66 protein-coding genes and 1 riboswitch (2 of these 67 cut by a window edge) are annotated in these 52,472 nt (G+C 64.8%); of the genes, 25 read left to right on the top strand and 41 right to left on the bottom strand.

Annotated features, from left to right (window positions below):
- The 7 genes from AC0L3P_RS20710 to uvrC all read right to left on the bottom strand — a co-directional run.
- On the bottom strand, positions 1-962 hold the 5' portion of the coding sequence (locus tag AC0L3P_RS20710) for a YihY/virulence factor BrkB family protein (protein WP_354208226.1). Its footprint begins 169 nt before the window's first position; only the first 962 of its 1,131 coding nucleotides appear in the window; the start codon lies at positions 960-962; its stop codon lies off the left edge, out of view.
- A 1-nt stretch (position 963) separates the two neighbouring features.
- Positions 964-1,563, bottom strand: a complete 600-nt coding sequence (locus tag AC0L3P_RS20705) for a phage holin family protein (protein ID WP_354208225.1) — start codon at positions 1,561-1,563, stop codon at positions 964-966.
- Between the two features lie 91 nt (positions 1,564-1,654).
- Positions 1,655-2,614 carry a 50S ribosomal protein L3 N(5)-glutamine methyltransferase gene (gene prmB, locus AC0L3P_RS20700; protein ID WP_354208224.1) on the bottom strand — a complete coding sequence of 320 codons (960 nt, stop codon included), beginning with the start codon at positions 2,612-2,614 and terminating at the stop codon, positions 1,655-1,657.
- A complete protein-coding gene (locus AC0L3P_RS20695; protein ID WP_354208223.1) occupies positions 2,614-3,090 on the bottom strand; it encodes a molybdenum cofactor biosynthesis protein MoaE in 477 nt (158 codons plus the stop codon). The genes prmB and AC0L3P_RS20695 overlap by 1 nt, the downstream gene beginning before the upstream one ends.
- 3 nt (positions 3,091-3,093) lie before the next feature.
- The gene (moaD, locus tag AC0L3P_RS20690; RefSeq protein ID WP_194406080.1) at positions 3,094-3,345 is read right to left on the bottom strand and encodes a molybdopterin converting factor subunit 1; all 252 of its coding nucleotides are present in this window, start codon (positions 3,343-3,345) and stop codon (positions 3,094-3,096) included.
- On the bottom strand, positions 3,342-3,959 hold the full coding sequence (pgsA, locus tag AC0L3P_RS20685; RefSeq protein ID WP_007596859.1) for a CDP-diacylglycerol--glycerol-3-phosphate 3-phosphatidyltransferase: 618 nt from the start codon (positions 3,957-3,959) through the stop codon (positions 3,342-3,344). Before pgsA ends, moaD begins: the two co-directional genes overlap by 4 nt.
- A 98-nt stretch (positions 3,960-4,057) precedes the next feature.
- A complete protein-coding gene (gene uvrC / locus AC0L3P_RS20680; RefSeq protein ID WP_473304526.1) occupies positions 4,058-6,127 on the bottom strand; it encodes an excinuclease ABC subunit UvrC in 2,070 nt (689 codons plus the stop codon).
- A 250-nt stretch (positions 6,128-6,377) separates the two neighbouring features.
- On the opposite strand from uvrC, the gene AC0L3P_RS20675 reads away from it, so the two are divergent.
- Entirely contained in the window at positions 6,378-7,001 is a 624-nt protein-coding gene (locus AC0L3P_RS20675; protein ID WP_275172436.1) for an outer membrane protein, read from the top strand.
- 86 nt (positions 7,002-7,087) lie between these two features.
- Here AC0L3P_RS20675 and AC0L3P_RS20670 read toward each other — a convergent pair whose 3' ends face one another.
- From AC0L3P_RS20670 to AC0L3P_RS20655, 4 genes are all read right to left on the bottom strand, one after another.
- Positions 7,088-7,303, bottom strand: coding sequence for a cold-shock protein (locus AC0L3P_RS20670; RefSeq protein ID WP_092029496.1), 216 nt, complete (start codon positions 7,301-7,303; stop codon positions 7,088-7,090).
- A 249-nt stretch (positions 7,304-7,552) separates the two neighbouring features.
- Positions 7,553-8,413, bottom strand: coding sequence for a 23S rRNA (adenine(2030)-N(6))-methyltransferase RlmJ (locus AC0L3P_RS20665; RefSeq protein WP_473304522.1), 861 nt, complete (start codon positions 8,411-8,413; stop codon positions 7,553-7,555).
- A gap of 52 nt (positions 8,414-8,465) precedes the next feature.
- Positions 8,466-9,158 (bottom strand): ribonuclease T2 family protein, encoded by a 693-nt coding sequence (locus AC0L3P_RS20660; protein ID WP_473304518.1) that lies wholly within the window; start codon positions 9,156-9,158, stop codon positions 8,466-8,468.
- Positions 9,159-9,278: 120 nt separating this feature from the next.
- Positions 9,279-9,743: a hypothetical protein gene (locus AC0L3P_RS20655; RefSeq protein ID WP_027565385.1), complete on the bottom strand. Its 465-nt coding sequence runs from the start codon at positions 9,741-9,743 to the stop codon at positions 9,279-9,281.
- Positions 9,744-9,925: 182 nt separating this feature from the next.
- Here AC0L3P_RS20655 and AC0L3P_RS20650 point away from each other — a divergent pair, with 182 nt between their 5' ends.
- Together AC0L3P_RS20650 and AC0L3P_RS20645 are read left to right on the top strand one after the other, a co-directional pair.
- The gene (locus tag AC0L3P_RS20650) at positions 9,926-10,219 is read left to right on the top strand and encodes a hypothetical protein (protein WP_354208219.1); all 294 of its coding nucleotides are present in this window, start codon (positions 9,926-9,928) and stop codon (positions 10,217-10,219) included.
- A 44-nt stretch (positions 10,220-10,263) separates the two neighbouring features.
- Positions 10,264-10,794: a DUF3617 domain-containing protein gene (locus AC0L3P_RS20645; protein ID WP_354255190.1), complete on the top strand. Its 531-nt coding sequence runs from the start codon at positions 10,264-10,266 to the stop codon at positions 10,792-10,794.
- Between the two features lie 105 nt (positions 10,795-10,899).
- On the opposite strand, the gene AC0L3P_RS20640 is transcribed toward AC0L3P_RS20645, so the two are convergent.
- Genes AC0L3P_RS20640 through AC0L3P_RS20630 form a run of 3 tightly spaced genes read right to left on the bottom strand, consistent with a single transcriptional unit; the run spans position 10,900 to position 13,574 of the window.
- A complete protein-coding gene (locus AC0L3P_RS20640; protein WP_275172441.1) occupies positions 10,900-12,288 on the bottom strand; it encodes an ATP-binding protein in 1,389 nt (462 codons plus the stop codon).
- 18 nt (positions 12,289-12,306) lie between these two features.
- Positions 12,307-13,038, bottom strand: coding sequence for a response regulator (locus AC0L3P_RS20635; protein ID WP_275172442.1), 732 nt, complete (start codon positions 13,036-13,038; stop codon positions 12,307-12,309).
- Positions 13,035-13,574, bottom strand: coding sequence for a MarR family winged helix-turn-helix transcriptional regulator (locus tag AC0L3P_RS20630; protein WP_007596846.1), 540 nt, complete (start codon positions 13,572-13,574; stop codon positions 13,035-13,037). The genes AC0L3P_RS20635 and AC0L3P_RS20630 overlap by 4 nt, the downstream gene beginning before the upstream one ends.
- Positions 13,575-13,913: 339 nt before the next feature.
- Here AC0L3P_RS20630 and AC0L3P_RS20625 point away from each other — a divergent pair, with 339 nt between their 5' ends.
- The 5 genes from AC0L3P_RS20625 to AC0L3P_RS20605 all read left to right on the top strand — a co-directional run bounded on the left by AC0L3P_RS20625 (position 13,914) and on the right by AC0L3P_RS20605 (position 18,080).
- On the top strand, positions 13,914-14,996 hold the full coding sequence (locus AC0L3P_RS20625) for a branched-chain amino acid aminotransferase (RefSeq protein ID WP_473304513.1): 1,083 nt from the start codon (positions 13,914-13,916) through the stop codon (positions 14,994-14,996).
- A gap of 110 nt (positions 14,997-15,106) precedes the next feature.
- Positions 15,107-15,631 carry a YegJ family protein gene (locus AC0L3P_RS20620; protein ID WP_473304510.1) on the top strand — a complete coding sequence of 175 codons (525 nt, stop codon included), beginning with the start codon at positions 15,107-15,109 and terminating at the stop codon, positions 15,629-15,631.
- A 50-nt stretch (positions 15,632-15,681) separates the two neighbouring features.
- Positions 15,682-17,202 carry a histidine--tRNA ligase gene (hisS, locus tag AC0L3P_RS20615; protein WP_473304507.1) on the top strand — a complete coding sequence of 507 codons (1,521 nt, stop codon included), beginning with the start codon at positions 15,682-15,684 and terminating at the stop codon, positions 17,200-17,202.
- Positions 17,203-17,257: 55 nt separating this feature from the next.
- Positions 17,258-17,506 carry a tautomerase family protein gene (locus AC0L3P_RS20610; protein WP_354062018.1) on the top strand — a complete coding sequence of 83 codons (249 nt, stop codon included), beginning with the start codon at positions 17,258-17,260 and terminating at the stop codon, positions 17,504-17,506.
- 178 nt (positions 17,507-17,684) lie between these two features.
- The gene (locus tag AC0L3P_RS20605) at positions 17,685-18,080 is read left to right on the top strand and encodes a thioesterase family protein (protein ID WP_275172446.1); all 396 of its coding nucleotides are present in this window, start codon (positions 17,685-17,687) and stop codon (positions 18,078-18,080) included.
- 13 nt (positions 18,081-18,093) lie between these two features.
- Here AC0L3P_RS20605 and proC read toward each other — a convergent pair whose 3' ends face one another.
- Together proC and AC0L3P_RS20595 are read right to left on the bottom strand one after the other, a co-directional pair.
- Positions 18,094-18,921 carry a pyrroline-5-carboxylate reductase gene (gene proC / locus AC0L3P_RS20600; RefSeq protein WP_473304504.1) on the bottom strand — a complete coding sequence of 276 codons (828 nt, stop codon included), beginning with the start codon at positions 18,919-18,921 and terminating at the stop codon, positions 18,094-18,096.
- 183 nt (positions 18,922-19,104) lie between these two features.
- Positions 19,105-19,605, bottom strand: coding sequence for a type III secretion system chaperone family protein (locus tag AC0L3P_RS20595; protein ID WP_018453509.1), 501 nt, complete (start codon positions 19,603-19,605; stop codon positions 19,105-19,107).
- Between the two features lie 408 nt (positions 19,606-20,013).
- Positions 20,014-20,173, top strand: a riboswitch (FMN riboswitch).
- A 76-nt stretch (positions 20,174-20,249) separates the two neighbouring features.
- On the opposite strand from AC0L3P_RS20595, the gene AC0L3P_RS20590 reads away from it, so the two are divergent.
- Complete coding sequence (locus AC0L3P_RS20590) at positions 20,250-20,828, top strand: 6,7-dimethyl-8-ribityllumazine synthase (RefSeq protein WP_354208211.1); 579 nt, start codon at positions 20,250-20,252, stop codon at positions 20,826-20,828.
- 82 nt (positions 20,829-20,910) lie between these two features.
- On the opposite strand, the gene AC0L3P_RS20585 is transcribed toward AC0L3P_RS20590, so the two are convergent.
- The 8 genes from AC0L3P_RS20585 to AC0L3P_RS20550 all read right to left on the bottom strand — a co-directional run bounded on the left by AC0L3P_RS20585 (position 20,911) and on the right by AC0L3P_RS20550 (position 28,482).
- Positions 20,911-21,945 (bottom strand): D-alanine--D-alanine ligase family protein, encoded by a 1,035-nt coding sequence (locus AC0L3P_RS20585; RefSeq protein WP_275172449.1) that lies wholly within the window; start codon positions 21,943-21,945, stop codon positions 20,911-20,913.
- Positions 21,942-22,970 (bottom strand): putative zinc-binding metallopeptidase, encoded by a 1,029-nt coding sequence (locus AC0L3P_RS20580; RefSeq protein WP_473304500.1) that lies wholly within the window; start codon positions 22,968-22,970, stop codon positions 21,942-21,944. The genes AC0L3P_RS20585 and AC0L3P_RS20580 overlap by 4 nt, the downstream gene beginning before the upstream one ends.
- A 141-nt stretch (positions 22,971-23,111) precedes the next feature.
- A complete protein-coding gene (locus tag AC0L3P_RS20575; RefSeq protein ID WP_007614838.1) occupies positions 23,112-24,065 on the bottom strand; it encodes a ribose-phosphate pyrophosphokinase in 954 nt (317 codons plus the stop codon).
- Between the two features lie 193 nt (positions 24,066-24,258).
- Entirely contained in the window at positions 24,259-24,873 is a 615-nt protein-coding gene (locus AC0L3P_RS20570; protein WP_473304498.1) for a hypothetical protein, read from the bottom strand.
- Positions 24,874-24,986: 113 nt separating this feature from the next.
- On the bottom strand, positions 24,987-25,754 hold the full coding sequence (gene pgeF / locus AC0L3P_RS20565) for a peptidoglycan editing factor PgeF (RefSeq protein WP_473304496.1): 768 nt from the start codon (positions 25,752-25,754) through the stop codon (positions 24,987-24,989).
- Positions 25,751-26,869: a class I SAM-dependent methyltransferase gene (locus AC0L3P_RS20560; protein WP_027565372.1), complete on the bottom strand. Its 1,119-nt coding sequence runs from the start codon at positions 26,867-26,869 to the stop codon at positions 25,751-25,753. The genes pgeF and AC0L3P_RS20560 overlap by 4 nt, the downstream gene beginning before the upstream one ends.
- Positions 26,870-26,890: 21 nt before the next feature.
- On the bottom strand, positions 26,891-27,736 hold the full coding sequence (gene lgt / locus AC0L3P_RS20555; protein WP_275172454.1) for a prolipoprotein diacylglyceryl transferase: 846 nt from the start codon (positions 27,734-27,736) through the stop codon (positions 26,891-26,893).
- Positions 27,737-27,750: 14 nt separating this feature from the next.
- Entirely contained in the window at positions 27,751-28,482 is a 732-nt protein-coding gene (locus tag AC0L3P_RS20550) for a dienelactone hydrolase family protein (protein WP_027520357.1), read from the bottom strand.
- Between the two features lie 169 nt (positions 28,483-28,651).
- On the opposite strand from AC0L3P_RS20550, the gene AC0L3P_RS20545 reads away from it, so the two are divergent.
- From AC0L3P_RS20545 to ychF, 4 genes are all read left to right on the top strand, one after another.
- Positions 28,652-28,903, top strand: a complete 252-nt coding sequence (locus tag AC0L3P_RS20545) for an accessory factor UbiK family protein (protein WP_007596812.1) — start codon at positions 28,652-28,654, stop codon at positions 28,901-28,903.
- A 278-nt stretch (positions 28,904-29,181) separates the two neighbouring features.
- Entirely contained in the window at positions 29,182-29,901 is a 720-nt protein-coding gene (locus AC0L3P_RS20540) for a 50S ribosomal protein L25/general stress protein Ctc (protein WP_275172456.1), read from the top strand.
- A 58-nt stretch (positions 29,902-29,959) separates the two neighbouring features.
- Positions 29,960-30,565: an aminoacyl-tRNA hydrolase gene (gene pth / locus AC0L3P_RS20535; RefSeq protein ID WP_275172457.1), complete on the top strand. Its 606-nt coding sequence runs from the start codon at positions 29,960-29,962 to the stop codon at positions 30,563-30,565.
- Positions 30,566-30,680: 115 nt separating this feature from the next.
- Positions 30,681-31,778, top strand: coding sequence for a redox-regulated ATPase YchF (ychF, locus tag AC0L3P_RS20530; protein WP_007614830.1), 1,098 nt, complete (start codon positions 30,681-30,683; stop codon positions 31,776-31,778).
- A 119-nt stretch (positions 31,779-31,897) separates the two neighbouring features.
- Here ychF and AC0L3P_RS20525 read toward each other — a convergent pair whose 3' ends face one another.
- Positions 31,898-32,194, bottom strand: coding sequence for a DUF4282 domain-containing protein (locus AC0L3P_RS20525; RefSeq protein WP_275172458.1), 297 nt, complete (start codon positions 32,192-32,194; stop codon positions 31,898-31,900).
- Positions 32,195-32,372: 178 nt separating this feature from the next.
- Between AC0L3P_RS20525 and AC0L3P_RS20520 the strand changes: the two genes are divergently transcribed.
- The 3 genes from AC0L3P_RS20520 (at position 32,373) to AC0L3P_RS20510 (ending at position 33,652) form a co-directional block, all read left to right on the top strand.
- Positions 32,373-32,825 carry a MaoC family dehydratase gene (locus AC0L3P_RS20520; RefSeq protein WP_473304486.1) on the top strand — a complete coding sequence of 151 codons (453 nt, stop codon included), beginning with the start codon at positions 32,373-32,375 and terminating at the stop codon, positions 32,823-32,825.
- On the top strand, positions 32,825-33,307 hold the full coding sequence (locus AC0L3P_RS20515) for a MaoC family dehydratase (RefSeq protein WP_473304482.1): 483 nt from the start codon (positions 32,825-32,827) through the stop codon (positions 33,305-33,307). The genes AC0L3P_RS20520 and AC0L3P_RS20515 overlap by 1 nt, the downstream gene beginning before the upstream one ends.
- 198 nt (positions 33,308-33,505) lie before the next feature.
- Positions 33,506-33,652, top strand: coding sequence for a hypothetical protein (locus AC0L3P_RS20510; protein WP_007596790.1), 147 nt, complete (start codon positions 33,506-33,508; stop codon positions 33,650-33,652).
- A 41-nt stretch (positions 33,653-33,693) separates the two neighbouring features.
- On the opposite strand, the gene AC0L3P_RS20505 is transcribed toward AC0L3P_RS20510, so the two are convergent.
- From AC0L3P_RS20505 to AC0L3P_RS20485, 5 genes are all read right to left on the bottom strand, one after another.
- A complete protein-coding gene (locus tag AC0L3P_RS20505) occupies positions 33,694-33,831 on the bottom strand; it encodes a hypothetical protein (protein ID WP_007614812.1) in 138 nt (45 codons plus the stop codon).
- Between the two features lie 265 nt (positions 33,832-34,096).
- Positions 34,097-34,519, bottom strand: coding sequence for a hypothetical protein (locus AC0L3P_RS20500; protein ID WP_473304479.1), 423 nt, complete (start codon positions 34,517-34,519; stop codon positions 34,097-34,099).
- A 309-nt stretch (positions 34,520-34,828) separates the two neighbouring features.
- Entirely contained in the window at positions 34,829-35,749 is a 921-nt protein-coding gene (locus AC0L3P_RS20495) for a hypothetical protein (protein ID WP_473304477.1), read from the bottom strand.
- A gap of 214 nt (positions 35,750-35,963) precedes the next feature.
- Positions 35,964-36,404 carry a nuclear transport factor 2 family protein gene (locus AC0L3P_RS20490; protein WP_018453530.1) on the bottom strand — a complete coding sequence of 147 codons (441 nt, stop codon included), beginning with the start codon at positions 36,402-36,404 and terminating at the stop codon, positions 35,964-35,966.
- Between the two features lie 219 nt (positions 36,405-36,623).
- Positions 36,624-37,076, bottom strand: a complete 453-nt coding sequence (locus AC0L3P_RS20485) for a nuclear transport factor 2 family protein (RefSeq protein ID WP_473304474.1) — start codon at positions 37,074-37,076, stop codon at positions 36,624-36,626.
- A 260-nt stretch (positions 37,077-37,336) separates the two neighbouring features.
- Here AC0L3P_RS20485 and AC0L3P_RS20480 point away from each other — a divergent pair, with 260 nt between their 5' ends.
- The 3 genes from AC0L3P_RS20480 (at position 37,337) to AC0L3P_RS20470 (ending at position 38,457) form a co-directional block, all read left to right on the top strand.
- Positions 37,337-37,579: a hypothetical protein gene (locus AC0L3P_RS20480; protein WP_473304472.1), complete on the top strand. Its 243-nt coding sequence runs from the start codon at positions 37,337-37,339 to the stop codon at positions 37,577-37,579.
- Between the two features lie 118 nt (positions 37,580-37,697).
- A complete protein-coding gene (locus AC0L3P_RS20475; protein ID WP_473304470.1) occupies positions 37,698-38,084 on the top strand; it encodes a hypothetical protein in 387 nt (128 codons plus the stop codon).
- A gap of 7 nt (positions 38,085-38,091) precedes the next feature.
- A complete protein-coding gene (locus tag AC0L3P_RS20470) occupies positions 38,092-38,457 on the top strand; it encodes a hypothetical protein (protein WP_473304468.1) in 366 nt (121 codons plus the stop codon).
- 68 nt (positions 38,458-38,525) lie between these two features.
- Here AC0L3P_RS20470 and uvrB read toward each other — a convergent pair whose 3' ends face one another.
- The 4 genes from uvrB to AC0L3P_RS20450 all read right to left on the bottom strand — a co-directional run bounded on the left by uvrB (position 38,526) and on the right by AC0L3P_RS20450 (position 43,184).
- Positions 38,526-41,519 carry an excinuclease ABC subunit UvrB gene (gene uvrB / locus AC0L3P_RS20465; protein ID WP_473304466.1) on the bottom strand — a complete coding sequence of 998 codons (2,994 nt, stop codon included), beginning with the start codon at positions 41,517-41,519 and terminating at the stop codon, positions 38,526-38,528.
- Positions 41,520-41,625: 106 nt separating this feature from the next.
- On the bottom strand, positions 41,626-41,856 hold the full coding sequence (locus AC0L3P_RS20460) for a hypothetical protein (RefSeq protein WP_473304464.1): 231 nt from the start codon (positions 41,854-41,856) through the stop codon (positions 41,626-41,628).
- Positions 41,857-41,914: 58 nt separating this feature from the next.
- A complete protein-coding gene (locus AC0L3P_RS20455; protein ID WP_275172470.1) occupies positions 41,915-42,142 on the bottom strand; it encodes a hypothetical protein in 228 nt (75 codons plus the stop codon).
- Between the two features lie 124 nt (positions 42,143-42,266).
- Positions 42,267-43,184, bottom strand: a complete 918-nt coding sequence (locus AC0L3P_RS20450) for a LysR substrate-binding domain-containing protein (protein WP_473304462.1) — start codon at positions 43,182-43,184, stop codon at positions 42,267-42,269.
- Positions 43,185-43,309: 125 nt separating this feature from the next.
- Here AC0L3P_RS20450 and AC0L3P_RS20445 point away from each other — a divergent pair, with 125 nt between their 5' ends.
- From AC0L3P_RS20445 to AC0L3P_RS20435, 3 genes are all read left to right on the top strand, one after another.
- Positions 43,310-44,089: a TSUP family transporter gene (locus tag AC0L3P_RS20445; protein ID WP_473304460.1), complete on the top strand. Its 780-nt coding sequence runs from the start codon at positions 43,310-43,312 to the stop codon at positions 44,087-44,089.
- Positions 44,086-44,316 (top strand): hypothetical protein, encoded by a 231-nt coding sequence (locus AC0L3P_RS20440; RefSeq protein WP_473304458.1) that lies wholly within the window; start codon positions 44,086-44,088, stop codon positions 44,314-44,316. Before AC0L3P_RS20445 ends, AC0L3P_RS20440 begins: the two co-directional genes overlap by 4 nt.
- A gap of 116 nt (positions 44,317-44,432) precedes the next feature.
- Positions 44,433-45,128, top strand: a complete 696-nt coding sequence (locus AC0L3P_RS20435) for a glutathione S-transferase family protein (RefSeq protein ID WP_473304456.1) — start codon at positions 44,433-44,435, stop codon at positions 45,126-45,128.
- 160 nt (positions 45,129-45,288) lie between these two features.
- Here the strand turns inward: AC0L3P_RS20435 and AC0L3P_RS20430 are convergent, their stop codons facing one another.
- On the bottom strand, positions 45,289-45,501 hold the full coding sequence (locus AC0L3P_RS20430; protein WP_354061600.1) for a cysteine-rich CWC family protein: 213 nt from the start codon (positions 45,499-45,501) through the stop codon (positions 45,289-45,291).
- 114 nt (positions 45,502-45,615) lie between these two features.
- On the opposite strand from AC0L3P_RS20430, the gene AC0L3P_RS20425 reads away from it, so the two are divergent.
- The 3 genes from AC0L3P_RS20425 to hmuQ all read left to right on the top strand — a co-directional run bounded on the left by AC0L3P_RS20425 (position 45,616) and on the right by hmuQ (position 48,828).
- Entirely contained in the window at positions 45,616-47,205 is a 1,590-nt protein-coding gene (locus AC0L3P_RS20425) for a DUF1800 domain-containing protein (RefSeq protein ID WP_473304453.1), read from the top strand.
- Positions 47,202-48,425, top strand: a complete 1,224-nt coding sequence (locus tag AC0L3P_RS20420; protein WP_473304448.1) for a DUF1501 domain-containing protein — start codon at positions 47,202-47,204, stop codon at positions 48,423-48,425. The genes AC0L3P_RS20425 and AC0L3P_RS20420 overlap by 4 nt, the downstream gene beginning before the upstream one ends.
- A gap of 79 nt (positions 48,426-48,504) precedes the next feature.
- On the top strand, positions 48,505-48,828 hold the full coding sequence (gene hmuQ / locus AC0L3P_RS20415) for a heme-degrading protein HmuQ (protein WP_473304445.1): 324 nt from the start codon (positions 48,505-48,507) through the stop codon (positions 48,826-48,828).
- Positions 48,829-48,847: 19 nt separating this feature from the next.
- Here the strand turns inward: hmuQ and AC0L3P_RS20410 are convergent, their stop codons facing one another.
- From AC0L3P_RS20410 to AC0L3P_RS20385, 6 genes are all read right to left on the bottom strand, one after another.
- Positions 48,848-49,789 (bottom strand): aldo/keto reductase, encoded by a 942-nt coding sequence (locus AC0L3P_RS20410; protein ID WP_473304441.1) that lies wholly within the window; start codon positions 49,787-49,789, stop codon positions 48,848-48,850.
- Between the two features lie 276 nt (positions 49,790-50,065).
- Entirely contained in the window at positions 50,066-50,521 is a 456-nt protein-coding gene (locus AC0L3P_RS20405) for a GNAT family N-acetyltransferase (RefSeq protein ID WP_275172481.1), read from the bottom strand.
- Between the two features lie 65 nt (positions 50,522-50,586).
- Positions 50,587-51,399 (bottom strand): PAS-domain containing protein, encoded by an 813-nt coding sequence (locus AC0L3P_RS20400; RefSeq protein WP_473304436.1) that lies wholly within the window; start codon positions 51,397-51,399, stop codon positions 50,587-50,589.
- 122 nt (positions 51,400-51,521) lie between these two features.
- The gene (locus tag AC0L3P_RS20395) at positions 51,522-51,716 is read right to left on the bottom strand and encodes a hypothetical protein (RefSeq protein ID WP_354208368.1); all 195 of its coding nucleotides are present in this window, start codon (positions 51,714-51,716) and stop codon (positions 51,522-51,524) included.
- 37 nt (positions 51,717-51,753) lie between these two features.
- A complete protein-coding gene (locus tag AC0L3P_RS20390) occupies positions 51,754-51,930 on the bottom strand; it encodes a hypothetical protein (protein ID WP_007614766.1) in 177 nt (58 codons plus the stop codon).
- A 154-nt stretch (positions 51,931-52,084) separates the two neighbouring features.
- A protein-coding gene (locus AC0L3P_RS20385; RefSeq protein WP_354208183.1) for a glutathione S-transferase family protein crosses the window boundary here: on the bottom strand, positions 52,085-52,472 show its 3' portion. 263 nt of this gene lie beyond the right edge of the window; the window shows 388 of its 651 coding nt (coding positions 264-651); its start codon lies beyond the right edge, outside the window — the gene reads right to left on this strand; it ends in the stop codon at positions 52,085-52,087.

The following is a 52,472-nucleotide window of genomic DNA, read 5'->3' as shown; positions in this document are numbered from 1 at the left end:
CCGATCGCAGCGCCGAGCGAGCCGTAGGTCGCATTGTAATTGGCGAATTCCGAGAGATACCAGGACAGCAGCGCCGAGCCGGCGATCCAGAGGATCGCGGCCGCCACCGCTCCGACGCTCAGCCATTGCCAGCGTGGGGCGTCGCGGCTGGGCGCGAAGCGGTAGAGGACGGCGAGCGCGGCAAGGAGAATGACGAACAGCACTGGCCATCGCGCCAGCGCCACGATCGTCTTGCTTTCGGGCGCCATGCCGAGGTGATTGAGCGCGAGCGGAAAGGCGACGACAGCGCCTACCATCAGGAGCAGGGCAACGATGCCACCGACCGTGAAAGCCAGCGAGACTGAGTTCAGCCGGATGAAGCTGCGCTTTTCACGCTCTTCATAGGCGACGTTGATGGCGTCGAAGATGGCCTTGACGCCGGCATTGGCGCTCCAGATCGCGAGCAAGAGGCCAAACAGGAAAGTGAAACCAAGGGTCGCGCCGCCGTTCGACACGACCCGGGCGACCTGGTCCTCGACGATCTGGAACGCGCCTTCGGGCAGCATCATCGCGAGCGATTGCAGGTTGGAACTGATCCTCGAGGGGTCGGCGAAGAGGCCATAGAACGAAACCAGAGCCGTGATGGCGGGAAAGATCGCGAGCAGCCCGAAAAAGACGACGCCGCCGGCGGTCGCGAGCAGGCGATCGTCGTCGATGCGCTGATAGGTGCGCCAGAAGACGTCCTTCCAGCCCGCCCAAGGGATCGCGAACGGGCTTTTCGCGCGGCGGCCGCGGCCGGGCTGCGAGGCTGCACCCACCGGGCTCGTTTCCGGCGAATTCGCCTCGCCTTTGCGGTGGTCGTGCGGAGGTCCCGCCCGGACCATGCCGGAATCCTGGAAATACCGTTCCGCGGTGAGCACGAACACGGTCGTGGCTGCCACCAACAGCCAGCTGTCAAATTGTTCGGCGCGCCGTATAGGCATTTCAGGTCTCCGCTCCGTGGCCGTGACGCCGCCGGCGCGCGGCCGTGAGGCCGACCAGCCCAACGGCTGCGAGCATCAGCCCGACTTGCACGGGCCGGTTGGACCGAGCCGGCCACGTGCTGCCGCCATGTCCTGGTTCATGCCCTCGTTCGCCCGGCGCGAGCGGCGCCAGGGGAATTGTCGTCGCGACCTCTTTCACCGCCTGTTTCACCGTTCCGCGCGGGATGCGCGGGGTGGCGATCGCCACGCGCAGGCGGCTGGCGAGCGGCACGATCGGCTTGGTCTTGCGCTTCATCTGGGCCATGGCCACGCCGGCGCAGGCGGCGGCCAGGATCAGGAGCACGCCGCCAACGGCGCCGAACCCCCAGAATTGCCCGTAATGGATTGCAACCCAGCGGTACAGCGCGATCAGGCCGACGAAGAAGGCTGCGACGACGAACAAGCCCGCAACCGCGAGCAGTCCGGCCGCAGTCGCGTACGAGGTCATGCGCCCAGTGGCCTGATTGCTCCGGTCACGGGCATAGGATTGGGCGGCGCGCTTGAGATGGTTGAGCTTGAGCGCGACGCCAGCGCGCAGCAATTCGCCCGATGGCGCAAGCATGCGGTTATCCTCCGAGTGCGAGAAAATTCGTCGGGGGATGAACGTGGCGGTATTTGACTTGTTCCGAACGAGGTCGGACCGCCGTGATGGATCAACCGAGATCGGCTGCCGCGATCCAGAACACTTCGCCCTCGGAGTCCTCGGTGTCGAGCCAGAGCAGCGGCAGTTCAGGAAAGGCCTCGTCGACCAATTCGCGGCCGCGGCCGATCTCGCAGATCAGCCCACCATGCGGCGTCAGGTGGTCGGGCGCGTCGCGCAGGATCCGGCGCACCACGTCGAGACCGTCGGCGCCGCCGTCAAAGGCGAGCTTCGGCTCGGCCCGGCACTCCGGCGGCAACGCAGCCATGCCTTCGGCGTCGACATAAGGCGGGTTGGTGATGATCAGGTCGTATTTGGTGTCACCGAGCGGGGCGAACAGGTCGCCGCGATGCAGGCTGATCCGGTCATCGAGCCCGTATTCGCCGACATTCCGTCTGGCGACGTCGACCGCGCCCTTGGAGATATCGACGGCGTCGATCGTGGCGTTCGGAAAATGCTGGGCGGCGAGGATCGCAAGGCATCCCGACCCCGTGCAGAGATCGAGCACCCGCTCGACCGCGGTGGGGTCATCGATCAGCGAGCCGGCTTCGCCGTCGCCGCCGAAATGCGATTCCAGCAACTCGCCGATAAAGGAGCGGGGAACGATGACGCGCTCGTCGACATAGAACGGCAGGCCGCGCATGTAGATCTTGTTGACGAGATAGGCAGCCGGTTTACGCGTGGTGACGCGCTGATGGATGAGATCGATGATCGTCCTGCCCTCGGCGGCCGTGACGCGCGCGTTGGCAAAAATCTCGAACTGCTCGGGGTGCAGATGCAGGGCTTCACAGACCAGGAAGGCCGCTTCCGCGACTGGATCGGGCGTGCCATGAGCAAAGGCGAGCTTCGCCTCATTGGAGCGGCTCACCGCATAGCGGACGAAATCGACCAGCGTGAGAAGCTCTCCGCGGCCTACTTTCGCGAGCTTTGGCGCGGCGCGGCCGCGCACGCTCTTTTTGGATGTTGTTGCCATCAGGATCGGGTCCAGCGTGCGGCGGCTTCATCGTCGCGGGCCTGGGCCTCGACCCAGCCGGTGCCGGAGGCGCTCTCTTCCTTCTTCCAGAACGGCGCGTTGGTCTTGAGATAATCCATCAGGAACTCGGCTGCCTGGAACGCTGCCTGGCGGTGCTGCGAGGCGGTCAGCACCAGCACGATGTTCTGACCGGGCATGAACCGGCCGACGCGATGGATCACCGTGACGCCGTTGAGAGGCCAACGCGAGGTGGCCTCGTCGGCATGGCGCCTGATCTCCTCCTCGGCCATGCCAGGATAATGCTCGAGCGAGAGCGCGGCGATCTTCGCGCTGTCCTCGTCGCTGCGGCAGATGCCGGAAAAGCTCACGACCGCACCGATGTCGGTGCGGTTCCCGGTCAGCACCGCGATCTCGCGCGCGATGTCGAAATCGTCCTGCTGGATACGGATGGTGACGGGGCAGGTGGTGCCGGGCATGGTCTAGCCGCCGGTCATCGGCGGGAAGAACGCGATCTCGCGAGCGCCCGCGATCGCGGCGTCCGACTTGACGTGGGTATGGTCGATCGCGGTACGGATCACCTTCGGCTTCTCGAACGCGTAGGCGTAGGCTTCGCTTTGGCCGGACAGCCAGGCGATCAGCTCTTCCACGGTGCGCACGGTTGCGGGCGGCTCGATGGTCTCCTCGGCCTTGCCGACGCGCTCGCGCACCCAGGCGAAGTACTTCACCTTCATCCCTCATCCTCCTTGATAAGGTGATGGATGCCGGCCCCGAAATAGTCGTAGCCGGTGTACATTGTGAGGATCGCCGAGGCCCAGAGCAGCGCCAGTCCGATCATCGAGACCATGGGCACCACCTCATCGCCGGCCGGACCAGCCAGCAGGAAGCCGATGGCGATGAGCTGAACCGTCGTCTTCCACTTCGCAAGCTTGGTCACGGGCACGCTGACGCGCAGCGCAGCAAGATATTCGCGCAGGCCCGAGACCAGGATCTCGCGGCACAGGATCACGATGGCGGCCCACAGCGACCAGCCGTGAATGATGCCGTCGGCGGCCAGCATCAGCAGGCACGAGGCGACCAGAAGCTTGTCGGCGATCGGATCGAGCATCCGGCCGAACGCCGATTGCTGATTCCAGATCCGCGCGTAATAGCCGTCGAGGTAGTCGGTGACCGCAGCCGCGATGAAAATGGCGACCGCGACCCAGCGCAGCCACAGCGGGCCGTCCATGATCGACTGTGCATAGATGCACCCGACCACGACCGGGATCGCGGCGATCCGGCCGTAGGTCAGGATGTTCGGGAGGGACATCGCGCGGCTGGTCGTCCCTCGTGTCGTGGCGATGTTCATCCGTCCTACCAATACCGCTGCAGCCTGAAGGTCAACCGTTCCGCTCCCCAAATGGGGTGCGGGATGCGACGACCATATGACCGCGGCCCCCCTTTATTTCACCCCGGCTGGGGATGGAAATACTCGAAAATCCTGCGAGCGCTCTCGGCGCTCACCCCCGGAACCTTGCCGAGATCGGTGATCGAGGCCCGTTCGATCTCCTTCAGGGTTCCGAAATGGTGCAGCAAGGCACGTTTGCGTGACGGACCGATGCCCGGAATCTCCTGCAAGCCGGCCTCGCGGATGTCCTTCTTGCGCAGCTTGCGGTGCGAACCGATGACGAAGCGGTGCGCCTCGTCGCGCAGCCGCTGGATGAAATAGAGCACGGGGTCGCGCGGCTCCAGCTTGATCGCCTCGCGCTCCGGCATGAACAGGGTCTCGCGGCCGGCATCCCGGTCCGGCCCCTTGGCCACCGACATCAGCACCACCTGGGTCAGGCCGAGGTTTGCAAAGATTTCCCGGACCGCGTTGAGCTGGCCGCGGCCGCCGTCGATGATCACGAGATCGGGCCATTGCGGGAAGTCGTCGTCCTTGGTTTTGGCCGCGCCCTCTTCGGGCGGGTTGATCAGGCGCTTGAAGCGGCGCTCCAGCACTTCGCGCATCATGGCGAAGTCGTCGCCCGGCGTGATCCCTTCCGACTTGATGTTGAACTTGCGGTACTGGTTTTTCACAAAACCGTCCGGGCCGGCAACGATCATGGCGCCGACTGCGTTGGTGCCCTGGATGTGGCTGTTGTCGTAGACTTCAATCCGCTTCGGCGCATGCGGCAGGCTCAGGGTCGTGGCCATGGCGTCCAGCAGCCGGCTCTGCGTCGCGGTGTCCGCGAGCTTGCGGCCCAGGGCCTCGCGCGCGTTGGTGAGCGCGTGGGTGACGAGCTCCTTCTTCTCGCCGCGCTTCGGCATGGAAACCTCGACCTTGCGGCCGGCCTTGATCGACAGCGCGTTGGCGAGCAGCTCGCTCTCCTCGATCTCGTGCGAGAGCAGGATATTCCTCGGCGGCGGCTTGTCGTCGTAGAACTGGGCGAGGAAGGAGCCGAGCACCTCTTCCGGCGTATAGGTCTTCTCCGCGCGCGGGAAATAGGCGCGGTTGCCCCAGTTCTGCCCGGTGCGGAAGAAGAACACCTCGACGCAGGAGAAGCCGCCCTCCTGGTGGATGGCGAACACGTCGGCTTCTTCCACGGTGCGCGGATTGATCCCCTGCTGCGACTGGATCGCGGACAACGCAGCGAGGCGGTCGCGGTAGAGCGCGGCGCTTTCGAATTCGAGCTCGCCGGAGGCCTTCTCCATCTCGCTAGCAAGCTCCTGTTTCACCGCATGGCTCTTGCCGGACAGGAAGTCGCTCGCCTCGCGCACCAGGGTCGTGTAGCCGGGGAAGTCGATCTCACGTGTGCAGGGGCCGGCGCAACGGCGGATCTGGTAGAGCAGGCAGGGCCGCGAACGGCTCTCGAAGAAGGAATCCGTGCAGGAGCGGATCAGGAACGCGCGCTGAAGTGCGGTGATGGTGCGGTTGACGGCGCCCGCGGAGGCGAACGGGCCGAAATAGCGACCGGGCCGCGTCTGCGCGCCGCGATGCTTCAAGATCTGCGGCGCCCAATGGTCGCCCGTGATCAGGATATAGGGAAACGACTTGTCGTCGCGCAGCTGCACGTTGAAGCGCGGCCGAAGCTGCTTGATGAGGTTGGCCTCCAGCAGCAGCGCTTCGGTCTCGGTGTGGGTCGAGATGATTTCCACCGTAACTGTGGCGGCGATCATGCGCAGGATGCGCGCCGGCTGCGGCGCACTCTGGCGCGCATAGTTCGACAGGCGCTTTTTGACGTTCTTGGCCTTGCCGACATAGAGCACGTCGGCATTGGCGTTGAGCATGCGGTAGACGCCGGGCGAGGTGGGGGCGAGGCGGACCGCGCGTTCGATCGCCTCGTGGCCGGTCGCCAGCGGCTCTTCGCCGACCGTGCCGCTTTCTTCCAGGATGTCCGGCAGCCGTGCGTCGTCCTCGTCGTCGCCGCTTGCGGTGGCGGGATCGAGGTCCGGCGGCGCCGCTTCCGTTTCCTGGGGCGGGACATCGGGCGCGTTGCCGCGCACGGGTTTGCGTACGCGTGCGTCGTCCGGATTGTCGGTGGAATCGTGAACCATGGTGCGAATTTAGGCGCTGCGGGGGCCGATTTGAAGTTCCGGCCGTGCGGCACGCACAGGATGGCGGCGCAGTTCCCGGTAACGCTTGCTTAAGCCTGTTAACAGCGCGGTAACCCGGCTTAACAGGCCTTTAACCTAAAACTCTCGATAAATCTTACGCGAAAAAGTCGTGGTTCCGTAACCCTGCGGTTTTGCCTCGCGCGGCGGCGCGGGCATCGCACCGGTTGGGACAGTTGCGTTGGAGTGTGTGATGAAGGGGCTCGTTGTGGGCGCAGCCGCGTTGGCTGCAGTCGGCTGGACGGCTTCGGCAGAGGCCGCCGATCTCAATTACGGGCAGCGTGCGCCCTACACGGTCAATCAGCCGCTCAACGCCTATAGCTGGGCCGGTCCGTATCTCGGTGCCAATCTCGGCTACGAATGGGGCTCGGTGAACAACAATCCCGCAAAACCGTCGGGCTTCGTCGGCGGCGTTCAGGCCGGCTACAATTTCCAGAACGGTCCTTGGGTGTTCGGCGTCGAGGGCGACATCCAGGCCGCCGGTGCCGACGACACTTTCGCGCCGTGGAAGTTCTCCAATCCGTGGTTCGGCACCCTGCGCGGCCGCGCCGGCTACGCCTTCAGCAACGTGCTGTTCTACGGCACGGCGGGCCTCGCCTTCGGCGAGCTGCGTGCACAGACGTTCGGCTGGACGGAGTCGCACACCAGCGCCGGTTGGACCATCGGTGCTGGTGCGGAAGTCGGCTTCGCGCCGAACTGGAGCGCCAAGCTCGAATATCTCTACATCGATCTGTCGACGAGTCAGTTCGCGATTACAGGCGTGTCAAACGGCTATAGCGCCAGCGTTGTGCGCGCAGGCGTGAACTATCACTTCTGATACCCAAAGAAGAAAATACCGGACTACAGCCTCCCGGCCGCTCGCGGCCGGGATTTTTTTTCGCCGGTGTTTTCGCGTCGGACTCGCTAGGACAAGATGACCAAATCGACCGCCTTCGGCCCCTTGCCCTTCTTGTCCGGCTCGACTTCGAAAGTAATACGCTGTCCTTCGGCAAGGTCCTTCAGTCCGGCCCGCTCCACAGCAGTAATATGCACGAAGACGTCGCGGCCCCCGTCGTCCGGTTTGATGAATCCGTAGCCGCGCTCACCGTTGAAAAACTTGACCGTTCCCGTCATGGCCATCGGGAAACTCCCCCTCATTGCTCCTCCGTCGTGACGCAGACGCACGTCACGACATGACCGGGCCTTACGAAGCCCGGGAGCTGGCCATCCTTGGGCAGACCATTCGGTCCGACTGGATCTTTCTTAGGCCTTCACTCCGCCGCAACCATTCGCGGAAGCGGAACGTAAAGCCAGTCACTGAAACAGCATAATACGGTTCTCTGCAGATTGACCACCGCTCCTGCATATTTTTCCCAAGATGCCGGAGTGTTACGGCCTCGGCACCTCTAATCGGAATCTGGCAGCGCCACCCTGGCCGAGCGGCATTTCCAGCTCCGGCAGGATCGTCTTGAGCTCGCCGTGCAATGTGTAAGGGGGATTGACGATCAAGAGCCCGGTGGAGCTGAGGGCTGCGCCGTCGGCTTGCGGCGCTACGCTGAATTCAAGCCGCAGGCATTTTCCCGGCGGCTTTGCGGCGGCTGCGAGCCGCGCCACTGATTGCACCAGCGTGTCGGTGGCGCGTCGGCTCTTGGCGGGATACCAGATTACATAGATACCGGTCGGCCATTTCGCGAAGGCCGCCGAGAAGGCCTCGCCGAGCTTGTCGAACTCGTCCTTGGCCTCGAACGGCGGGTCGATCAGGACGATCCCGCGCCGTTCCTTTGGCGGCACGAAAGCCGGCAGTGCCATCCAGCCGTCGAGGTCGACCACGCGGGCCTGCTCGTCGTGGCGGAGCACGCCGATCAGCGCTTTCCGCGCCTTCGGCTCGAGTTCGCAGGCGACGAGGCGGTCCTGCGGCCGCATCAGGGCGCGCGCGATCAGCGGCGAGCCCGGATAGGCCTTGAGCTCGCCCTTCGGATTGAAGGCGCGGACGATGTCGAGATAGGGCTTGGTCAGCGCCATGGCGTCGTTCGACAGCCGCGCCTGCATCAGCCGCGCGATGCCCGTCAGCCACTCGCCGCCGCGGCGCGCCTCGTCGCTTTCGAGATCGTAGAGGCCGGCGCCGGCATGGGTGTCGATGACGCGGAACGCTCCCGGCTTGTCCTGGAGGTAGGTGATGATCCGCGCCAGCACGATGTGCTTGATGACGTCAGCGAAGCTTCCGGCGTGAAAGGCGTGGCGGTAATTCATGCAAGAGCACTACGCCACGTGACGGCTTGAGCAAAGAGGCACGATGCCTGGGCTACCCGCCCCTGATCGGCGGCATTGCCACCTGGTCGCGGCGGCAGGCGCGGCGGTCGATCTCCTCGCAGGCGCGGAATTGAAGGTCCTTGCTGAGGCAGATGCGGACTTCCGATAGCCGCGTCCGGTTGCAGGTGATCGAGACGGCGGCATTGCTGAGGCCCGGGTTGGCCTTGATGAACGCCTCTTCCACCTCCGCCGGCGCCACGGTCTTGGCCTGCGACAAATCGAGATATTCGGCCGGAAACTTGATCGCGGCGCGCGCCTTCCGGATCGTCTCGAAATAGCTGCGGTCGGCGAGCCCCGAGCAGGTGCCGTGCTTGTCCCACTCGTTGAAGATCAGCCCCGGCGCCGGCATCAGATCGAGCATGGAGGAGACGATGCTGCGGTTCAGCCGCGGCGACGGCCGCTGGCAATATTCCGGAAAACCGTTCTCATATTGCGGCCACAGACCGTGGACCACGAAAGCGTAGGGCCGTCCGCTGCACTGGATCTGCGAACGGCCGCCGCGCTCCGCCGCCTCTTCGCAGAAGGAGGGCGACCACGACAGCGACAGCACATAAAAATCGAATTCGCCGGGCGTGTTCTGCCGCTTGTCCTGGGCCTTGGCGCCACCGGCCAATGCAGCCAACCCGGCTGCAAGGGTCACCGAGATCATCAGGCGGGAGAACGAATGCAATCTGGAATGAAACATGGCGACGCCCCTCAACTAGACTGTGCAGATGAGCCTAGCAGGCGATAGGAACATTTCAAGAACAAAATGCGGGCGACCGTCGTTCGGCCGCCTGATCGGTCCTGATCAGAACTTTTTCAGTTATTGCTTGGCGGCGCGGCAGGCCGGGTTGTAGGCCCAGTTGCGGTCGAGCCCAACCACGCACCATTCGACACCCTGGCCGTAGCCGGCGAAGCCGCCATCCTCGACGATCGAGAAGTGCACCTTGCGCATCTTGCCGTCCGTGAGCATGGCCTCGCCGGTGCAATAGCGGCGAGGGATGTTGTCGGATGCCCAGGGCCGGAACGCGGTCTCGTGAACCGCGGCGAAGCCGGTGATCTTCAACGAGGAATTCCAGAACGAGCTTTCTTTCTCCCAGAACTGGCTGGCGATCGTCGGCAGCGCCCTGTCGCATTCGGAGACGTTGCCGTCATAGCGCGGCCCGCTCAGCCAGAAATTCAGCTCCAGCGGATTGGCAGCCCTGGCCTCGCCGAGCGACAGCGCCCCGAACAGGAGGCCGAGCACGGCGGCGAAGCGGAGCGATTTCAGGAAGGTCGAGGCGCGCATGGATGATCCAGACAGCATGATCTGCGAGGGTCCGACGGTGCCGCGAAGGCCGGAGGAGGTCAAGTGCAGCGCGGCAACACTTGCCGACGAGTTGATCGCAATGCTGCACTAGAGGGGCCTTCCGTTCTTTCCACCGCCGCGCTGGCACCGTAAACTGCCGCCAACCAATCGGAGTGACGGGAATGCGAATCATTGCGGCCGCGGGCCTTCTTGCCCTGGGTATGATGGCGAGCCAGTCGGCGCGCGCCGATCTGCTTCCGGTGCCTCCGTTCAAGGGCAACGACACCGGCGGCATCATCGCCTATTCGATGGCAACCCAGACCGATGCGCGGCAGGTCGCGGTCGATCACTGCGCGCGCTACGGCAAGGTCGCCAAATTCCTGGCGGTGCAGGCCTATGAGGGCGGCTACATCTCGTTCTCCTGCCGCTGGGTGCCCTATGGCGCCGCCGAGCAGCCGATCCGCACGCTCTACTGAGGCGCTTTCGCAACGCCGCTATCTCGCAGCCGGGAGCTTCCCACATGACGCGCAAACTCGCTTTGCTCGGCTCTGCACTTTGCTTCGTCTTGTCGGCAGGCAGCGCTCGCGCTGAAGACCTGCCGGTGCGCAAGGCGGGCCTGTGGGAATTGAAGATGGTCAGGACCGGCACGCCCGTGCCCGAGATGACCATGCAGCACTGCACCGACGAGACCGTCGACAAGGAGATGAACAACAACGTCTCGCCGATGGCCAAGCAGATCTGCGCCAAGCAGGACATCAAGAAGACCGCGACTGGCTATGTCAGCGATTCCGAGTGTAGCGTCGCCGGCATCAGCACGACCTCGCATGCTGAGATATCAGGCGATTTCAATTCGGCCTATACGGTGAAGACGTCGTCGCACGCGCAAGGCGGCGCCGCCGGCGCGGCAGGCCGCGACACGACCATGCAGCTCGAAGCGAAATGGCTGGGGGCCTGCAAGCCGGACCAGAAGCCCGGCGATATCGTGATGCCCGGCGGCTTCAAGATGAACGTGCGCGACATGGACAAGCTGAAAGCGCTGTTGCCGAAGTAGGGAAGATCGTAGCCCGGATGGAGCGAAGCGAATCCGGGGCCGGTGCATCGATCGCGAAGAAAGAATCCCGGATTGCGCTACGCTCCATCCGGGCTACATCACCGGTTACACCGGTATCCGCACGCTCGCCCTTAATCCGCCCATCGGGCTGTCGCCAAGCGTGATGTCGCCGCCGTGCGAACGCGCTATATCGCGGGCGATCGCGAGGCCAAGACCCGTGCCGCCTTCGTCCTGGTTGCGGGCGTTGTCCAGCCGCAGGAATGGCTTGAACACCTCTTCGCGCAGATGGGCGGGAATGCCCGGCCCGTCGTCGTCGACCGTCACTGTCAAATAACGGTGATCGCGCTGGCCGGTAATGGCGATGCTCTTGCCGTAGCGGGCGGCGTTGGTGACGAGGTTGGCGAGGCAGCGCTTGAACGAGGCCGGCTTTACCGTGACCACGGGCAGCCCGTTGAACGCGACGGTCGCCGTGTGGCCGTGGCGTTCGGCGTCGCTGCGCAGCTCCTCGAGCGCTTGCGCCATGTCGGTCGGCTGCGACTGCTCGCCGGAATCGCCCCGGGCAAAGGCGAGGTAGTCCTCGAGCATCATCGACATCTCGTCGACGTCCTTGCGCATGCCCTCCATTTCGGGGCTGTCGCCGATCAGCGCCAGCTCGAGCTTGAACCGCGTCAGGATCGTGCGCAGATCGTGGCTGACGCCGGCGAGCATTGCGGTGCGCTGCTCCATCGTTCGCTCGATGCGCGATTTCATTTCGAGGAAGGCGACCGATGCGCGCCGCACCTCGCGCGCGCCGCGCGGGCGGAAATTCGGCGCCTCGCGGCCCTTGCCGAAGCTTTCGGCGGCGTCGGCAAGTCGCAGGATCGGCTTGATCTGGTTGCGCAGGAATAGCACCGCGACGATCAGCAGGATCGAGGACGTGCCGACCATCCAGAACAGGAAAATCTCCGAGTTCGAGGCATAGGCGGCGCTGCGTTGCGCGAACACGCGCATCACGGCGTCGTCGAGCTGGATCCGGATCTCGACAAGGTTGGAGCGGCCGACCGTGTCGATCCAGAAGGAGCGCCCGATCTGGCGGCCGAGCTGCACCGACAGCGTCTGGTCGAGCAGCGAGAAGAACGGCTTTGGTCCCGGCGGCGGCATGTCGCCGGCCGGGAGGAAATCGACGACGAGGCCGAGGCGCTGCTGCGCGATGCGGCGGATCTGGTCGCGATCCCGGTCTTGCGGATAGCCCTTGTAGACGTCGATCAGCGCGGCGATGTCCTGCACCACGGCGGCCGACAGGCGGCGTGTCACCGTGTTCCAGTGCCGCTCCATGAACACGAAGGCGACCACCGATTGCAGGATCACCATCGGCACGATCATGATCAGCAGCGCACGCGCGTAGAGGCCGGTCGGCATCCAGCCCTTGAAGGCGTTGCCCATCCAGCCATTGGCGGCAGAGACGCGGCCGGCGGCGCTCTTCAAAAGCGTCAGGCCGGTATCGATCGTGCTCATCGGTGGCGCTTCACTTTATTATGGCGAGGCTACCAGCCGATAGCCGATGCCGCGCACGGCCTGGAGGAACAGCGGATTGGCGGGATCGGTCTCGATCTTGCGCCGCAGGCGGTTGATCTGCACGTCGACGGCGCGCTCGTTGACGCTGCCATTGCCGGTCAGCGCGCTGCGCGGCACGGTCTCGCCCGGTGTCTCCGATAAAATCCGCAGCATCTCGCGCTCGCGGTCGGTGAGGTGAATGACGTCTTCGCCCTGACGCAATTCGCCGCGGTCGAGGTGATAAATGTACGGGCCAAACGCGATCTTCTCGACCGCAGCGGCCTGCGGCGGCGGCGCGGCGCGCTTGAGGATGTTGTTGATGCGCAGCGCAAGCTCGCGCGGCTCGAACGGCTTTGCGACGTAGTCGTCGGCACCGATCTGCAGGCCCTCGATGCGCGCTTCGGCTTCGTGCCGCGCCGTCAGCATCACGATCGGCACCGAGGACGAGGTCCGGATGAAACGGGCGAGATCGAAGCCGGTCTCGCCGGGCATCATGACATCGAGGATCAAGAGGTCGAAGTGCAGGCCCATCAGCTTCGCGCGAGCGTCGCTGGCGCTGGCGGCGGTCGAGACGCGATAGCCTTCGCCTGCAAGGAAGCGTGAGAGCAGATCGCGGATGCGGCGGTCGTCGTCGACCAGCAGGAGATGCGGGGCATCGTCGGCGGGGCGTGCCGGCGGGCGTGCGAGCGTGGCAGCGAGCGGCACGGTCACTCCTTGTCCTGATTGACGGTGGCAAAGATCGTCTCGAGCACCTTGTCCGGATCGTCGCGGTCGATCATCGCGCGCAGGAAGCGCTTGACGGTCTCGGCATCCTGCGGCGCCATCTCGGCGAGCGCCTTGGTGATGCGCGTGGTCTGGAGGCCGGCGAGCTTCTGCACCAGCGCCTCGCCCTTCGGTGTCGCAAACAGCAGGCGTTGGCGGCGATCATTGTCGCCGGTCTTCTGCACGATGTAGCCCTCGTCGAGGAGCTGCTTGAGCACCCGGCCGAGCGATTGCTTGGTGATGCGCAGGACGTCGAGGAGGTCGGCGACCTTGAGCCCGGGATAACGATAGACGAAGTGCATGACGCGGTGATGGGCCCGGCCGAAGCCGAATGCCTCCAGCTCCTGGTCGGGATCGCCGACGAAATCGCGATAGGCGAAGAACAGCAGTTCGATGATATCCCAGCGCAAATTGCCTCCGTCGTCTGCGGCCGGCCGCGGCCCGGCAGCGTCTTGAGAAGGAGTCGCGAAATTTATGTCAGGCATATTGACGTATCTTGGTTTGAATGTTACAAAACGATCAGCCCGTACGAAATTTTAGATCGTTTCGCATCGGGTGGGCATCGAAGCAAGGCGGCCGCACAGGGCCGGACAGGCGGCGACGGCCGGAGCAGATCTACCGTGCGATTGTCGAACGGCATTTCGGCAAAACATACTGGACTTCCGTCTTCCGCAAAAGCATGTCCTCGGTGACATGCTGGCCACGGAAACCGGCCGTAACAAGGCTGGCGGCGGTTCGGCCAGAAACCAATCGAGCCAGCCGGGCCCAAATCAGGGCAGGCGGGTGCCAGAACGGCGCCGCCACCGGCAGCGGGAGGCAAGGACATGAGCATGAAATTCGACATCCAGCCCGCATCCAATCCGATCCCCGAGAAGGATCGGGTCGCCAAGCTGGTGGACCCCGGCTTCGGGCGGGTCTTCACCGATCACATGGCGGTGGTCCGCTACAACCAGGCCAAGGGCGGCTGGTACGAGGCGCGTGTCGAGGCCCGCGCTAATTTTCAGCTCGATCCGGCCGGCGCCGTCCTGCACTACGCCCAGGAAATTTTTGAGGGCCTCAAGGCCTACAAGCGCGACGACGGCGGCGTGAACCTGTTCCGACCCGACGCCAATGCACGGCGCTTCAAGGACTCGGCCGACCGCATGGCGATGGCGCAGCTTCCCGAAGACGTCTTCATCGAGGCGGTCGAGCAAGTCGTGCGCATCGACCGCGCCTGGATGCCGGGCGGCGAGGGCAGCCTTTACCTGCGCCCGTTCATGATCGCGAGCGAGACCTTCCTCGGCGTCAAGCCGTCGTCCGAATACATCTTCGCGGTGATCGCCTCGCCGGTCGGCTCCTACTTCAAGGGCGGCCCCGCGCCGGTCTCGATCTGGGTGTCCGAGAATTACACGCGCGCTGCGGTCGGCGGCACCGGCGCCGTCAAATGCGGAGGCAACTATGCCGCAAGCCTGCGCGCGCAGGCCGAAGCGATCCAGCACGGCTGCGATCAGGTCGTCTTCCTCGATGCGATCGAGCGCCGCTACATCGAAGAGCTCGGCGGCATGAACGTGTTCTTCGTGTTCGACGACGGCTCGCTCTCGACGCCGCCGCTCGGCACCATCCTGCCCGGCATCACCCGCGATTCCATCATCGCGCTGGCCAAGGACGCCGGCAAGACCGTGCGCGAGGAGCCGTACTCGCTCGACCAATGGCGCAAGGATGCGGCAAGCGGCAAGCTGAAGGAGGCGTTTGCCTGCGGCACCGCCGCCGTGATCTCGCCCATCGGCACGGTGCGCTCGGTGAGCGGCGATTTCGAGATCAGCGGCGGCGCGGCCGGCCCGGTCGCCATGGGCCTGCGCAAGCAGCTCGTCGACATCCAGTACGGCCGCACCAACGATCCGCACAACTGGATCCGCAATCTGTCTTGATTTTTGCCCCCTCTCTCTCTCTCCGCTCGCGGGGAGAGAGAGGCGCAATGAACGCGACACGATGATCGTACGACAAAGTCCGAGACCTCGAATACCTGGACATCGCGATCATGACATCCACTCTTCCCCAGTCCCTGAAATGGGTGGTTCTTGCCGCGGTCACCGGCATCACCGTATGCGGCATTCTGACCATCGGCCCCAAGCCGGATGTCTCCGCTGAGGGCCGTTCGCCCGTCGTCGACGTGCGCACTACCGATCCGGAGATGAACACCGCGATCGCGCGCGCCCGTGGGACGCTGCCGACCTTCTGGGCCTCCTACGAGGCGCCGAAGCCGTCGGAAACTGGGCATGCCCTGAAGGTGCACTTTTCGACCCGCAAAGGCGGTGAGCACATCTGGATGGCCGACGTGAAGAAGCTACCCAATGGGGCCTATTCCGGCCTCTTCGCCAACGAGCCACGCGATCTGCCCGGCAAGCGGGCAGGCGACAAGGTCGAATTCACTGAAGCTGACATCTCGGACTGGATGTTCATGCGCAACGACAAGATCGTCGGCGGCGAAACCATCAAGCCGACGCTGAAGTCGCTGCCGAAAGCGGACGCGGATGCGCTCCGGGCACGGATGGAGCAGCCGTAAGGAACTAACCGGCAGTTGCCGCTTCGCGCGTCGGCTGGTAAATGCCGCGCATGGCCGAAAAACCCAAAAAACCGCAGAAACTGAAGGCGCGCTTGCCGCGCGGGCTCGAGGATCGCGATCCCGCCGCGATCCGGGCGACGCGCGAGATGGTGGAGAAGATCCGCGCCGTCTACGAGCTCTACGGGTTCGAGCCGGTGGAAACGCCGGCGATGGAATACACCGATGCGCTCGGCAAATTCCTGCCCGACCAGGATCGTCCGAACGAGGGCGTGTTCTCGTTCCAGGACGACGACGAGCAGTGGATCTCGCTGCGCTACGATCTGACCGCGCCGCTCGCGCGCTATGTCGGCGAGCGCTACGGGACCGACGGTCTTGTGTTGCCCTATCGCAGCTATCGCGTCGGCTATGTCTTCCGCAACGAAAAGCCCGGCCCCGGCCGCTTCCGCCAGTTCATGCAGTTCGATGCCGACACGGTTGGCTCGGCAACGCCGGCGGCCGACGCAGAGATCTGCATGATGGCGGCCGACACGATGGAAGCGCTGGGCATCGCGCGCGGCTCCTATGTGGTGAAGGTGAACAACCGCAAGGTGCTCGATGGCGTTCTGGAAGCAATCGGGCTCGGTGGCGAAGAGAACGCGGGCCGCAGGCTGACCGTGCTGCGCGCGATCGACAAGCTCGATAAGTTTCCTGCCGAGGAAGTTCGCAAGCTGCTCGGTCCCGGTAGATGGGATGGCGGCGAAGAAGGCAAAGGTGACTTCACGAAGGGCGCCAATTTGAGCGCGTCGGAGGCCGACGTCGTTCTTGCCATCACCAAACCGCGCCACGATTGGAAGGAGGCGATCGCCGCGGCGGAAACCTATCTCGCCAAGAGCGAAGTCGGTCAGGCCGGCGTGAGCGAGCTGGAAGAGATCGCCAAACTGGTGACGGCGTCGGGTTACGGCGCAGACCGCATCAAGATCGATCCGTCCGTCGTGCGCGGCCTCGAATATTACACCGGTCCCGTCTACGAGGTCGAATTGCTGCTCGACACCAAGGACGAAAAAGGCCGTCCGGTCCGGTTCGGCTCGGTCGGCGGCGGTGGACGCTATGACGGCCTGGTCTCGCGCTTCCGCGGCGAGCCGGTGCCAGCGACCGGGTTCTCGATCGGCGTGTCGCGGCTTCAGGCGGCGCTGACGCTGCTCGGCAAGCTCGACACGAAGCCCGGGTTCGGCCCCGTCGTCGTCACCGTGTTCGATCGCGATCGCGTCGCCGACTACCAGAAGATGGTGGCGTCGTTGCGCAGCGCCGGCATCCGCGCCGAGCTCTATCTCGGCAATCCCAAGAACATGGGCAACCAGCTCAAATATGCGGATCGCCGCAAAGCGCCGTGCGTCATCATCCAGGGCTCGGATGAAAAAGCGCGTGGCGAGGTGCAGATCAAGGATCTGATCGAGGGCGCCAAGGCGGCGGCCGCGATCGCTTCCAACCAGGAATGGCGCGAGAGCCGCCCGGCGCAGTTCTCGTGCAGCGAGGCCGACCTCGTCGCCAAAGTGCGCGAGGTGTTGGCGCGCCATGACGTGAGCTGGGGCTAGCCATTCGCTGACGCCGGCATGCCCGGGCTTGTCCCGGGCATCCACCTCCTGTTTGATGACGCCCGTCAATGGCCGGTGTTCGGCCCCAAGGGAGAGAAAAATGCCTGAGATCACTGTCAGCATGGCCGAAGGCCGCACCGACGAGCAAAAGGCCGGCATGATGCGCGACATCACCCAGGCACTGGTGAAGAACCTCGGCGTCGATGCCGACGCCGTCGTCATCCAGATCAACGAAGCCCCGCTCCGCCACAAGATGAAGGGCGGCAAGACGTTCGTGGAGCGCGCGGCGGCTGCGAAGAAATAGTCACCCCTGTAGCTGCAAACGCAACTGTCGTCCTGGCGAAAGCCAGGACCCATTATCCAAACGGCAGTTGTTGCAGCAGGTCGTGGTTTAGACCGCGCATGACAATTTTCAGTCGGGGTAATGGGTCCCGGATCGGCGCTCGCTTTGCTCGCTTGTCCAGGACGATGAGTGAGGTCCCATGGACGCTCGTGACTTCATCAAGGTCGGCATGAGCGCCGAGCGCACGCTGGTGGTGCCGGTGGAGCGCACGGTTGGGCATTTCGTGCCCGGCATGCCGATGGTCTATGCGACGCCGATGATGATTCTGGAAATGGAGATGACGTCGGGCGACGCGATCCGCAGCGCCCTTCAGCCGGGCTGGGTCACCGTCGGCACCGAGGTCGACATCCGCCATCTTGCAGCAGCCCTCGTCGGCGCGACGGTGCGGACCAGCGCGAAGGTCTTCGCAGTCGAGCGCCGCGTCATCCGCTTCGAGGTCGAGGCCTTCGAGGGCTCGCGCAAGCTCGGCGAAGGCCGCCACGCACGCGGGCTCGTCAATGTCGCGATGTTCAACAAGCGGCTGGGGGCGACGTAGTCCCGCGCTCTAGCTACTTCGCCAATTCCTTCGACCGCTGCGTCGCCGCCGCGATCGCGCGGATCATCAGATCGCGCAGGCCGGGCTCGCCCATCAGCACGCCGAGTGCCGCGGCCGTGGTGCCGCCGGGCGAGGTGACGTTCTGGCGCAGCGTGCCGGAGGCAAGCTCCGACTGGTGGAGAAGTTCACCCGAGCCGGCGACGGTTTCGCGCGCGAGTTTTGTCGCTAGCGCCTCGGGCAATCCCGCCTCGACGCCGGCGCGCGCGAGCTCTTCGGCAAGCAGAAACACATAGGCCGGGCCCGAGCCGGACACCGCAGTCACCGCGTCCATCAGGCTCTCATCGTCGACCCATTCGACCGAGCCGGTGGCGCGTAGCAGCGCATCGGCGACCGCGCGTTGCTGTGCGCTGACATTGTTCGCGGCGACAGCCACCGTGATGCCGCGACCGATCGCGGCCGGTGTGTTCGGCATCGCGCGCACCACCGCGCCGCCGCAGATCTCTTGAAGCGAGGCGATCGTGGTTCCCGCCATGATCGACACCACGAAGGTCTTGTCCGAGACGAATGGCTTCAGCTTGGCGCCGGCCTCGCGGAACATTTGCGGCTTCACCGCGATGACGAGCGTCTCGACCTGGCCCGCCGTCGTCACATCAGGATTGAGCGCAACCCCCTTGCCGGCAAGCGCGGTGATCTCGGCCGAGACGTGCGGATCAATCACCGCGACGCGGTGCGGATCGAGCCCTCCCGAAAGCCATCCGGTCAGCATCGCGCCGCCCATCTTGCCCGCGCCGGCGAGCAGGATGGTGCCGGTGATGTTCTCGAGAGTGCTGTTGCTCGTCATAGCCGTTGCCACCGCCGTCGTCCTGGCGAAAGCCAGGACCCATTACCACGGCTGGTTCTAGTGGAAGGATGGCAGGGCAACAAGCATCGCGAGCTACACAAAGACCTCGCGGTATGGGTCCTGGCTTTCGCCAGGACGACGATGGAGAAAGCTGGGCTCGCTCGCCGCCTCGGGAGAGTGCGCTTACGCCTCGCCCACCGTATCGAACATGGCCGCGTCCATGGCTTCCGTCGTGGACTTGCCCGCCCACACCACGAACTGGAACGCCGGGAAATAGCGTTCGCAGGCGTGGATGGCACCGGCGAGCATGGCTTCGCACTGCCCGGTGGAAGCGATGAGCCCGCCCGGCAGCACCAGGGCCTGCCTGTGCATGATCATGCCGGTGGTGGTCCACAGGTCGAAGTGCCCGACCCATAGCTGCTCGTTGACGGCGGCCACGAGCCGCTGCACCTCCGGTCGCCGCGCAACCGGAATCTTCATGTCGAAAGCGCAGGCCAGATGCAGCGCCTCGATCTCGCCCATCCAGGTGAAGGAGATCTGATAGTCAGTCCATTGTCCCTTGGAGACAATCGTGAGTTCGTCTTCGCCGGAGCGTTCGAACGGCCAGTTGTTGCTGGCAGCGATATCCTCGACCACCGCGAGCGGATGGTTCTTGGAATCGATAGTGCCTTCGAGCAGGGACATGCCGTCTCGACCTCTTGCCTTTTTGTTGTCTTTGATACGCACGCGGTTGGTCCGGCGCGCGCTCCCTTTAAATTCGTTAAGGCGATCCCTCGGAGTCGCTGTCGCGATCTCCTCGGATCAAGCGCGGGCTTGTCGCGGATCAACTGATGTGATTTGCGGAATCTGCGCAACTGGCTGCCGAGTCCGTCCACAAGCCAGGACTCGTTCGTCCACAGCTCATCTCGGCCACAATTATTAACGGGAAGAACAAATCGGAATCGGATTCGATGGCCCGCCAATCGTTAATTCCGTCGCGTGCCCCTGGACCGCCATGGCGGCATGGGACCATGCGGTTTTCCCATGCGGAACCCGCTTGCCGCGGCCCCCAACCGGCGTCATATTTCGGTCAGGCCGTTCATTCCGGACGGCCGATGTTCTCAGGGCGGGGTGAAAGTCCCCACCGGCGGTAAGGGCCGTAAGGCCTAAGCCCGCGAGCGCCTTCCTCCAAGTCTGTTGCTGAGGGGAAGGGTCAGCAGATTCGGTGCAACTCCGAAGCCGACGGTTAAAGTCCGGATGAAAGAGAACGGTCGGTGGCAGACGCATCGCAGGATGCGGCTGTTTGTCGTTCCGTGTGCCCTGATTCTGGTCCTTAACTGAGGAAAGCCATGAATCAGATGTTGCAAGACCCCCAAGCCGAAACTTCCAAGGCCGAAATTTCCCAACCAACCCAAACGCCACCGCCGGTTCCGCAGGATCCGGCGCCCGAGCACCCGCGCTTCGCGAAACCGCAGCGGGTGGCCTTCGTGCAGGCCTGCTGGCACCGCGACGTGGTCGAGGAGGCCCGTATCGCCTTCGTGAAGGAGGCGGCAGCGCGCCACCTCAATCATGTCGACGTGTTCGAGGTGCCGGGCTCGTTCGAGATCCCGCTGCATGCGCAGATCCTCGCCAAGACACGGCGCTACACCGCGATCGTCGCGGCCGGCCTGGTCGTCGACGGCGGCATCTACCGCCATGAGTTCGTCGCCGACACCGTGATCAAGGCGCTGATGGACGTGCAGCTGCGCACCGAGGTGCCCGTGTTCTCCGCGGTTCTGACGCCGCAGCAATTCCACGAAACCGAGGTGCACTACGATTTCTTCCGCAAGCATTTTGCGATCAAGGGCGTCGAGGTGGCGGCCGCCTGTGCGGAGACATTGCTCGGGCTCGAACGCCTGCGCGGCCAGGTCGCCGCGGGAATCGCGTAACGCAGCGCAACGACCATCCCTCATCCCGAGGGGCGCGAAGCGCGTCTCGACGGATGAGGGGCGATCGCCGCCGTGTTCGTCATCAGCCGAGCGAGACCCCCGCCTTGGCGCGGCTGATTCCGAGGGCCAGGATGCGCTGCAGGAGTGCCGGATATTTGAGTCCGGCATGTTGAGCCGCTGTGGCGAACTCCTGGCTCTTCGCAATCTCGGGATTGGGATTGGCTTCGATGAAATACGGTGTGCCGTCGGCGGTGAGACGAAAATCGATGCGCGCGTAGCCGTCGAGGCCAAGCGCCCGATAGATGCGTTTCGCGGCCCGCTGGATCCTGGCGGTCACTTCCGGCGCCAGATCCTTCGCTGGCCCGTCGACGATGCCGACCTTCTCCTGATAATCGGTGTCGTGCTTGGCCTTCTCGGTGGCGATGTGCCGTGAAGAGCGGCCGCCCATGCTGCCGAATTTCAACTCCCAGATCGGCAGAACGCGTAAGCGGTTGTTGCCGAGCACGCCGACGTAAAGCTCTCGCCCCTCGATGAACTGCTCGGCGATGGCGGCGGATTCGACCCGCTCGTGGATAAAGGCGACCCGCTCCGCCAGCTTTTCGTCGGTGTCGACGATCGAGGCTTGCGAGATGCCGAACGAGCCATCCATGTTCAGGCTCTTGACGATCAGCGGCAGCGCAAGACGCGTCGGGCGTTTCACCTTGCGGCGCATCGGGAAGACGGCAAAGGCCGGAGCGGCGATCCGGCGGTGATGCACCAGCGTCTTGGACAAATCCTTGCCGCGGGCCAGGGTCAGGCCGCGCGGATTGCACCCGGTATAAGGGACCTTCATCAGCTCGAGATAGCTCGCGATGTGCTGGTCGAAGGCGACGTTGTTGTGGAATTCCTCCAGCAGCGTGAAAACCACGTGCGGCTTGAACTCCTCGATCGCCTCGCGCACCGGCTTGATTTCCTCCTGCGCACCGAGCGGTCGAACCTCGTGGCCGGCTGCGCGCAAGGTGCTCACCACGTCGTATTCGGTTTTCCACGCATTGATCTCCTGCGGGCTGTATCCGTCGGAGGAGTCCGGGGGCAGGAAGTCCGGATGCATGAGGACCAGGATGCGGAGACGTCTCATAGCGCGATCCATTTTCGCTGAGACGGGCCAAACATCGTGTGCATCGTCTTGGCGGTCACGAGGACGATGAAGTCGAGAACGAGCTTCTGTTCGGGGCCGACGGCGCGCAGATCGAGCTCGCGACAGCGGGAGATCATCTCGTCAAGCACGGCATCGAGTGTAAGCTGATTCTCGCCCGTCCATCGCGCCACCAGCTGCCTGATATGGGCGCGGTGTCGCCGGATCAGGGCCGAAGCCGGCTTCGACCGGTGATGCCGTGGATCGGCTGAAAACAGCCGGGAGAGATCGCGGTCGTAGGTCTTGGGGGGCGTGAAGGCGTAGAACGCCTGCTTCTTCTTGTAGTGCTCTTCGAGCGTCTGGCTGAGCCGACCCAGCGTATCGACACGCTCCCGCGTCGTGACCGGCGGCCGCTTTCCCGCGATCTCGCCCATCAGCTCGTCGACATATTCGAGCTTCTTTAGCGCCGGCCAGCCGGCATATCGCGTCCGCCAGTTCGAGCGCGGCCGCAGCCACACCGCAAAGGTCTCGGCGAAATCCTCGTCCGGATGGCTCTGCGCGTACCACAGCCGCAGATGCTGGACGTAGCGCCGGCTGGCTGGATTGGGCCGGTAATAGCGCGGGTAGTGTTTCGACGACGGGCCGAACAGTTGCTGCCAGCGCCGGCGGCGCTGTAGCTGGTAGCCGTGCTGTATGGCGTGGCCCGCTTCGTGACGGAGGATGGCCATGCATTCGCGCCAGGTTCCACCCTCGACGTCGAACATCATCTTCTTCTCGAGCTTCATCAGGCGGGGATGAGCGAGATAGAACGGAATGGCGATGCCGGGAACGCCGCCCGGACTGAACCATTCGCTCGACATCCATGTGTGCGGCCGCAGCCGGATATCCCGTTCTTCCAGCTCCTCGTAGAGCGTGCTGACGCAGTCCTCGAGCCAGGTGCCTTCGACCGTAACCCTCAGGCTGGAGAGGCGTTGCTTGAGCAACTCGTCATCCGACAGCTTGTCCCAGGCAAATTTCCGGCGTGGCATCGGGCATCCAGAGGGCAGAGATGACTCGGGATTCGGATGATGTCATGGGCGGTCGTTGGCAACAACCCGGGGGCTGCCTCGTAAGGGACACGGTAGACGCTCGCACTCCCTCCGCCCGCAAGCGGCCAGAGGCGGAAAAAATCAGTCGAACAGGCTCGACACCGACTCTTCCGCCGCGGTGCGCGCGATCGCGTCGGAGATCAGGCTGGCGATCGGCAGCGTGCGGATGTTCGGCGCCTTGCTCACCGCATCCGTCGGCAGGATCGAGTCGGTGATCACCAGCTCCTTCAGCCTGGAGTTTGTGATCCGGGCGGCCGCGCCGCCGGAGAGCACGCCGTGGGTGATGTAGGCGTAGACGTCCTTGGCGCCCTTGGCGATCAGCGCGTCGGCCGCGTTCACCAGCGTGCCGCCGGAGTCCACGATGTCGTCGATCAGGATGCAGGTGTAGCCGGCGACGTCGCCGATCACGTTCATGACCTCGGATTCACCCGCCCTCTCGCGGCGCTTGTCGACGATCGCGAGCGGGGTGTTGATGCGCTTGGCGAGGCCGCGCGCGCGCGCCACGCCGCCGACGTCGGGCGAGATCACCATCGTCCTGGAGAGGTCGAACTTGTCCTTGATGTCGCGCACCATCAGCGGCGCCGCGTAGAGGTTGTCGGTCGGGATGTCGAAGAAGCCCTGGATCTGGCCGGCATGCAGGTCGAGCGTCATGACACGGTCGACGCCGGCCTGCGTGATCAGATTGGCGACGAGTTTTGCCGAGATCGGCGTGCGCGAACCCGATTTGCGGTCCTGCCGGGCGTAGCCGAAATAGGGCAGCACCGCGGTGATGCGGCGCGCCGAGGAGCGGCGCAGTGCGTCGGTGATGATCAGCAATTCCATCAAATGGTCGTTCGCCGGGAACGAGGTCGACTGGATGACGAAGGCATCCGAGCCGCGCACGTTCTCCTGGATCTCGACGAAGATCTCCATGTCGGCGAAGCGCCGTACCACCGCCTTGGTCAGCGGCAGGTCGAGACCCTGCGCGATGGCCTGCGCGAGAGCCGGATTGGAGTTGCCGGCGACGAGCTTGATGGAGCCGTTCTTGGCCGACATGGACGCTTCCTCCCGCGCTTTGCTGGACACGATGTTCAACATCAAACAATACCCACTCGAAGCACGGTTACGACGGGCGAGGAAATATCAGGCCGGGGGCTGCGATGGCAACCCGGGAGGCTACGTTTTCCCTGCGAAATCCTGAGTCCGGCCAACGGTTTGGCTGGAAGTTGGGGCCGTGGTTTCGCGGGGGTTATCGCTCGGCATAGCCCAGCGCCGAGGCCGGCATCTCGGCCACCGGGGCCTCCGGCATCACGCTCGCCACGGCCGGCCCGCGCAAGCCGGGAGCCGAGCCCGGCGCATCCGGCGTTCCGTTGATCATGTTGGAAAGTCCGCTGAATCCGGCTTGGGCGATCTTCCGCAGCACGAGGTCGTCGGCCGCGCTCCAAGGATCGCGGCCGCCCTTGGCCGCAGTCGGTTCCTCGCCGGAAAGGCGCAGCGCCCGCTGCTGGTTGGCGTCGTAGACGTCCCAGACCCAGGCGATCACGGTCTTGCCGCGCACGATCTGGGCGGAGAGGTAGCTGCGCACGCGGTAGGCAGCCGTCCCCTCGCGCGAGACCACGGACAGGCTGCGCAACTTGGATTCGCTGTCGAGCACGCCGACCATGCGGTCGAACACTTGCGCCGGCGGCCCGTCGATCGATTCGAACGCGACTGTCGCCCCCGAGCCGGCGCTCGGCGCCATCGCATAGGAGTTCGCGGCACCACCGCCACCGGCACAGCCGCCGAGGGCTGTCGCAGCCGTCAGCAGCATGACCGCCAGCACGCGCGAACCCGCGCGGCGCAAGATGAATGACGCGTCCCTCATTATGGAGGGCAGCGATATCGTTAAAACGCATTAACGTCTAGGGCGGGGGCGCCACAGGCCACTGTCATCGCGCGCAGGCATAGCCCCGGAATGACACGGGGTTGCCGTTGTGTTCACACTTCGAGCGCGATCGCGTGAACGTGGCGGCCGTAATCCGGCTCCTTGCGATGTACCGAGCGGCGGTAGCTGAAGAAGCGTTCGTCGGCGTAGGTGTCCAGACCGAGATCGTCGATCATCAGGATGCCCGCGGCTTCCAGACGCTTGCGGATGAAGCCGGCGAGATCGAACATCGCGTGTCCTTCGCGCACCGACGGGATGAAGAACATGGCGTTGTCCGCATCCGCCTCGATGAAGCGCGTCACGAACTCGTTGCCGACTTCATAACTGTCCTGGCGGATCAGCGGGCCGACCGCGGCGATGATGCCGCCGCGCGAGGCGCCGAGTTTCTCCATCGCCGAAATGGTCTGCTCCAGGACGCCGGTGAGCGCGCCCTTCCAGCCGGCATGCGCGCCGCCGATCACGCCCGCATTGGGGTCGACGAACAGCACGGGCCCGCAGTCGGCGGTGGAGACGCCGAGCGCGATGCCGGGCACCTTCGTCACCAGCGCATCGCCCTTCGGCCGCGGCCCGCTCGGCCACGGCGCGTCGGCCACGAGCACGTCGGGCGAATGGATCTGGTGCAGGCTGAGAAAGCGTTCCGGTGCGACGCCGACATGCTCGGCCATGCGGCGGCGGTTCTCCGCGACAAGGGCCTGATCGTCATTGGAGCCGAGCCCGCCGTTCAGCGCGGAATAGATGCCGCCCGAGACGCCGCCTTCGCGGGTGAAGAAGGCATGGCGCAGGCCCGGCACCGCCGACAGCAGCGAGGAGGCAAGCGTCATGAACCGTCTCCGGCGCGTTCGAGATCGCTGAGGCCCGCAAGGCCCGTCAGCCGCGGCTCGGAGATGCCGAGCACCTTGAACATCGAACCCATGCCGCTGCGCCCGGTTTCGGTCAGGCGCTTGAGTGCGATCGAAATGTCGGTGGCAACGTCGGGCGCCGCCTTCTGCATCAAGGCGGCTGCACGGGTCTCGATGCCGACGCGTTTGAGGAAATCGCCCTGCGTCACCGGCCCGTGCACGCGGGCGCCCACGTCCTCCGCTCCGCGCGCGAGCGCCTGGAAGTCGACATGGGCTGTGACGTCGGCCTGGCCCGGCGCCTTCAGGGGATCGGTGAAGGTGTGGCGCGCGATCGCCTGGAAGGTGTCGCCGGCATCGCTGCGCAGATGGCCGTAATCGATGATCAGCGCCGCGCCGTCCTGGTCGCGCACGCGGCTGGCGAGCTTCATGATCTCCGCATCGGGCCGCCATTCGAACACGGCCCCGACGGGCGCGGCGCGGACCAGAGGCGGCAACAGCACCTCGAAGCGCGGCGTCGGCTCGGCCGCCGCGCCGAATTGAAGTTTTCCGTTGGCGTCGACCTCGATCACGCGCTCGTGCCAGCCGTTCTCGTGACGGACCATCTGATGGATCGGCAGCACGTCGAAATATTCGTTGGCGAGGATGATGCTCGGTCCCTCAGGCACGTCGTCGATGCTGTCGTGCCAGGCGATGTTGCGCACGCCCGATAGCGTCGCACTCTGCCGCTCGCGCAGGACCGGATTGACCTCGACCATGTGGATGTGGAGTGCCTGGTAGAGCGGCGGCAGCACGCGGAGCGCACGCAGCGCATCGGCCATCATGGTGCCGCGGCCGGGGCCGAGCTCGATCAGCCGCAGGAATTGCGGCGAGCCCATCTGCTTCCACACCGAGGCGGTCCACAGGCCCAGGAGCTCGCCGAACATTTGGCTGACCTCGGGCGCGGTGGTGAAATCGCCTTCTCGTCCCAGCGGATCGCGCGAGACGTAATAGCCATAGCGCGGATGCATGAGGCACAGTTCCATGTACCGCCAGACCGGCATGGGGCCGGAGGATTTGATCAGCGCCTTGATCTCGTCGAGTAACGGCTGGTCGGTCACGGTCCATCTTCTCAAGAGGAATTAACGAATAGCCCCTGCGGGCTTCGGCGCATCGCGCCTCACTGCCAATACAATAAGTATGAGGCCGACAATAAGCATTGGGATCGACAACAGCATGCCCATGGTTAATCCGCCCCAGAGGAAGCCGAGCTGGACGTCCGGTTCGCGGAAATGCTCGCCGGCGATCCGGCTCAGACCATAGATCAGGATGAACGCCCCGAGGATCATGCCCGGCCGTTTCAGGGCACCGAAGCGGATCATGATTGCGAGGGCGGCAAACAGCAAAATGCCCTCCATGCCGGCCTCATAGAGCTGGCTCGGATGGCGCGGCAGCTGGGTGGGATCGTTGGGGAAGATCATCGCCCAGGGCAGCTCCGGGTCAGCGGCGCGGCCCCACAATTCGCCGTTGATGAAATTGGCGATGCGGCCGAGCAGCAGCCCGACCGGCGCGACGGCGGTTGTGATATCGCCGAGCGACAGGATCGAGATGCCGTTGCGATAAGCAAACCACATCACCGCGACGACGCAGCCGAGAAAGCCGCCGTGGAAGGACATGCCGCCTTCCCACAGCCTGAAGATCGCAGCGGGATGGTCGATGAAGAAGGGCAGATTGTAGAACAGCACATAGCCGGTGCGGCCGCCGAGGATGATGCCGAGCGTGACCCACAGAATGAAGTCGTCGATCTGCACCAGCGACATCGGCGCCGGGCCGCCCCACAGCCGCTCTTTCTTCAGGAGCGAGCGCGCATAGAGCCAGCCGAACACGATGCCGCAGATATAGGCCAGCGCATACCAGCGGATCGCGAACGGACCGATCTCGATCGCGATCGGCTTGAAGGCGGGAAAGTCGATGAGCAGAAAGGGCATCGCGCCTTCTATGTCTAGACGAGATTGCGGCGATAGAGCGCCAGCAGACGCTCCCAATGCCGCTCGGCTGCGTCGCGGTCGTAGACCGGACGCTTGGGGAAGGCGAAGCCGTGATGGGTGCCGGGATAGATCTCGACTTCGGCTTTGGCGCCGCTCATGCCCTGCTTCACCTTCTCGATGATCTCGGCGGGCGCGTAGATGTCGGTCTCGGCGCAGGCGAAGTAGAGTTCGGCCTTGGTCTTGGCTGCCGCGAGATGCGGGCTGTCGTCCTGGTCGGTTGCGAGCTGCGTGCCGTAGACCGAGGCGGCGGCCTTGACGCGATCGGGGAAGTGCGTGGCGGCATTAACGGCGTAGCGGCCGCTCATGCAGTAGCCGACGGTGCCGATCAGTTTGGTGTTCGCAGCCGCCTGGCCCTCGGCATAGGTCAGCAACGCCCGCGTGTCGTCCATGATCATTGGGATCGTGAGCGATCCCATCAGCGCAAACATGCGCTTGCGTTCCGGGGCGTTCGGATCGGCGGGCAGCGCGCCGAGCTCCATCACGCCGGAGCGGTAATAGAGGTTCGGCAGCATCACGTAATAGCCCGATGTCGCGAGCCGGCGCGCCATGTCACGCAGCTCTTCGCGGATCGCCGGCGCGTCCATGTAGAACAGGATGACCGGAAACGGCCCGCCGCGTTCGGGATGGCTGATGAAGGTTGCGGTGTGACCGTCCTTGGTGGGGATCGCGATCTGCTGGTCGATCATATCGAGCGCCTTTTATGATTCTTCTTATGCAGGGACGTTGAATACGATTGCAAGGAAACCGGGGCATGACAAGGATACCGCCGATCGGCCCTTGAACCGGCTCCATCGGATTGCCATTGTCTCCCCGCGCGTTCGCGCAGAGTTCATCGAAAGCCGCCAGGAGACCGACATGACCCAGACCAACAACCGGTTTTTCGACGAGATCGGCCGCCTGATGAACGATGCCGCCGGTGCCGCGCAGGGCGTCAAGCGCGAGTTCGACACGGTGATGCGCACCCAGGCCGAAAAATTCCTGCGCGATATGGACCTGGTCAAGCGCGAGGAGTTCGAGGCGGTCAAGGACATGGCGCGCCTGGCGCGTGAGGAGAACGAGGCTCTGAAGGCGCGCATCGCGGCGCTGGAGGCCAAGCTCGGCGGGTAGACTTTTCCGTCATTCCGGGGCGATGCGCAGCATCGAACCCGGAATCTCGAGCTTCTCTGGTGCGCAATCGCGCACCAGAGTTCGATCGCTGTCGCGACCGCCCCGGAATAACCGACAGTTCAGGGACGCCCGGTAGCCCATTCTCCTTGTCATTTCCGCGTCTTCCGGGTAAAAGCCCGCCACGTCTGCAGCCCCCGCACCCCTGGAGGCTTGCTGCGGCGTATGCCATGGGCCGCGTTGCGGCCCATTAACTTTTGCAAAAACAAGGACTTAACGTTATGGCGACCGTCAAGGAATTGAAGGCGACCGCACGTCCGAAGAGCGGCAAGGGGGCCGCCCGGGCTGAGCGTCGCGCCGGGAGAGTGCCCGGAGTGATCTATGGCAACAACCAGCCCCCGCTGACGATCTCGATCGAAGATCGTGAACTGCGCACCCGCATCCTCGCCGGCCGGTTCCTGACCACGCTGGTCGACATCGATCTCGAGGGCAACAAGCACCGCGTGATTCCGCGCGACTACCACCTCGATCCGGTCAAGGATTTCCCGATCCACGTCGACTTCATGCGGCTCGGCGAAGGCGCCACCATCCGCATCAGCGTTCCCTTGCACGTGGTGAAGGCTGAAGGTTCGCCGGGCGTGAAGCGCGGCGGCGCCGTGAACATCGTTGCGCACGCGATCGAGCTCGAGTGCGGCGTGGAGAACATCCCGCAGTTCATCGAGGCCGACGTCGGTTCGCTCGAAATCGGCCACTCGCTGCATCTCTCCGACATCAAGCTGCCGGCTGGCGTGAAGGCGCTGACGTCCGAGGACGCGACCCTCGTCACCATCGTGCCGCCGTCCGGCTACGCCGAAGAGCAGAAGGCCGCGGCTGCTGCTCCTGCTGCGGGTGCTGCTGCTCCGGCGGCTGGTGCTGCTCCGGCTGCGGGTGCTGCTGCTCCGGCAGCGGCTGCCAAGGCCCCGGCTGCCAAGGCTCCCGCCGGCGGCGACAAGAAGAAGTAATCTCTCAAAGCTGGCGCGCGGTCCATGACCGCGCGCCGAGCGAGGGGCGCGCCGCGTCATGCGACTGTTTGTTGGGCTCGGCAATCCCGGCCCGAAATTCGCACGTAACCGGCACAATGTCGGCTTCATGGCCGTCGATGAGATCGCGCGGCGTCATGGTTTCGCGCCCTGGCGCCGCAGGTTTCAGGGCGAGACCTCGGAAGGCACGCTCGGCACCGAGCGCGTGATCCTGCTCAAGCCGATGACCTACATGAACGAGTCCGGCCGCAGCGTTCAGGAAGCGGCAAGCTTCTTCAAGATCGCGCCGGGCGACGTCACCGTATTCCATGACGAACTCGAACTGCCACCGGGCAAGGTGCGGGTGAAGGTCGGCGGTGGTATCGCCGGCCACAACGGCCTGCGCTCGATCTCCGCCCATATCGGCAACGAGTACCGCCGGGTGCGGCTCGGTATCGGTCATCCCGGCGTCAAGGAATTGGTGCACGGCCACGTGCTGTCGGACTTCGCCAAAGCCGACAACGACTGGGTGGCGACGCTCTGCGACGCGGTGGCCGAGCACGCGGCATTGGTTGCCAAAGGCACGGACGCGACCTTCGCCAACAGGGTGCATCTCGCCATGCAGGCGAAGGGATTTTTGACCAAGGACGACAACGGCAAGGAATAACTGGCTCTCCGTCATGCCCGGGCTTGACCCGGGCATCCACGTTCTTGGTGCCGCAAGTCAAAGTCGTGGATGGCCGGGTCAAGCCCGGCCATGACGAACATGGATAGAGGACATTATGGGATTTAAATGCGGGATCGTCGGATTGCCCAATGTCGGCAAATCGACCTTGTTCAACGCACTGACCGAGACGGCCGCGGCGCAGGCGGCGAACTATCCGTTCTGCACGATCGAGCCGAATGTCGGCGAAGTCGCGGTGCCGGATCCGCGGCTCGACAAGCTCGCAGCGATCGCCAAGTCGGGCCAGATCATCCCGACCCGGCTGACCTTCGTGGACATCGCCGGCCTCGTGCGCGGCGCGTCCAAGGGTGAAGGCCTCGGCAACCAGTTCCTCGCCAACATCCGCGAGGTCGACGCCATCGCGCATGTCGTGCGCTGCTTCGAGGATTCCGACATCACCCATGTCGAGGGCAAGATCGCCCCGCTCGCCGACATCGAGACCATCGAGACCGAACTGATGCTCGCCGATCTCGACAGCCTCGAAAAGCGCGTCGACAATTTGTCCAAGAAGGCCAAGGGCAACGACAAGGACGCCAAGGAGCAGCTCGATCTCGTCAACCGTACGCTGGTGCTGCTGCGCGAGGGCAAGCCCGCGCGTCTGGTCGAACGCAAGGCGGAGGAGGAGCGCGCCTTCGGGATGCTCGGCCTGCTGTCCTCCAAGCCCGTGCTCTACGTCTGCAACGTCGAGGAAGGCTCGGCCGCGACAGGCAATTCGTTCTCGAAGGCGGTGCAGGACCAGGCTGCCAAGGAAGGCGCCATTGCCGTCGTCATCTCGGCAAAAATCGAATCCGAGATCGCCACCATTTCACGTGACGAACGCGCCGATTTCCTGGAGACGCTGGGTCTCGAAGAGGCCGGCCTCGATCGCCTGATCCGCGCCGGCTACACGCTGCTCGACCTCATCACCTATTTCACAGTGGGCCCGAAGGAAGCGCGCGCCTGGACCATCTATCGCGGCACCAAGGCGCCGGGCGCGGCCGGCGTCATCCACACCGACTTCGAGAAGGGTTTCATCCGCGCCGAGACCATCGCGTATGAGGACTACGTCGCGCTCGGCGGCGAAGCCGGCGCCCGCGATGCCGGCAAGCTCCGCCTCGAAGGCAAGGAATACGTCGTCGCCGACGGCGACGTGATGCATTTCAGGTTCAATACGTAAGATCTGGATAGGTTCGTAGGGTGGGTTAGCGCAGCGTAACCCACCACGCTTCCTCGTTTGCAGAACGAAGTTGGTGGGTTATGCCTTCGGCTAACCCACCTACGGCGCCGGTGCTTGCCTCACTTCATCCCGCCGCCCTGATCCCTGATCGCGCCGAGATGCTCGTTGATGCGGAAGATGATCAGGATCAGCTCGGCGAGAATGCGCGAGAACACGATTCCGACGACGACGCTCGCAATCGACGACAGCAGCATCAGGAAGCCGCCGAACGGGCTGATCGCCATCATCGCGAGGCCGGAGAAGATGCCGGAGAGGCCGAACAGGCAGATCAGCGCGATCACCAGCCAATAGAAGGTCTTGATGATCGTCGGCGTGATGAAGCGGTCCCATTGAAACAGGTCGCTGAATGAAAACATTGCTCTCCCCAGGGCAATTCAGGTGTTGCCGGGCCTTGCAAATGGATCGAGACCCCTGACCGATCCGACTCAAGACCAACGCCGGCGCGCCGAATGTAGCACGAGCCATGCGGGCCGGCGGGTTGAGATTGCCGCAAAGTGCGGCCACAATCTGTCATTCCCTCAAACCTTTCCCAAGATGACCCTGACCTTCGAAGATTTCCCGCCCGGCCGGTTCGGAACATTCGGCCCGCGCCATGTCACGCGCGACGAGATCCTGGCCTTTGCCGCCGAGTTCGATCCGCAGCCGATGCACCTCGACGAGGACGCCGCCAGCAAGAGCATGCTGCGCGGCCTGTCCGGCTCGGGCTGGCATCTCTGTTCGCTGATGATGCGGATGATGGCCGACGGTTTTATTACCCGCGCCGCCTCGCTGGGCTCGCCCGGCGTCGATGAGGTGCGGTGGTTGTCGCCGTTGAGACCCGGCGACAACCTCATGCTCGACGTCGATGTCGTTGAGGCCCGTAGCTCGAAGAGCCGCCCGGAGCTCGGCATCGTCAAGTTCAAATGTACCGTGCGCAACGCGGCGGGGCAGGCGCTGTGCGAGATGACCTCGCCGATCCTGATCAAGCGGCGCGAGGGGGCGGTCTGATGCCGTTTTTCGAGGAGATCGAGATTGGGCATCGCCGCGAGATCGGCGCCTATACGTTCACGGCGGAGTCGATCAAGACATTCGCCGCAAAATTCGATCCGCAGCGTTTTCACCTCGACGAGGAGGAGGGCAAGAACTCGCTGTTTGGCGGGCTCGCGGCCTCGGGCTGGCATGTCGGCTCGGCCTGCATGAGCCTGCTTGTCGCCGACGGCCAGCGTTTGGCGCGGGAAGCCGTTTCGCGCGGCGAGGAGGTCGCGGTGTGGGGCCCATCGCCGGGCTTTCGCGACCTGCGCTGGATCAGGCCGGTGCTCGCCGGCGACATCATCACCTACGTCAACGTCGTCATCGACAAGCGCAGCTCCGCCTCGCGACCCGGCTGGGGCATCCTGACCGCGCGCACCACCGGCACCAACCAGCGCGGCGAGGACGTCTACGCCATCACCGCCAGTGCCTTCGTGCCGATGCGTGTGAACGGCGGTTAGATTCGTTCCAGGATGAACGGCCAAAACAGGGTGCGAGTGTTGCCCCCGCGCTATGGACGCGATTCCGGGTGGCTGCCATAAGCCTGCGCAACATGGTTTTCCCGCGAAGCAGTTGGCGGAACCATCGAGTTGCTAACCAATTATGAACCTGTCGCTGTCTATTTGAACGAACTGGGCAGAGTACAGGGGACGAGGACCATGGCAGACCGCGGCGCACTCAAGCTGGTCGGATTCATCTTTGCTACCGCGACGCTGGCCGTGATGCTGGTGGCCGGCATGGTGGTGAAGGGCTATGCCGATGGTGCCTACACCCTGGAAGCTTCGACCGTGGAAGCCGCCCGGTAAGACTTCGTTAACTCCGCGGGGCCGCAACGCGGCCTCCGCCCTCAGCGGCTATAGACGAACGCCAATATCGCGATCGCAACCGCCAGCAATCCGACAAAACGCAGCATGATCGTGCCGAACTGGTTCGGCGCGGGCCGCAGCGGTATCGGGTCGGTGGTGTCGGGCCGAATGCTTTCCATGAAATGTCCCCAGGCCCGGCCGCGATGGCAAGGGCGCCTGGCGTTAGTCGCCGCGGGGATGCGGGAAGTTCAAAACCCTCCGCTGTCATGCCCCGCGAAAGCGGGGCATCCAGTAGGCTGCCGCGTCTCGGTGTCACATCACCGCCTCTGGAATACTGGATCATCCGCCTTCGCGGATGATGACGCTACATTGAGGATGCCCCCCAGAATCAAAACCGCCGCGCCCCTTTCGGAACGCGGCGGCTGGTGATGCGGGATGCAGCGATCAGCTGTTGCGCAGGCCGTCGGCGGCGCGCTTCCACTGCGAGACGTTGTCGGCGATCATGCGGGTCGACTTCATCGCGGCCTGGCTGAGCTGGGCGTAGCCGGAGATCTCGCGCTGGACGCGCTGGCCTTCGGCGTGGAGCAGATCGCGCAGGCTCTCGAGCTCGGAGATCAAATTCTCGATCTCGGCAAGCGAGGTGCCGGCGACGCGCTGGATCAGCGAGTTGACGTTGGTGACGGTGGCCTCCGCGCTCGGATCGAGCGGCGGCGCGTCCGTGGTGGTCGCTGCCGGACGGCGCAGATAGGCGATGTCGTTGCGGACGAAGTCACGGATGCCGGCTTCGACTTCCGTCACGGCGGCGAGGTTGGTGTCGATGGTCTCGGTCTCGGTACCTTCGGTCTTTTCCGGACGCATGGCGTTCATCGTTGTTCCCCTGTTCGCGTTGAGCGCAGCGCGAGTGTCCCCCGCACGACGACGTCAGTCTGGGACTAGGGCGTCGGATTTTGGCCGCAACTTGGCCGAGGTGCGGCAAGGGCGGTCCATTCGGGGGCTTTGCCGTGGCGTATGGTTACGGGAGTCTGAACGCGGTTGCCGCGCCGAACTTTCTAGCTCCTCATGGTGAGGAGCGCGAAGCGCGTCTCGAACCATGCCCGGCCCGGCTCTCGCGGGGGCCTCGATCCTTCGAGACGCGCTCCGTTGGAGCGCTCCTCAGGATGAGGGGAGAGAGTGGACCTACCAGCTCTTCTTGAAACCCGCCGTCAGGCTCTTGTTGATCGCCCCTTGCGAGGTTTCGCCGACCGAACCGGAGACGGTGACGTTGTCGAACAGCTTTTGCTCCGCGCCGACCTTGCGCAGCCATTTGTCGTCGGTGGTCGACAGCGACTGGCCCGCGGTGATGCTGGTGCCGGTGTCGGTGAGGGTGACCTTGGCCGACTGCTCGGTCTCGTAATTGCGCGTGATGTGACCGCCGACGCCGGGGAGCGCGGTGGTGCCCTGCTGGTTGACGCTGTAGCCGTTCTGGAGCGTCAGCGACGTGTCGCCCGACAGCGGCACCGACTTGATCAGCGACGCCCCGAGCTTGCTCTGTTCGGCGCCGGGATCGACGCGGGCCTCCACCGCGGTCTTGTCCCAGATCGCGCCCGCGCCCGGTGCGGTCGCGGCCGCCCAGGCGCTGCCGGACGATTGAGGCACGCTGCCGCCATTGGTGGCCTTCTGCGCCAGCAGCTCGGACATCGTCCGCGGCTCGCTCGTCACCGTCATGTCTGCACCGATGCGGGCGTCCCAGAATGAGGATACCGACTGCTTCACAGTCACCCCCGAGGAGCCGTTGGCGTTGGCGTTCGTCGCCCAGTTCAGCCCGTCCTTGGCGGCCGCCTGGGCGCGCTTCTTGGCGGCGGCGATGTCGTTGAGCGTGCCGGCGTCGATCGCGAGCTGGCCCCAGTCGAGCTTGTCGACGTCGATGCCACGGAGCAGGTCGGGGTCGTTGACATCAGCGGCCTCCGCCGTCTCGGCCTCGTCGTCGTCAGGCGCTGCGGCCGGGCCGGGGGAGAAGGGCGGAATGATCTGCGCCGAAACCGTCAGCACCGATCCCAAGATGAAAGCGGCCGCCAGCATCGGCAGCCTGGTCCAGCCAAACCCTGTCGAGAATTCCATCGTCCTGCCCGTCAGCCCAGTTCCCGCCGAGGATGCGGAACCATCGTTGCGAAATTGTGGCGGTTCCATCAAACGCGAACCAACGGGCCGCGCGAAAGGCGCGCGCCCGATGACGAGCTTCTCCGCGATTGCATCCGGCGGGGCTGGAGGCCAGGACGCGTCGCGGGGAGCATCAGCCATCGGTCCCGAAGTGCGGGGCCCGTTGGTGTTCCGTTCAGCCGACGCTGGTCATCTTCGGCAGATGAATGGCGCGGCCGAGTGCCTGCTCGACCAGATCAAACGTGTCGATCAGCACGCGCATGCTGGTGAGCTTGCCCGCCCTGAACTGGGCGAATTGCGCCACCCGCAAGCTGATCGGCTTGCTGGAATCCAAGGCGGTCAGCGAATAGCGCAGCATCGAGGCGGCGGAATCGACGCCGAGCATGATGCTCTCGCGGTCGAAGCGGCGGACCTGGAAATTGTCGGCGAACTGGCGGATGACGTCGAGCACGGCGTCCTTGCCTTGGCGCGCGCCGAGGAACGGAAACATGTCGATCGGGCCGTAGAGCGCCCACTCGACGTCCTCGTCGATCAGGGCCTCGATGTCCTCGAAATGCCGGTCGTTGATCGCGCGATGCAACGCACGCGAGAAACGCCAGAGGCTGTGCTCTGTCATCTTGGGCAGTCCTGAAGCTGGCTTGCGAAAAAAAACGAAAAACAACCCCAAGCGCACAGGATAAGGTGCCGCGGGGTCGCTCAACTCATTTGTATACGAACAAAATACGCCAATTCGGCCAAAACGCAATTCACGTTTTTGCAATGCAAAATTGATCCCCGCGTGTGAGATTTACAATAGGACCCCGTAGTTTCCCGGTCCGGGCTGATTTGGAGAGAGCTAGCCCCCGTCCACCCGCTCGCCCACGATCAGCGGGCCGATCTCGCGTTCCAGCACCTGCTGCACCAAATCGTAGGAATCGATGATCTCGCGGATCTGCGCCACCTGGCCGTTGCGGAAAGTGTAGAACACGGCCATGTCGACCTGAATGATGCGGTCGTTGCTGCGCTTCCTGAAGAACACACGCAGATAGGCCGCGACCGCGTCGCCCTCGGCGACGATCTGCGGCGCCTCGTAGCGGATCTCGGCGTATCGCTCCTGCACGGTGCGCCAGAACTCGCCAAGTTCCTTCTTGCCGTGGCAGGGGCCCATGTGCGGCAGCACGTCGATCGGCGCGTGGGTAAGGAAGTCGACGTCGTCGGTGCAGCAGGCGAGCGCAGCCTGGAGGTCGCTGCGCGCGATGGCATCGAGCAGATGCAGCACGCGCTGGCGATTGAGCTTCTCGACCGTCATTCCGCCCGTCCTCATTGGCCGTGTGGAGTTGCGCAAGGCTAACGCGCCGCCTCGGACACCGGCAATCCGCAAAACCACAGGGGATACTGCAGACAATATGACGCGCCAGCGCAACGCCAGGTTCATGGCTGCAATTAAGGGTTGAGGTACCGCGCGCCTAAACGAATTCGCGCGCGGCTGGCCTGGGCGCAGGAAGCGAACGCGGAACCGGGACGTGCCCGTGCCCGTTGAGATTGCGACGCATCCGGAGACATCGATCCATGAAATCCCTCGCCGCCATCGCCGCCGCACTTCTGATCTGTGGCGCGACCTCCACCGCTAACGCCAAGGGCTGCATCAAGGGCGCCGTCGTCGGCGGCGTCGCCGGCCACTATGCCGGTCATCACGGCGTCCTCGGCGCCGCCGCCGGCTGCCTCTACGGCCGCCACCATGCCAAGGAGCAGCAAGAGCAGGAGAGGCAGCGGCAACAGCAGAGCCAGGTGAACGGGCAGGGCAAGCTGTAACCCTTGGTCATTCCGGGCGCGCGCCTTGTTCCCGCAGAGGAAATGGGCGTGACGCATCTCACATCAGGCCTCCCTGATGGCGGCTAGATTCATCCGCATGTCATCAGGGAGACGTGCCATGGCCGCCATCGCCAGAGTCAGAAAATCCAGCCTGCACAATGCGGTCGAAGGCCTCGCGCTGACCGCGACGCTGCAGAGCTTCCCGACCTTCGCCGCCGCCGCCTTCCTGCTCAAGCTGGTCGGCAATCACGACCTGGTCGGCGATCCCGGCGTCGCCATCTTCGTCGCCATCGCCTCGCTCGCCCATGCGCTGCTCGCGGTGACCTTCGGGCCGAGCTTCCCGCATTTGTTCAAGACCGTCTACGAACCAAAGTTCTTCGAGGCCCATCTGTCGCTCACTGAGAAGATCACCGCATGGCGCACCCAGCCGGTCGCCTCGCTGCAACTGATGACCATCGTGCTGCTGCTGTCGGTGATGGCGGTAGTGACGGCGAGCGTGGGGTAATCGCATTATGCCCTTCATCACCGCGTCGAAATCCGGCCCGCTTAACTGGCTCGAAGGCTTTGCGCTCACCACAATCCTTCAGGGCTTCCCGATCTTCGCCGCGGCGTCGCTGATGGTGAAGCTGCTGGGACATGACCGCGGTGGCAATCATGTCCTCACCATCGCGATGGCATCGATCTTCTACAGCTGTCTCGCCATCTGGGCGGGATCGACATTCCCGAGATTTGCAAAGAACGCCTACGAACCGCTGTTCTTCGACGCCAGCCTGTCTTTCTCCGACAAGATCGCCTGCTGGCGCGCCAAACCGGCGACCTCGATGCAGCTGGTGGCCTCAGTGCTGCTGCTGTCGCTGCTGGCGGCAAGCGTGGGGTGAGTTCGCGTTCTGATCCTTCTCGGACGCCGCCACTAATAACCATGGGCGGCGCCGGCGCTCTGTGCCCTCTACCTCTTCTTCCACCCACCTCTATGCCCCGGCGCCCCTCCGCTCGACCGCGGCGATGGCCCGAACTCTGGGCCCGACTGCTTTGAATCCGTCGGCTGGATGATGCGGCTCTCGCCGCCGAACGGCTTTGTCGGCAGCGCGCGGTCGGCGCGATAGGGCAGGGATTCCGGGCCGTGCATCTCGTCGAGATGCGGCTTGTGCACCTTCGAGCCGCTACCGCCGCCGCTCGCCTTCAGCGCGGAGCTCACGGTCTTTTTCTTCATGGCGCTGACCGGCAAATTCGCCGCATCGCCGTATTTCTTCGCGCCCGCATAGGCGCCGGCCTTGCCCTGCACGGTGCGCTGCTTGACGGTGGGATCGTCGACCACCGCGAGTTCGGTGGCGCGCAGGCGCTTGACCTCGTCGCGCAGGCGCGCGGCTTCCTCGAAGTTCAGATCGGCGGCGGCCTCGCGCATCCTCGTCTCGAGATCGCCGAGCACGGCTTCGAAATTGTGGCCGATCGAAATGACGTCGTCGGTCATGTCGTGGCCGCCGATCTCGACCAGCACATGATCGCGCTCGTAGACGCTGTTCATGATGTCGCCGATCGACTTCTTGATGCTCTCCGGCGTGATGCCATGCGCCGTGTTGTACTCGACCTGCTTCTCGCGGCGCCGGTCGGTCTCGGCGATGGCGCGCTCCATCGAGCCCGTCATCTGGTCGGCATAGAGGATCACCTTGCCGTCGACGTTGCGCGCGGCGCGGCCGATGGTCTGGATCAGCGACGTCTCGCTGCGCAAGAAGCCTTCCTTGTCGGCATCGAGGATCGCGACCAGCGCGCATTCGGGAATGTCGAGGCCTTCGCGCAGCAAATTGATGCCGACCAGCGCGTCGAAGGCGCCGAGGCGCAAATCGCGGATGATCTCGATGCGTTCAATGGTGTCGATATCGCTATGCATGTAGCGGACGCGAATGCCCTGCTCGTGCAGATATTCGGTGAGGTCCTCCGCCATTCGTTTTGTGAGCACGGTGATCAGCGAGCGATAGCCGGCCTGCGCGGTGGCGCGGACTTCGCCGACGAGATCGTCGACCTGGGTGCGGGCCGGGCGAATGTTCACGGGAGGGTCAATAAGTCCGGTCGGTCGGATCACCTGCTCGACGAACACGCCGCCGCTCTCGTTGATCTCCCAGGCGCTGGGCGTCGCCGAGACTGCGACCGTCTGCGGTCGCATCATGTCCCATTCCTCGAAGCGCAGCGGGCGGTTGTCCATGCAGGAGGGCAGGCGGAAACCATATTCGGCGAGCGTCGCCTTGCGGCGGAAGTCGCCACGGAACATGCCGCCGATCTGGGGAACGGTGACGTGGCTTTCGTCGGCGAACACCAGCGCGTTGTCGGGCACGTATTCGAACAGCGTCGGCGGCGGCTCGCCGGGCAGGCGCCCCGTGAGATAGCGCGAATAGTTTTCGATGCCGGCGCAGCTTCCGGTCGCCTCCATCATCTCGAGGTCGAAGGTGGTGCGTTGCTCCAGCCGCTGCGCTTCCAGCAGGCGGCCCTGGTCGTGGAGCTGGTCGAGCCGCATCTTCAATTCGGCTTTGATCGACTTGATTGCCTGCACCAGCGTCGGGCGCGGCGTCACATAGTGCGAGTTGGCGTACATCTTGATGAATTCGAGCTCGTCCTGCTTGTGGCCGGTGAGCGGATCGAACTCCTCGATGGTCTCGATGGTGTCGCCGAACAGGTTCACGCGCCAGGCGCGGTCTTCATAGTGCGCCGGGAAGATGTCGATGACATCGCCGCGCACGCGAAATGTGCCGCGGGTAAAATCGGCCTGGGTGCGCTTGTATTGCAGGGCGACGAGATCGGCGATCAGCTGGCGCTGGTCGATGCGCTCGCCCTTCTTCAGCGCGAACGTCATCGCGGTGTAGGTTTCGACCGAGCCGATACCGTAGATGCAGGACACCGAGGCCACGATGATGACGTCGTCGCGTTCGAGCAGCGCGCGCGTCGCCGAGTGGCGCATGCGGTCGATCTGCTCGTTGATCGAGGAGTCCTTTTCGATGTAGGTGTCCGTGCGAGGAACATATGCTTCCGGCTGGTAGTAGTCGTAATAGCTGACGAAATATTCGACCGCGTTGTCCGGGAAGAAACTCTTGAACTCGCCATAGAGCTGGGCGGCGAGCGTCTTGTTCGGCGCCAGGATGATGGCGGGGCGCTGCGTCGCCTCGATCACCTTGGCCATGGTGTAGGTCTTGCCGGAGCCGGTGACGCCGAGCAGCACCTGCGAGCGGTCATTGCGATTGATGCCTTCGACCAGCTCGGCGATCGCGGTCGGCTGGTCGCCGCGCGGCTCGTAGTGCGACTTGATCTCGAAGCGCACGCCGCCTTCGGACTTTTCCGGCCGCGGCGGCCGATGCGGGGTCCACACCCTGGTGGAGCCGTCGTCCTTGCGGAACTCCGGCCGACCCTCGCGGATCAGCGATTCCAGCGCGTCAGCGGTCGCCTTGACGCCGAGCGCCTCCATCTTGCTGCGCGGCGGACGCGCCAGGGCTTCGGCATCGTCCTCTTCCGTGGGAAGTCCGAGCTGACGCGCCAGTTCCGGATCGAGCGTCGGGATCGTGGCCGCGGTTCCGTAATTGGCCTGCGGTGCCTCGTCGAAGCCCGCGTTGCGGGCCCCGGATGGCTGCGGATTGGGCCGCAGCGGCATCGGCCGCGTATTGTCTTGCGGAAACTCCCTCGGCGTCGAAGCGCGCGCGCGATGCGCGGCGGCCTCGCCTCCGGAGCGGCGGTCGCGCGAATTGTCCGGCGGCGGCTGCAGGCCGGTGCCCGATCCGAGCCCGGCATCGCCGCGATTGATCGCGGGATTGAGCAACTCGGCCAGCGCCGGCCCGATCGGCTGCACGTCCGGGCGTGACGCCTTGGAGTTTGGCGCTTTGGAATTTGGTGCCTTGGCGTTCGGAGCCTTGGTCTTGGGGGATTTGCCGGATTTTTCGGGGGATGCAGGTTTCTTCGCCATGCTCCGAATATGGGGCGAGTCCGGCTCGCAATAAAGAGCGAATGCCCTTCCCGGATCAGACTGCTGACAGCAGGTTGGCAGCAGGCCTGGATTGCCGGATCAGCGATCAGGCCGCCGGCGACGGTCCCTCATCGTCCCCGGCTGCCTGATGCGGCTCGAGGATGTCGAGATGGATGCCGCCGCATTCGGTGCAGCGCATGGCCCAATATTCGCATCCGGCACGGCCGCCGATCACGCGGAGCACCGTGAGATCGCCGTCGCATTCCGGGCAGCTGGACATCACATTGCGGGTGTAAATCCTCGGCCGCGGCGTGTCTTCGAATTCGATGACTGACATGACCGGTTTCCCCCTTTGACCCTGCGCCGTTCCCTGGTTCGCCTGCAGTCCCGCTCGCTTATTCGTCGTCGCTGTCGTCGGCCCGCCGGCGGAAGCGATCGATGTGATGCTTGGCATGGGCAATCGCGGCATCGGGATCGGGCCAGGCGAAGCCGACTTCCATGGCCGGAAACAGCACGCCGTCGATGGCAACCGGGCTGAAATCGGCACGCCGGATACGGGCGTGCCACAGGCCCTTGCCAGCTTCGAAGGATTCGATGTCAAAGCCGTCGTAGATGGTCGTCATTGCAGTCCCCAGAATGTCTTGTTCGAGCGCCTTGTTGGAGGGTCAGGGGACCACGTTTGCGCATTTTGGGATGTGAAGCCGTTCACAAGCGGCGGGCTTTTTTGACTAAAAGGCTGTTGCAATGTCAGTTCCGCGCGGCGGTGCGACCGGTTCGCCTCACCGGACGGGTGGTAGGTTCCGACGCCGCGCGCATGATCCAGCGGCGGAACGCGGCAAAGTCGCGGTGCTCGGTCTGGAAGCTGCGATAGAGCAGGTACCAGCGCATGCCCTTGGGCACCGAGAGGTCGAATGGCGCCACCAATCGGCCGGCGGCGAGATCGTCGTCGATATAGGGCCGGATGCCCATGGCGACGCCGAGCCCGTCGGCGGCAGCCTGGAGCGCCTGGCCGTAGAATTGGAACTCCGGCCCGCGCGCGTTGATGCGCGCGAGGTTCGCGGCCTTGAGCCAGATCGGCCAGTCCTCGGGCGAATGCGCGACGCGGATCAGGCTCGGTCCCCTGAGATCGGCCGGGCGCTTCAGCGAGGAAGCGAGGCGGGGCAAGCAAACCGGTGTGAGGTCGCCGGCGAATAGCGGCTCGGCCACCAGCCCCGGCCAGTCCCCGGTCCCGAGCTGGATGCCGCAGCTCCAGTCCTCGCCGAACGGCACTGACGCGCCGCCGGTGGTGAAGCGTACCTCGATGTTGGGCTCTTCGCTGCGAAACTCCGACAGGCGCGGGATCAGCCAGCGCATCGCAAAGGTGTGGCCGATGCCGATGGTGAGCACGCGGACGCTCGAAGGCGCCGTCACCTGGGCGGTGAGGCTTGCGAGCGCGTCGAAGATCGGCGTCAGCCCGCTTTGATAGGCGCGGCCCGCCTGCGTGAGGAGCAGCTTATTGGCCTTGCGCTCGAACAGCGCGACGCCGAGCCGTTCTTCCAGGATGTGCACCATGCGGCTGACCGCCGCCGCCGATACGCTCAGCTCGAGGCCGGCCGCGGCAAAGCTCCCCGCCCGCGCCGCGGCTTCGAATGCCTTGATGCCGTTGAGAAACAGCAAGCGCCGCAAATGACCGACCCTCAGGAAAGCTGATGCCAGACCAAGATAACTCAGTTTGCGTAGACGGGGCAAGCGGGGCACGTTCCCCTTCGCTTCTCGCCGCGAGCGGGGAAAGGCCAACCGGAGATTTTTACGTGACGCCCATCATGATCGCTGCCCTTGGATTGCTGATGGTCGGCACCGCGTTCCTGTCGGGGCTGTTCGGCATGGCGGGCGGGCTGATCCTGATCGGCGTGCTGCTGGCCTTGATGCCGCTGCCGACAGCGATGGTGCTGCATGCGATCACGCAGATGGCCTCGAACGGCTGGCGCGCCTTTCTCTGGCGCGCGCATATCCGCTGGCGGCCGGTCGCGAACTATATGGTCGGCGCGGCTGTCGCGCTCGCGGCGTGGTCGCTCACCCGCTATGTGCCGGACAAGTCTGTCGCGCTGCTGCTGCTCGGCATCACGCCCTTCATGGCCCGGCTGCTGCCCGCGAACATCAAGCCGGATCCCGATCGTCTCTGGCAGGGCACCGTCTACGGCACGATCTGCATGGGTCTCATGCTGATGACCGGCGTGTCGGGGCCGCTGCTCGATACCTTCTTCCTGGGCGGCGATTTCGGCCGGCGCGAGAAGGTGGCGACCAAGGCGATGTGCCAGCTCGTCAGCCATTTCACCAAACTGATCTATTTCGGGGGCGTGATCGACCAGGCCGCGACGCTCGATCCCGTGCTCGCCGGGGTCGCGGTCGCAGCGTCGATGCTCGGCACCACGCTGGCGCGGCGCATCCTCGAAGCCATGACCGACCAGCAATTCGTGGCCTGGTCGATGAAGCTGATCACCGCCATCGCCTGCTATTACATCGCCTATGGCAGCTGGCTGCTGGTCCGCACGCCCGTGCTGGCAGCCTTCGACAAGGGAGGTTTGCAATGAGCGAGACCGCCGACCCGCTGGTGCTGGACTTCGTCGAATGGGTTGCGCGCGAGCCGCGCGCCTATGCCGAGGTGATCGCGACCTGGAAGACCTCGTGCCCGCGCCTCACCATCTGGGAAGACGCCGCCGACCGCGGCTATGTCGCACGCGAGACGCTGCCCGGAATGGGACTGGTCATCGCGGTGACCGAGGACGGCGCGAGGCTGCTGCGCACGAACGGGCGCTAGCTCTCGCCACATCCGTCATTGCGAGCGCAAGCGAAGCAATCCAGAATGTTTCCGCGGCGGCAGTCCTGGATTGCTTCGCTTCGCTCGCAATGACGGAATACCAGGAGACCCCTTTCATGTCGCTCAAACTGTTCGAACTTGTCGGCACGGACGCCTCGCGACCGTTCAGCCCGTTCTGCTGGCGCACGCGGATGGCGCTGGCGCACAAGGGCCTTTCGGCGGAAACGCTGCCCTGGCGCTTCACCGAGAAGAGCGCGATCGCGCCGCACGGCTCGGAGAAGGTGCCGGTGCTGCTGCATCACGACCAGCCGGTGGTCGATTCCTGGGCGATCGCGACCTATCTCGAAGACAAGTTTCCGGACCGTCCGTCGCTATTCGGCGGCGAGGGTGGCCGCGCCATGGCGCGCATGCTCAATGCCTGGGGCGACATCGCCATCGTCGGCGGCATCTTTCCGCTGATCATCGCCGACATTCCGAACAATCTGGCCACGGTGGACGCCGCCTATTTCCGCCAGTCGCGCGAGGCGCGTTTCGGCAAGAGTCTGGAAGAGGTGATGTCGGGCCGCGACGCCGGCGTGGTCGCGTTCCGCAAATCGATCGAGGTGATGCGGCAGACGCTCAAGAAGCAGCCCTTTATCGGCGGCGCCACACCGAACTATGCCGACTACATCGTGTTCGGTGGTTTTCAGTGGGCGCGCGTGACGAGCCCGTTCAAGCTGTTGGAAGCGGACGACCCGGTCTACGCCTGGCGCGAAAAGCTGCTCGATGCGTTCAATGGCATGGCGCGGAAGTCGCCGGGGCATGCGGTGTAGTTGTCGCGAGCCGTCTCTCCTCAACGTCGTCCTGGCGAAAGCCAGGACCCATACCGCGGAATCTATCTATAGCGTTCGGTAGATGTCCCGAACGACCAGTCTTCGCCAAACAACTCCCTGGGGTAATGGGTCCTGGCTTTCGCCAGGACGACGCGGAGGACTACGCTTGCGCTCCATCCGGGCTACGCATCGCCGCCGCCTCGCGCAAGCATTCCCGGCACAAGCAATCCTCGCCCTTGACCGGCATCGGCAGCCGCGCCGTTTCTTCCGCGCACCAGCAGGTGCCTGAGAGGTCGCAGCCGAACTCGGCGCCGCAACGGGAGCAGGCGAGGCGGCGGGGTTCCTGCACCGGAAGTTCTTGCGGATTTGTCATGATTTGCGCAAAAGCTGTGCTGTCATTTTCATGTCGGGTTCATCCCCCGCTGCGGTATATTATGCCTCGCGCACGTATCAGGAAAGCGGTTGGCAACGCGCGAAGGACACATCGATGGCCCGCGATTCGCAAGCCGCGCTCGTCGCGCTCAACCGTTTCGGCTTCGGCGCCCGCGGCGGCGCATCCGGCGATCTCATCAACGCCGCCTCCGATCCTCGCGGGTTTGTGAAGGCGGAACTCGCTCGTCCCAACGGCGTGCTGCTGGAGGCGCCGGGCCTGCAATCCACGCCCCAGCTCGGGCAGGCCGTGTTCGCCTACCAGGACCAGGTCAAGCAGGCGCGCGAGGCCGCCGCCAAAGCCGGCGCGCCGACCGAAGCACTGCCGCAAGCGCCGGCCGATCAGAAGCCCGGACTGCGCCGCAATCTCTCGCTGAACGCCGTCGCAACCGAGATCGCCGGCCAGATGGCCGAGGCCAAGCCTGGTAACAACAAGCCTGCTGACAACAAGCCAGTCGACAATACGGCCAAGCCGGACGCCATGCAGCCCAACGCGGCCGCGCCGGCTGCCGCAAAACCCGCCCCGCAGCCGCTCAACGTCGTCCAAAAAACCTTTCGCGCCGAGGCGTTGGCGCGGTTGCAGCGCGCGACCCTGGTCGAGTGCGGCTTCACCGAACGCCTGGTCGTGTTCTGGTCCAACCATTTCTGCATCTCCGCCAGCAAGGGCGAGCTGGCGCGGATATGGGCCGGCGCGTTCGAACGCGAGGCGATCAGGCCGCACGTGCTCGGGCGTTTCGCCGACATGCTGAAAGCGGTGGAGCAGCATCCGGCGATGCTTTTCTTCCTCGACAACCAACAATCGCTCGGACCGGACTCGCGCGCCGGCCAGAACCGCAAGCGCGGGCTGAACGAAAATCTCGCGCGCGAGATCATGGAGCTGCATACGCTCGGCGTCGGCGGCGGCTACACGCAGGACGACGTCACCTCACTCGCGCGCATCATCACCGGCTGGACCTTTGCCGGCCGGCAGGGACAGCTGGGGGCGCCCGGTTCGTTCGTGTTCAACGTCAATGCGCACCAGCCCGGGCCGCAAATGCTGCTTGGCAAGACCTACGAGCCGACCGGCCTTGCGCAAGGCGAAGCCGCCCTCGCTGACATCGCACGCCATCCCTCGACCGCGAACTTCATCGCCACAAAGCTCGTCCGACATTTCGTCGCCGACGATCCGCCGCCGGCGCTGGTGGCGCGATTGCGCGATGTCTTCATCAAGACCGACGGGGATCTCAAGGCGCTCGCGACCGCACTGGTTGATTCCGACGAGGCGTGGAAGGCGCCGCTGACGAAGATGCGGAGTCCCTATGATTTCCTGGTCGCGAGCGGCCGGCTGCTCGCGCGCGTGCCGGAGGATCCCGGCGCCTATCTCAACAATCTCAATCTGCTGGGCCAGCCGTTGTGGTCGCCAGCCGGCCCGAATGGTTTTGCTGATACCAGCGCCGCCTGGGCTGCGCCCGAAGGCATCAAGCTCCGGCTCGACATTGCCGCGCAAATGGGCGCGCGGCTCGGGCCCAACATCGACCCGCTCGACCTGCTGGAATTTGCCGCAGCAGATGCGGCCTCGATCGAAACACGGCGCACCATCGAGCGCGCGGAGTCGCGGCAGCAAGCATTGGCGCTGCTGTTGATGTCGCCAGAAATGCAGAGGAGATGACGATGATCGACTGCGTCGAGAACCGGCTCCTCACCTCGCGCCGCGGCCTCCTGCTCGGCGGCGCGTCCTTCGCGGCCTGGGCTTATTTGCCGAAATTCGCCCGCGCGGCGGACGGTCGCGATCCCCGGCTGATCGTGGTGATCCTGCGCGGCGCGCTCGATGGTCTCTCGACCGTCGCGCCGGTCGGCGATCCCGATTATGCCGGCCTGCACGGGTCGATCGCGCTCACGGCGGACGGCGCCCATCCCGCCATCATGCTCGATGCTTTCTTTGCGCTGCATCCGTCGATGCCTGAGTTCGGACGCATGTATCGCGACAAGCATGCCGCGGTGATCCACGCGGTGGCGACGCCTTATCGCGACCGTTCGCATTTCGACGGCCAGGACGTGCTCGAAAGCGGCTATGCCGGCCCCGGTCGCGTGCAATCCGGCTGGCTCAACCGCGCGCTGGAGGCGCTGCCGCGTGGCGAGCGGGTGTCGAGTGCCCTTGCCGTCGGCCCGACCACGCCGCTGGTGCTGCGCGGCAATGCGCCGACCGTCGGCTGGGCCCCGGTGGCGCTGCCGCAAGCCGATGACGATACGGCGACGCGTCTGGTCGAGCTCTACCGTCATCGCGATCCCGCGCTGGCGGCCGTGCTGTCGCAGGGCCTTCAGCTGGAGAAGGCTGCGAGCGGTGACGACATGAAGCCGAAGCCGGGCAATGCGGTCGCGCAGATGCGGCAGGTCGCGCGCGGCGCCGCAAAACTGATGGCATCCGACGACGGCCCGCGCATCGCGGCGCTCGCGTTCGATGGCTGGGACACGCACGCCAATGAAGGCGGGCCGGTCGGTCGTCTCGCCTTCCTGCTCGGCGGGCTCGACGGCGCGCTCGCCGAATTCGAAAGCGGCCTCGGCGAACGCTGGCGCGATACCGTCGTGGTGGTCGCCACCGAATTCGGCCGCACCGCGCGCATCAACGGCACCGACGGCACCGATCACGGCACGGCAACGATCGCGCTGCTCGCCGGAGGTGCGGTGAAGGGCGGCCGCGTCATCGCCGACTGGCCCGGCCTCAAGCCCGCCAACCTCTTCGAGGCTCGCGATCTCAAGCCCACCACCGATCTGCGCTCCGTGATCAAGGGCGTGCTGCAGGGACAGTTCGGCCTGTCGGATCGCGTGCTGGCCGAGACGGTGTTTCCGGACAGCGCGGGCGCAAGGCCGATGAAGGGGCTGGTTAGTTAACCTGCGATTCCGGGCCCGCGCCTTGCGGCGCGTCCCGGAATGACGACATGATCAGCCAAACATCAGGAGACCATCACCCATGTACATCGCCATGAACCGCTTTCGCGTCGCCAAAGGCTCCGAGGCCGCCTTCGAGCAGGTCTGGCTTTCGCGCGATACTCATTTGGACAAGGTGCAGGGCTTCGTCGAGTTTCATCTGCTGCGCGGCCCCGAGCTCGAGGACCACACGCTGTACGCCTCGCACACGATCTGGGCCAACCACGCGGCGTTCGAGGCCTGGACCAAGTCGGAGGCGTTTCGCGCCGCGCATGCGCGGGCCGGCGACACCAAGCCAACCTATCTCGGCCATCCCCAGTTCGAGGGCTTTGAGGTGATCCAGACGGTCGGACACGGCGCCAAGTAGCGCGCCACGCCCCAAAAGATCAGCCCAGCGTGATCTTGTCGATCTCGGCGAGATCATCCGCACCGAGCTTCCACGCAATCGCCTTCACGTTCTCCTCGACCTGCTCCACGCGAGTAGCGCCGGCGATCACGCTCGATACTTGCGGGCGCGCGGCGAGCCAGGAAAAGGCGAGCTCAAGCATGCTGTGCCCGCGGGCTTTCGTGAATGCCGCGAGCTTGTCGACGATGTCCTCGTTTCGCGGGGTGACGTAGCGGTCGCGTAACGCCGGTACCTTGCCGAAGCGCGTATCGCTCGGGGCGGCCGCGCCGCGCTGGTACTTGCCGGTGAGGAGCCCGCTTGCGAGCGGGAAGAACGGCAGGAGGCCGAGCTTGTACTCCTGTGCGGCCGGCAGCAGGTCCTTTTCGATGTCGCGCACCAGCAGGCTGTATTCGTCCTGGCAGGAGACGAAGCGGCTGACATTCATCGCACGCGCCGTGAATTCGGCCTCCGCCACGCGCCAGGCCGGGAAATTGGAATTGCCGATGTAGCGCACCTTGCCCTGACGGACGAGATCGTCGAGCGCGCGCAGCGTCTCCTCCATCGGCGTCAGCGGGTCGTAATCGTGCTGCTGATAGAGATCGATGTAGTCCGTCTTGAGCCGCGTCAGGCTCGCCTCGACTGCGTTCATGATGTAGCGGCGCGAAGCGCCCTGTTTGGTTCCGTCGGTCGCCATCGGCTTGGAAAACTTGGTGGCGAGCACGATGTCCTTGCGGCGGTCGCCCAGCACGGTGCCCAGCACCGATTCCGAACCGCCCATGCCGGCATAGATGTCGGCGGTGTCGAACAGCGTGATGCCGAGGTCGAGCGCGCGATGGATCACCTTGCGCGAGGTCTCCAAATCCGTGCGCTGGCCGAAATTGTTGCAGCCGAGGCCGACCGCAGACACGCGCAGGCCGGAGGCGCCGAGATTGCGAATTTCCATGGGAGATCCCTGTCGGAGATGGCAGGGCCGTATTGTGACTGCGGTGCGCCGCCGCAGCAAGCGGCGCGCCGCGTTGCTGCCATGCTGACAAGGAGCTGCCGACAAGGAATTGCCGGCAAAAAAATGCGGCCCCTGTCAGACGCGGCGACTGACGGGGACCGCTTTGGGGCGCTTGATCGGTGACGGGGGGCTGACCAGACGCAGCTGCAGCCTAGTCCCGCTATGTTACGCGCGGGTGACAGGCAGAGTTATCCACAGGCCTCGCGATCGCGAGGATCAGAAGATCTTGCGATAGACGATGAACCCGGAACGCTCGGCCACCTTGTCGTACAGGCGCTGCGCCGTGACGTTGGTCTCGTGCGTCTGCCAATAGACGCGCGGGGAGCCCGCGAGCTTCGCGCGCTCGTAGACGCCGTGGATCAGCGCCGAGCCGACACCCTTGCCGCGTGCCGCCTCGGTCGTGAACAGGTCCTGCAGATAGCAGGACGGCTCGATCGCGGTGGTGCTGCGGTGAAACAGATAATTTGTCATCCCGAGCAGGCGGCCGTCACTCTCGGCGACCAATCCGTGCACCGGCTCATAGGCGTCGAAAAAGCGCTGCCATGTCACGCGCGTGATTTCGGGCGAGAGCGCGGTCGGGCCGGAGCGGCCGTAGAAGGCGTTGTAGCCGTCCCACAACGGCAGCCATTGTTCGTAGTCCTGCCTCGTGACGGAGCGAATGCTGAGCGACATATGAATTCCCGGGAGCGATGAGGCGTCCTTCATACGTGATGATGGACGTGCTGATCAATCGGGCATCACTCCGCGACGCGCAGATACCGGATCAGCTTGCGACCCGCGGGGTCGCGCAGCGAGCGGTAGTAGTCGGCGCGGGACGGCGCATCGGTGTGGCGCACGAGGTCGGTCACGGGCGTGTAGCTCAGCATGCGCCCGCCGTCGGGCAGCGTGGCACAGACGAAGCGCAACACCTCGCCATTGCGTAAGGCGATGTTGATCGGCGTGGCATCGCCGATCCGCACCATCTCCATGCGCTGTGCGATGAAGGTGCCAAGCTCGTCCTCGGGCAATTCGAACGCGCCGGTGTCGCGTCCATGATACATCAGCGCGATGAACGGCGGCTTGCCGTCGGCGATGTCGTCCGGCACTGCAAAATAATCGCGGAACGCGCGGTTGATGAATTCGGCGCGCGTCTCGGCATCGAGCAGCACGATGCCGATATCGACCTGGTCGAGCGCGGCCGATAGCCGCCCTGCGGTGGCGTGGCTCCGCCGCTCGGCGGCAAACGTGCCGAGCAGCCGCTGACGCATCAGGCCGGTGATTCCTGCGGTGCCCGCGGCCGTCGCGGCCAGGAAGCCGAGCTGGATCATATCCGCCGTGGTAAGACCTGAAACGCCGTGCCGGCTGAGGAGCAGCAGTGCCGCGCCAATGACGGCGATGGCTACGCTGGCAACGGCGGAAGCGGGACCAGAGAGCGCGCCAGCGAGCGCCACGATACAGACGAGCAGCGGCGCGGGCGAGGGAACGGGGACGAAGCGATCGAAAAACATCGTCAGCAGCAAAGTCGCTGCTGTCAGCGCCGGACCGGAGATCGCACGCCATCCCAACCGCATGGGCCTGTCTCGCTCCTCCCTGGACGACGGCAACACTGACCGAACATTGCGCCATTGCGATGCGGTTTCGCGCGGTGTGCTTAAGGTGCGCTTTGGTTCACGCGCAAAGCTTTCGGATGATTTTAGACCAAATGCGCGTGCTTGAGACGTTGTTGCAGCGCGGGCGCATTCAGCGTCGACGTCCCCTGGCCCTTGCGCGTGCCGACGAAGATCAACAGCGATGCCGCGACGAGGATGGCCGCGGTCAGGGTGATTGCAACGACTAGCACAGGTGATTTCATCGACGTCCTGTCGCGATGCCGGTCGGCGCGGGCCACGCGGCGCCTTGAAGGCGGGTCCAGGATGAAGCGGGAATCAGACCGGCAGGCCCATCGCCATGGTCGCCTTGGTCGACAGCACCGTCAGGGTGACGATCAAGCACAGCGAGAGCGCGGCCACGGCGAGCGAGGCCGCGACCGCGTTGGTCAGCCGGGAAGACGAAACGGTAGCGGGTGGGCCCTGAAAGCCTGCCGTGCCGGACGCCCGAATCATGGTCTAAATCCTTCAACGCGCGAGCGAATCACCCGCGACATCGAACAATTTCACTGTTCCAATCGGCAATATTGCGGCGGCCAATCGTGCGATCACGGCGAGATTGCGGCAAGGACGGCCCTTGTGCCCGCTATTCGCAGAGCACTGCGCGCCGTCAAGCGCCCGCGGCGATGCTGGCGGGGTCCTCGATGTTGGCCGGCCGCCAGTCCATTGCGACGAAGCCGGGGGCCGCTTCCACGCGCTTCAGCCAGTCCCGGATCGCCGGGAAGGTCGAGAGGTCGAAGTCGCAGCGGTCGGCGAGGTGGGTGTAGCCGTACAGCGCGATGTCGGCGACCGTGAGCTGGCGGGCGGCGAAATAGGCGTTGGTCTTGAGGTGATTCTCCATCACCTGGAGCGCGCCATAGCCGCGCTCCATCCAGTCTTCCAGCGAATGAGTCTGGAGGTCGCGGCCGCCCCTCACCAGCGACAGCCAGAAATAGGCCGCGCCGATGTTCGGCTCCAGCGCGTGCTGCTCGAAGAACATCCACTGCAGCGCGTCGGCG

The organism is Bradyrhizobium sp. WSM4874 (genome assembly GCF_055811835.1).
Note: the sequence above shows the minus strand (reverse complement) of the source record. Positions and strands in the feature narration are given on the sequence as shown.

Bases quoted from the DNA above. Each gene is read 5' to 3' on its own strand.
- AC0L3P_RS20705 (WP_354208225.1), bottom strand. From the start codon at position 1,563: ATGCTTGCGCCATCGGGCGAATTGCTGCGCGCTGGCGTCGCGCTCAAG.
- prmB (WP_354208224.1), bottom strand. From the start codon at position 2,614: ATGGCAACAACATCCAAAAAGAGCGTGCGCGGCCGCGCCGCGCCAAAG.
- AC0L3P_RS20695 (WP_354208223.1), bottom strand. From the start codon at position 3,090: ATGCCCGGCACCACCTGCCCCGTCACCATCCGTATCCAGCAGGACGAT.
- moaD (WP_194406080.1), bottom strand. From the start codon at position 3,345: ATGAAGGTGAAGTACTTCGCCTGGGTGCGCGAGCGCGTCGGCAAGGCC.
- pgsA (WP_007596859.1), bottom strand. From the start codon at position 3,959: ATGAACATCGCCACGACACGAGGGACGACCAGCCGCGCGATGTCCCTC.
- uvrC (WP_473304526.1), bottom strand. From the start codon at position 6,127: ATGGTTCACGATTCCACCGACAATCCGGACGACGCACGCGTACGCAAA.
- AC0L3P_RS20675 (WP_275172436.1), top strand. From the start codon at position 6,378: ATGAAGGGGCTCGTTGTGGGCGCAGCCGCGTTGGCTGCAGTCGGCTGG.
- AC0L3P_RS20670 (WP_092029496.1), bottom strand. From the start codon at position 7,303: ATGGCCATGACGGGAACGGTCAAGTTTTTCAACGGTGAGCGCGGCTAC.
- AC0L3P_RS20665 (WP_473304522.1), bottom strand. From the start codon at position 8,413: ATGAATTACCGCCACGCCTTTCACGCCGGAAGCTTCGCTGACGTCATC.
- AC0L3P_RS20660 (WP_473304518.1), bottom strand. From the start codon at position 9,158: ATGTTTCATTCCAGATTGCATTCGTTCTCCCGCCTGATGATCTCGGTG.
- AC0L3P_RS20655 (WP_027565385.1), bottom strand. From the start codon at position 9,743: ATGCGCGCCTCGACCTTCCTGAAATCGCTCCGCTTCGCCGCCGTGCTC.
- AC0L3P_RS20650 (WP_354208219.1), top strand. From the start codon at position 9,926: ATGCGAATCATTGCGGCCGCGGGCCTTCTTGCCCTGGGTATGATGGCG.
- AC0L3P_RS20645 (WP_354255190.1), top strand. From the start codon at position 10,264: ATGACGCGCAAACTCGCTTTGCTCGGCTCTGCACTTTGCTTCGTCTTG.
- AC0L3P_RS20640 (WP_275172441.1), bottom strand. From the start codon at position 12,288: ATGAGCACGATCGATACCGGCCTGACGCTTTTGAAGAGCGCCGCCGGC.
- AC0L3P_RS20630 (WP_007596846.1), bottom strand. From the start codon at position 13,574: ATGCCTGACATAAATTTCGCGACTCCTTCTCAAGACGCTGCCGGGCCG.
- AC0L3P_RS20625 (WP_473304513.1), top strand. From the start codon at position 13,914: ATGAGCATGAAATTCGACATCCAGCCCGCATCCAATCCGATCCCCGAG.
- AC0L3P_RS20620 (WP_473304510.1), top strand. From the start codon at position 15,107: ATGACATCCACTCTTCCCCAGTCCCTGAAATGGGTGGTTCTTGCCGCG.
- hisS (WP_473304507.1), top strand. From the start codon at position 15,682: ATGGCCGAAAAACCCAAAAAACCGCAGAAACTGAAGGCGCGCTTGCCG.
- AC0L3P_RS20610 (WP_354062018.1), top strand. From the start codon at position 17,258: ATGACGCCCGTCAATGGCCGGTGTTCGGCCCCAAGGGAGAGAAAAATG.
- AC0L3P_RS20605 (WP_275172446.1), top strand. From the start codon at position 17,685: ATGGACGCTCGTGACTTCATCAAGGTCGGCATGAGCGCCGAGCGCACG.
- proC (WP_473304504.1), bottom strand. From the start codon at position 18,921: ATGACGAGCAACAGCACTCTCGAGAACATCACCGGCACCATCCTGCTC.
- AC0L3P_RS20595 (WP_018453509.1), bottom strand. From the start codon at position 19,605: ATGTCCCTGCTCGAAGGCACTATCGATTCCAAGAACCATCCGCTCGCG.
- AC0L3P_RS20590 (WP_354208211.1), top strand. From the start codon at position 20,250: ATGAATCAGATGTTGCAAGACCCCCAAGCCGAAACTTCCAAGGCCGAA.
- AC0L3P_RS20585 (WP_275172449.1), bottom strand. From the start codon at position 21,945: ATGAGACGTCTCCGCATCCTGGTCCTCATGCATCCGGACTTCCTGCCC.
- AC0L3P_RS20580 (WP_473304500.1), bottom strand. From the start codon at position 22,970: ATGCCACGCCGGAAATTTGCCTGGGACAAGCTGTCGGATGACGAGTTG.
- AC0L3P_RS20575 (WP_007614838.1), bottom strand. From the start codon at position 24,065: ATGTCGGCCAAGAACGGCTCCATCAAGCTCGTCGCCGGCAACTCCAAT.
- AC0L3P_RS20570 (WP_473304498.1), bottom strand. From the start codon at position 24,873: ATGAGGGACGCGTCATTCATCTTGCGCCGCGCGGGTTCGCGCGTGCTG.
- pgeF (WP_473304496.1), bottom strand. From the start codon at position 25,754: ATGACGCTTGCCTCCTCGCTGCTGTCGGCGGTGCCGGGCCTGCGCCAT.
- lgt (WP_275172454.1), bottom strand. From the start codon at position 27,736: ATGCCCTTTCTGCTCATCGACTTTCCCGCCTTCAAGCCGATCGCGATC.
- AC0L3P_RS20550 (WP_027520357.1), bottom strand. From the start codon at position 28,482: ATGATCGACCAGCAGATCGCGATCCCCACCAAGGACGGTCACACCGCA.
- AC0L3P_RS20545 (WP_007596812.1), top strand. From the start codon at position 28,652: ATGACCCAGACCAACAACCGGTTTTTCGACGAGATCGGCCGCCTGATG.
- AC0L3P_RS20540 (WP_275172456.1), top strand. From the start codon at position 29,182: ATGGCGACCGTCAAGGAATTGAAGGCGACCGCACGTCCGAAGAGCGGC.
- pth (WP_275172457.1), top strand. From the start codon at position 29,960: ATGCGACTGTTTGTTGGGCTCGGCAATCCCGGCCCGAAATTCGCACGT.
- ychF (WP_007614830.1), top strand. From the start codon at position 30,681: ATGGGATTTAAATGCGGGATCGTCGGATTGCCCAATGTCGGCAAATCG.
- AC0L3P_RS20525 (WP_275172458.1), bottom strand. From the start codon at position 32,194: ATGTTTTCATTCAGCGACCTGTTTCAATGGGACCGCTTCATCACGCCG.
- AC0L3P_RS20520 (WP_473304486.1), top strand. From the start codon at position 32,373: ATGACCCTGACCTTCGAAGATTTCCCGCCCGGCCGGTTCGGAACATTC.
- AC0L3P_RS20515 (WP_473304482.1), top strand. From the start codon at position 32,825: ATGCCGTTTTTCGAGGAGATCGAGATTGGGCATCGCCGCGAGATCGGC.
- AC0L3P_RS20510 (WP_007596790.1), top strand. From the start codon at position 33,506: ATGGCAGACCGCGGCGCACTCAAGCTGGTCGGATTCATCTTTGCTACC.
- AC0L3P_RS20505 (WP_007614812.1), bottom strand. From the start codon at position 33,831: ATGGAAAGCATTCGGCCCGACACCACCGACCCGATACCGCTGCGGCCC.
- AC0L3P_RS20500 (WP_473304479.1), bottom strand. From the start codon at position 34,519: ATGAACGCCATGCGTCCGGAAAAGACCGAAGGTACCGAGACCGAGACC.
- AC0L3P_RS20495 (WP_473304477.1), bottom strand. From the start codon at position 35,749: ATGGAATTCTCGACAGGGTTTGGCTGGACCAGGCTGCCGATGCTGGCG.
- AC0L3P_RS20490 (WP_018453530.1), bottom strand. From the start codon at position 36,404: ATGACAGAGCACAGCCTCTGGCGTTTCTCGCGTGCGTTGCATCGCGCG.
- AC0L3P_RS20485 (WP_473304474.1), bottom strand. From the start codon at position 37,076: ATGACGGTCGAGAAGCTCAATCGCCAGCGCGTGCTGCATCTGCTCGAT.
- AC0L3P_RS20480 (WP_473304472.1), top strand. From the start codon at position 37,337: ATGAAATCCCTCGCCGCCATCGCCGCCGCACTTCTGATCTGTGGCGCG.
- AC0L3P_RS20475 (WP_473304470.1), top strand. From the start codon at position 37,698: ATGGCCGCCATCGCCAGAGTCAGAAAATCCAGCCTGCACAATGCGGTC.
- AC0L3P_RS20470 (WP_473304468.1), top strand. From the start codon at position 38,092: ATGCCCTTCATCACCGCGTCGAAATCCGGCCCGCTTAACTGGCTCGAA.
- uvrB (WP_473304466.1), bottom strand. From the start codon at position 41,519: ATGGCGAAGAAACCTGCATCCCCCGAAAAATCCGGCAAATCCCCCAAG.
- AC0L3P_RS20460 (WP_473304464.1), bottom strand. From the start codon at position 41,856: ATGTCAGTCATCGAATTCGAAGACACGCCGCGGCCGAGGATTTACACC.
- AC0L3P_RS20455 (WP_275172470.1), bottom strand. From the start codon at position 42,142: ATGACGACCATCTACGACGGCTTTGACATCGAATCCTTCGAAGCTGGC.
- AC0L3P_RS20440 (WP_473304458.1), top strand. From the start codon at position 44,086: ATGAGCGAGACCGCCGACCCGCTGGTGCTGGACTTCGTCGAATGGGTT.
- AC0L3P_RS20435 (WP_473304456.1), top strand. From the start codon at position 44,433: ATGTCGCTCAAACTGTTCGAACTTGTCGGCACGGACGCCTCGCGACCG.
- AC0L3P_RS20430 (WP_354061600.1), bottom strand. From the start codon at position 45,501: ATGACAAATCCGCAAGAACTTCCGGTGCAGGAACCCCGCCGCCTCGCC.
- AC0L3P_RS20425 (WP_473304453.1), top strand. From the start codon at position 45,616: ATGGCCCGCGATTCGCAAGCCGCGCTCGTCGCGCTCAACCGTTTCGGC.
- AC0L3P_RS20420 (WP_473304448.1), top strand. From the start codon at position 47,202: ATGACGATGATCGACTGCGTCGAGAACCGGCTCCTCACCTCGCGCCGC.
- hmuQ (WP_473304445.1), top strand. From the start codon at position 48,505: ATGTACATCGCCATGAACCGCTTTCGCGTCGCCAAAGGCTCCGAGGCC.
- AC0L3P_RS20410 (WP_473304441.1), bottom strand. From the start codon at position 49,789: ATGGAAATTCGCAATCTCGGCGCCTCCGGCCTGCGCGTGTCTGCGGTC.
- AC0L3P_RS20405 (WP_275172481.1), bottom strand. From the start codon at position 50,521: ATGTCGCTCAGCATTCGCTCCGTCACGAGGCAGGACTACGAACAATGG.
- AC0L3P_RS20400 (WP_473304436.1), bottom strand. From the start codon at position 51,399: ATGCGGTTGGGATGGCGTGCGATCTCCGGTCCGGCGCTGACAGCAGCG.
- AC0L3P_RS20390 (WP_007614766.1), bottom strand. From the start codon at position 51,930: ATGATTCGGGCGTCCGGCACGGCAGGCTTTCAGGGCCCACCCGCTACC.